57 protein-coding genes (2 of these 57 only partly in view) are annotated in these 55,630 nt (G+C 72.5%); 36 read left to right on the top strand and 21 right to left on the bottom strand.

Annotated elements, in window-relative coordinates; translation table 11 throughout:
* The 3 genes from AOA12_RS17175 to AOA12_RS17165 all read left to right on the top strand — a co-directional run.
* Positions 1-592, top strand: the 3' portion of a protein-coding gene (locus tag AOA12_RS17175) for an ABC transporter ATP-binding protein (RefSeq protein WP_054685546.1). Its footprint begins 203 nt before the window's first position; the window shows 592 of its 795 coding nt (coding positions 204-795); its start codon lies off the left edge, out of view; its stop codon occupies positions 590-592.
* 154 nt (positions 593-746) lie between these two features.
* Positions 747-1,433 carry an energy-coupling factor ABC transporter permease gene (locus tag AOA12_RS17170; protein WP_054685543.1) on the top strand — a complete coding sequence of 229 codons (687 nt, stop codon included), beginning with the start codon at positions 747-749 and terminating at the stop codon, positions 1,431-1,433.
* Positions 1,430-1,768, top strand: coding sequence for a PDGLE domain-containing protein (locus tag AOA12_RS17165; RefSeq protein ID WP_054685540.1), 339 nt, complete (start codon positions 1,430-1,432; stop codon positions 1,766-1,768). Before AOA12_RS17170 ends, AOA12_RS17165 begins: the two co-directional genes overlap by 4 nt.
* Here AOA12_RS17165 and AOA12_RS17160 read toward each other — a convergent pair.
* Genes AOA12_RS17160 through AOA12_RS17135 form a run of 6 tightly spaced genes read right to left on the bottom strand, consistent with a single transcriptional unit; the run spans position 1,743 to position 6,423 of the window.
* A complete protein-coding gene (locus AOA12_RS17160) occupies positions 1,743-2,573 on the bottom strand; it encodes an urease accessory protein UreD (RefSeq protein WP_082406342.1) in 831 nt (276 codons plus the stop codon). The two genes, AOA12_RS17165 and AOA12_RS17160, sit on opposite strands and share 26 nt — an antisense overlap.
* Positions 2,570-3,376: an urease accessory protein UreG gene (gene ureG / locus AOA12_RS17155; protein WP_082406341.1), complete on the bottom strand. Its 807-nt coding sequence runs from the start codon at positions 3,374-3,376 to the stop codon at positions 2,570-2,572. The genes AOA12_RS17160 and ureG overlap by 4 nt, the downstream gene beginning before the upstream one ends.
* On the bottom strand, positions 3,369-4,037 hold the full coding sequence (locus AOA12_RS17150; RefSeq protein WP_054685534.1) for an urease accessory protein UreF: 669 nt from the start codon (positions 4,035-4,037) through the stop codon (positions 3,369-3,371). The genes ureG and AOA12_RS17150 overlap by 8 nt, the downstream gene beginning before the upstream one ends.
* A gap of 15 nt (positions 4,038-4,052) precedes the next feature.
* Positions 4,053-5,756, bottom strand: coding sequence for an urease subunit alpha (locus tag AOA12_RS17145; RefSeq protein ID WP_054685531.1), 1,704 nt, complete (start codon positions 5,754-5,756; stop codon positions 4,053-4,055).
* Positions 5,743-6,093, bottom strand: coding sequence for an urease subunit beta (ureB, locus tag AOA12_RS17140; RefSeq protein WP_054685527.1), 351 nt, complete (start codon positions 6,091-6,093; stop codon positions 5,743-5,745). The genes AOA12_RS17145 and ureB overlap by 14 nt, the downstream gene beginning before the upstream one ends.
* A gap of 27 nt (positions 6,094-6,120) precedes the next feature.
* Positions 6,121-6,423: an urease subunit gamma gene (locus AOA12_RS17135; RefSeq protein ID WP_054685524.1), complete on the bottom strand. Its 303-nt coding sequence runs from the start codon at positions 6,421-6,423 to the stop codon at positions 6,121-6,123.
* Between the two features lie 283 nt (positions 6,424-6,706).
* Here AOA12_RS17135 and urtA point away from each other — a divergent pair, with 283 nt between their 5' ends.
* The 8 genes from urtA to AOA12_RS17095 all read left to right on the top strand — a co-directional run bounded on the left by urtA (position 6,707) and on the right by AOA12_RS17095 (position 14,587).
* The gene (urtA, locus tag AOA12_RS17130) at positions 6,707-8,038 is read left to right on the top strand and encodes an urea ABC transporter substrate-binding protein (RefSeq protein ID WP_231637113.1); all 1,332 of its coding nucleotides are present in this window, start codon (positions 6,707-6,709) and stop codon (positions 8,036-8,038) included.
* Between the two features lie 112 nt (positions 8,039-8,150).
* Positions 8,151-9,035: an urea ABC transporter permease subunit UrtB gene (gene urtB / locus AOA12_RS17125; protein ID WP_054685519.1), complete on the top strand. Its 885-nt coding sequence runs from the start codon at positions 8,151-8,153 to the stop codon at positions 9,033-9,035.
* The gene (urtC, locus tag AOA12_RS17120) at positions 9,032-10,132 is read left to right on the top strand and encodes an urea ABC transporter permease subunit UrtC (RefSeq protein ID WP_231637112.1); all 1,101 of its coding nucleotides are present in this window, start codon (positions 9,032-9,034) and stop codon (positions 10,130-10,132) included. Before urtB ends, urtC begins: the two co-directional genes overlap by 4 nt.
* The gene (gene urtD / locus AOA12_RS17115; RefSeq protein ID WP_054685516.1) at positions 10,129-10,941 is read left to right on the top strand and encodes an urea ABC transporter ATP-binding protein UrtD; all 813 of its coding nucleotides are present in this window, start codon (positions 10,129-10,131) and stop codon (positions 10,939-10,941) included. The genes urtC and urtD overlap by 4 nt, the downstream gene beginning before the upstream one ends.
* Position 10,942: 1 nt before the next feature.
* Positions 10,943-11,629 (top strand): urea ABC transporter ATP-binding subunit UrtE, encoded by a 687-nt coding sequence (gene urtE / locus AOA12_RS17110; RefSeq protein ID WP_054685512.1) that lies wholly within the window; start codon positions 10,943-10,945, stop codon positions 11,627-11,629.
* Positions 11,630-11,740: 111 nt separating this feature from the next.
* Positions 11,741-13,438 (top strand): purine-cytosine permease family protein, encoded by a 1,698-nt coding sequence (locus AOA12_RS17105; protein ID WP_054685509.1) that lies wholly within the window; start codon positions 11,741-11,743, stop codon positions 13,436-13,438.
* Complete coding sequence (locus tag AOA12_RS17100; RefSeq protein ID WP_054687166.1) at positions 13,438-13,998, top strand: TetR/AcrR family transcriptional regulator; 561 nt, start codon at positions 13,438-13,440, stop codon at positions 13,996-13,998. Before AOA12_RS17105 ends, AOA12_RS17100 begins: the two co-directional genes overlap by 1 nt.
* A 28-nt stretch (positions 13,999-14,026) precedes the next feature.
* Entirely contained in the window at positions 14,027-14,587 is a 561-nt protein-coding gene (locus tag AOA12_RS17095; protein ID WP_231637111.1) for a TetR/AcrR family transcriptional regulator, read from the top strand.
* 549 nt (positions 14,588-15,136) lie between these two features.
* Here the strand turns inward: AOA12_RS17095 and AOA12_RS17090 are convergent.
* Positions 15,137-16,477 carry an aminotransferase class I/II-fold pyridoxal phosphate-dependent enzyme gene (locus tag AOA12_RS17090; protein WP_054685504.1) on the bottom strand — a complete coding sequence of 447 codons (1,341 nt, stop codon included), beginning with the start codon at positions 16,475-16,477 and terminating at the stop codon, positions 15,137-15,139.
* A 181-nt stretch (positions 16,478-16,658) separates the two neighbouring features.
* Between AOA12_RS17090 and AOA12_RS17085 the strand changes: the two genes are divergently transcribed.
* The 9 genes from AOA12_RS17085 (at position 16,659) to AOA12_RS17045 (ending at position 26,604) form a co-directional block, all read left to right on the top strand.
* Positions 16,659-17,507, top strand: coding sequence for a nitrilase-related carbon-nitrogen hydrolase (locus AOA12_RS17085; RefSeq protein WP_054685501.1), 849 nt, complete (start codon positions 16,659-16,661; stop codon positions 17,505-17,507).
* 17 nt (positions 17,508-17,524) lie between these two features.
* A complete protein-coding gene (hydA, locus tag AOA12_RS17080) occupies positions 17,525-18,961 on the top strand; it encodes a dihydropyrimidinase (RefSeq protein ID WP_054685497.1) in 1,437 nt (478 codons plus the stop codon).
* Between the two features lie 13 nt (positions 18,962-18,974).
* A complete protein-coding gene (locus tag AOA12_RS17075) occupies positions 18,975-19,991 on the top strand; it encodes a TIGR03842 family LLM class F420-dependent oxidoreductase (protein WP_054685493.1) in 1,017 nt (338 codons plus the stop codon).
* Entirely contained in the window at positions 19,988-20,872 is an 885-nt protein-coding gene (locus AOA12_RS17070; protein ID WP_054685490.1) for an ABC transporter permease, read from the top strand. Before AOA12_RS17075 ends, AOA12_RS17070 begins: the two co-directional genes overlap by 4 nt.
* A complete protein-coding gene (locus AOA12_RS17065; RefSeq protein ID WP_054685487.1) occupies positions 20,869-21,660 on the top strand; it encodes an ABC transporter ATP-binding protein in 792 nt (263 codons plus the stop codon). Before AOA12_RS17070 ends, AOA12_RS17065 begins: the two co-directional genes overlap by 4 nt.
* Positions 21,661-21,670: 10 nt before the next feature.
* Positions 21,671-22,438 (top strand): ABC transporter permease, encoded by a 768-nt coding sequence (locus AOA12_RS17060; protein WP_054687164.1) that lies wholly within the window; start codon positions 21,671-21,673, stop codon positions 22,436-22,438.
* Positions 22,439-22,488: 50 nt separating this feature from the next.
* Positions 22,489-23,676, top strand: coding sequence for an ABC transporter substrate-binding protein (locus AOA12_RS17055; RefSeq protein ID WP_054685485.1), 1,188 nt, complete (start codon positions 22,489-22,491; stop codon positions 23,674-23,676).
* A 64-nt stretch (positions 23,677-23,740) separates the two neighbouring features.
* Positions 23,741-25,063 (top strand): aspartate aminotransferase family protein, encoded by a 1,323-nt coding sequence (locus AOA12_RS17050; protein ID WP_197280958.1) that lies wholly within the window; start codon positions 23,741-23,743, stop codon positions 25,061-25,063.
* 35 nt (positions 25,064-25,098) lie between these two features.
* Entirely contained in the window at positions 25,099-26,604 is a 1,506-nt protein-coding gene (locus AOA12_RS17045) for a CoA-acylating methylmalonate-semialdehyde dehydrogenase (RefSeq protein ID WP_054685480.1), read from the top strand.
* Positions 26,605-27,184: 580 nt separating this feature from the next.
* On the opposite strand, the gene AOA12_RS17040 is transcribed toward AOA12_RS17045, so the two are convergent.
* Positions 27,185-28,390: an MFS transporter gene (locus AOA12_RS17040; RefSeq protein ID WP_054685477.1), complete on the bottom strand. Its 1,206-nt coding sequence runs from the start codon at positions 28,388-28,390 to the stop codon at positions 27,185-27,187.
* A gap of 75 nt (positions 28,391-28,465) precedes the next feature.
* On the opposite strand from AOA12_RS17040, the gene AOA12_RS17035 reads away from it, so the two are divergent.
* Positions 28,466-29,269, top strand: a complete 804-nt coding sequence (locus AOA12_RS17035) for a Cof-type HAD-IIB family hydrolase (protein ID WP_054685475.1) — start codon at positions 28,466-28,468, stop codon at positions 29,267-29,269.
* Between the two features lie 19 nt (positions 29,270-29,288).
* On the top strand, positions 29,289-30,119 hold the full coding sequence (locus AOA12_RS17030) for an aldo/keto reductase (RefSeq protein WP_054685474.1): 831 nt from the start codon (positions 29,289-29,291) through the stop codon (positions 30,117-30,119).
* 248 nt (positions 30,120-30,367) lie between these two features.
* On the opposite strand, the gene AOA12_RS17025 is transcribed toward AOA12_RS17030, so the two are convergent.
* The 9 genes from AOA12_RS17025 to AOA12_RS16985 form a co-directional block, all read right to left on the bottom strand.
* Positions 30,368-31,102 (bottom strand): SDR family oxidoreductase, encoded by a 735-nt coding sequence (locus AOA12_RS17025; protein ID WP_054685470.1) that lies wholly within the window; start codon positions 31,100-31,102, stop codon positions 30,368-30,370.
* 438 nt (positions 31,103-31,540) lie between these two features.
* On the bottom strand, positions 31,541-32,308 hold the full coding sequence (locus AOA12_RS17020; protein WP_054685466.1) for a siderophore-interacting protein: 768 nt from the start codon (positions 32,306-32,308) through the stop codon (positions 31,541-31,543).
* A gap of 1 nt (position 32,309) precedes the next feature.
* A complete protein-coding gene (locus AOA12_RS17015) occupies positions 32,310-33,083 on the bottom strand; it encodes an iron ABC transporter ATP-binding protein (protein ID WP_054685464.1) in 774 nt (257 codons plus the stop codon).
* Positions 33,080-34,141 (bottom strand): iron chelate uptake ABC transporter family permease subunit, encoded by a 1,062-nt coding sequence (locus AOA12_RS17010; RefSeq protein WP_197280957.1) that lies wholly within the window; start codon positions 34,139-34,141, stop codon positions 33,080-33,082. The genes AOA12_RS17015 and AOA12_RS17010 overlap by 4 nt, the downstream gene beginning before the upstream one ends.
* Positions 34,131-35,168 carry an ABC transporter permease gene (locus AOA12_RS17005; RefSeq protein ID WP_082406340.1) on the bottom strand — a complete coding sequence of 346 codons (1,038 nt, stop codon included), beginning with the start codon at positions 35,166-35,168 and terminating at the stop codon, positions 34,131-34,133. The genes AOA12_RS17010 and AOA12_RS17005 overlap by 11 nt, the downstream gene beginning before the upstream one ends.
* An 81-nt stretch (positions 35,169-35,249) precedes the next feature.
* Positions 35,250-36,278, bottom strand: coding sequence for an ABC transporter substrate-binding protein (locus AOA12_RS17000; protein WP_054685461.1), 1,029 nt, complete (start codon positions 36,276-36,278; stop codon positions 35,250-35,252).
* Positions 36,279-36,462: 184 nt separating this feature from the next.
* A complete protein-coding gene (locus tag AOA12_RS16995; RefSeq protein WP_054685458.1) occupies positions 36,463-37,212 on the bottom strand; it encodes an ABC transporter permease in 750 nt (249 codons plus the stop codon).
* A gap of 280 nt (positions 37,213-37,492) precedes the next feature.
* Entirely contained in the window at positions 37,493-37,915 is a 423-nt protein-coding gene (locus AOA12_RS16990; protein WP_054685453.1) for a VOC family protein, read from the bottom strand.
* Positions 37,916-37,975: 60 nt separating this feature from the next.
* On the bottom strand, positions 37,976-38,851 hold the full coding sequence (locus tag AOA12_RS16985; protein ID WP_054685452.1) for a DNA-3-methyladenine glycosylase family protein: 876 nt from the start codon (positions 38,849-38,851) through the stop codon (positions 37,976-37,978).
* Between the two features lie 202 nt (positions 38,852-39,053).
* Here AOA12_RS16985 and AOA12_RS16980 point away from each other — a divergent pair, with 202 nt between their 5' ends.
* The 6 genes from AOA12_RS16980 to AOA12_RS16955 are packed head-to-tail and all read left to right on the top strand — an operon-like array spanning position 39,054 to position 44,483.
* Complete coding sequence (locus AOA12_RS16980; protein ID WP_054685450.1) at positions 39,054-40,088, top strand: AAA family ATPase; 1,035 nt, start codon at positions 39,054-39,056, stop codon at positions 40,086-40,088.
* Positions 40,089-40,093: 5 nt separating this feature from the next.
* On the top strand, positions 40,094-40,993 hold the full coding sequence (locus tag AOA12_RS16975; RefSeq protein WP_054685448.1) for a DUF58 domain-containing protein: 900 nt from the start codon (positions 40,094-40,096) through the stop codon (positions 40,991-40,993).
* Positions 40,980-41,471, top strand: coding sequence for a hypothetical protein (locus AOA12_RS16970; protein WP_054685445.1), 492 nt, complete (start codon positions 40,980-40,982; stop codon positions 41,469-41,471). Before AOA12_RS16975 ends, AOA12_RS16970 begins: the two co-directional genes overlap by 14 nt.
* Positions 41,462-42,433 (top strand): vWA domain-containing protein, encoded by a 972-nt coding sequence (locus AOA12_RS16965; RefSeq protein ID WP_054685444.1) that lies wholly within the window; start codon positions 41,462-41,464, stop codon positions 42,431-42,433. The genes AOA12_RS16970 and AOA12_RS16965 overlap by 10 nt, the downstream gene beginning before the upstream one ends.
* Positions 42,430-43,506, top strand: coding sequence for a VWA domain-containing protein (locus tag AOA12_RS16960; protein WP_082406339.1), 1,077 nt, complete (start codon positions 42,430-42,432; stop codon positions 43,504-43,506). The genes AOA12_RS16965 and AOA12_RS16960 overlap by 4 nt, the downstream gene beginning before the upstream one ends.
* Entirely contained in the window at positions 43,503-44,483 is a 981-nt protein-coding gene (locus tag AOA12_RS16955) for a hypothetical protein (RefSeq protein ID WP_054685441.1), read from the top strand. The genes AOA12_RS16960 and AOA12_RS16955 overlap by 4 nt, the downstream gene beginning before the upstream one ends.
* 70 nt (positions 44,484-44,553) lie before the next feature.
* On the opposite strand, the gene AOA12_RS23235 is transcribed toward AOA12_RS16955, so the two are convergent.
* Positions 44,554-44,814 carry a hypothetical protein gene (locus AOA12_RS23235; protein WP_156366559.1) on the bottom strand — a complete coding sequence of 87 codons (261 nt, stop codon included), beginning with the start codon at positions 44,812-44,814 and terminating at the stop codon, positions 44,554-44,556.
* Between the two features lie 55 nt (positions 44,815-44,869).
* Here AOA12_RS23235 and AOA12_RS16945 point away from each other — a divergent pair, with 55 nt between their 5' ends.
* Positions 44,870-45,802, top strand: a complete 933-nt coding sequence (locus AOA12_RS16945) for a hypothetical protein (protein WP_156366558.1) — start codon at positions 44,870-44,872, stop codon at positions 45,800-45,802.
* 6 nt (positions 45,803-45,808) lie between these two features.
* Here AOA12_RS16945 and AOA12_RS16940 read toward each other — a convergent pair whose 3' ends face one another.
* A complete protein-coding gene (locus AOA12_RS16940) occupies positions 45,809-47,221 on the bottom strand; it encodes a sugar porter family MFS transporter (protein ID WP_335337362.1) in 1,413 nt (470 codons plus the stop codon).
* A 137-nt stretch (positions 47,222-47,358) separates the two neighbouring features.
* Entirely contained in the window at positions 47,359-48,054 is a 696-nt protein-coding gene (locus tag AOA12_RS16935) for a winged helix-turn-helix domain-containing protein (RefSeq protein WP_054687152.1), read from the bottom strand.
* Between the two features lie 432 nt (positions 48,055-48,486).
* Between AOA12_RS16935 and AOA12_RS16930 the strand changes: the two genes are divergently transcribed.
* The 3 genes from AOA12_RS16930 (at position 48,487) to AOA12_RS16920 (ending at position 50,669) form a co-directional block, all read left to right on the top strand.
* Positions 48,487-49,056: a toxin gene (locus tag AOA12_RS16930; protein ID WP_054685431.1), complete on the top strand. Its 570-nt coding sequence runs from the start codon at positions 48,487-48,489 to the stop codon at positions 49,054-49,056.
* A complete protein-coding gene (locus tag AOA12_RS16925) occupies positions 49,053-49,343 on the top strand; it encodes a GNAT family N-acetyltransferase (protein WP_054685428.1) in 291 nt (96 codons plus the stop codon). Before AOA12_RS16930 ends, AOA12_RS16925 begins: the two co-directional genes overlap by 4 nt.
* A 174-nt stretch (positions 49,344-49,517) precedes the next feature.
* Positions 49,518-50,669: a DUF1963 domain-containing protein gene (locus tag AOA12_RS16920; RefSeq protein ID WP_054685425.1), complete on the top strand. Its 1,152-nt coding sequence runs from the start codon at positions 49,518-49,520 to the stop codon at positions 50,667-50,669.
* 134 nt (positions 50,670-50,803) lie between these two features.
* Here AOA12_RS16920 and AOA12_RS16915 read toward each other — a convergent pair whose 3' ends face one another.
* On the bottom strand, positions 50,804-51,655 hold the full coding sequence (locus AOA12_RS16915; RefSeq protein WP_054685422.1) for an alpha/beta fold hydrolase: 852 nt from the start codon (positions 51,653-51,655) through the stop codon (positions 50,804-50,806).
* Between the two features lie 102 nt (positions 51,656-51,757).
* Here AOA12_RS16915 and AOA12_RS22720 point away from each other — a divergent pair, with 102 nt between their 5' ends.
* The 4 genes in view from AOA12_RS22720 to AOA12_RS16900 are tightly spaced (at most 43 nt apart) and all read left to right on the top strand, a layout consistent with a single transcriptional unit that may run on beyond the window.
* On the top strand, positions 51,758-51,985 hold the full coding sequence (locus tag AOA12_RS22720; RefSeq protein WP_082406337.1) for a PIN domain-containing protein: 228 nt from the start codon (positions 51,758-51,760) through the stop codon (positions 51,983-51,985).
* Positions 51,986-52,028: 43 nt separating this feature from the next.
* On the top strand, positions 52,029-52,433 hold the full coding sequence (locus AOA12_RS16910) for a (deoxy)nucleoside triphosphate pyrophosphohydrolase (protein WP_197280955.1): 405 nt from the start codon (positions 52,029-52,031) through the stop codon (positions 52,431-52,433).
* 33 nt (positions 52,434-52,466) lie between these two features.
* Positions 52,467-53,615 carry an exonuclease SbcCD subunit D gene (locus AOA12_RS16905; RefSeq protein ID WP_054685417.1) on the top strand — a complete coding sequence of 383 codons (1,149 nt, stop codon included), beginning with the start codon at positions 52,467-52,469 and terminating at the stop codon, positions 53,613-53,615.
* Positions 53,616-53,643: 28 nt separating this feature from the next.
* A protein-coding gene (locus tag AOA12_RS16900) for an AAA family ATPase (protein ID WP_054685414.1) crosses the window boundary here: on the top strand, positions 53,644-55,630 show its 5' portion. 1,091 nt of this gene lie beyond the right edge of the window; 1,987 of the gene's 3,078 nt are visible here — the first part of the coding sequence; the start codon lies at positions 53,644-53,646; its stop codon lies beyond the right edge, outside the window.

Raw genomic sequence — 55,630 nt, 5'->3', positions numbered from 1 at the left:
GGACGTGCGCCGGCTCGCGCCCAAGGAGCTCGCCCGCCGGCTCGGCCTGCTGCCGCAGTCGTCGGTCGCGCCGTTCGGCATCACCGTCGCCGACCTCGTCGGCCGCGGCCGGTTCCCGCACCAGCGGATGCTGCAGCAGTGGTCGCTCGACGACGAGGCCGCGGTGCAGCGGGCGATGGCGGCGACGGGCATCGCCGAGCTCGCCGACCGGGCCGTCGACGAGCTCTCGGGCGGCCAGCGGCAGCGCGTGTGGATCGCGATGCTGCTCGCGCAGGACACGCCCGTCATGCTCCTCGACGAGCCGACGACGTACCTCGACATCGCGCACCAGCTCGACGTGCTGGAGCTCTGCCGGCGGCTCAACCGCGAGGAGGCGCGCACGATGGTGCTCGTGCTGCACGACCTGAACCAGGCCGCGCGGTACGCCGACCACCTCGTCGTGCTGAAGGACGGCGCGCTCGCCGCCGCGGGCCGCCCCGTCGACGTGCTCACCGAGGACCTGCTGCACGAGGTCTTCGGCCTCACCGCCCGCGTGCTCACCGACCCCGTCCTCGGCACCCCCCTCGTCATCCCCATCGCCAGCTCCCGCTGACCCCGCGCGTCCCGCGCCCCCGCATCCACCCCGCGCCCGCCGTCTCGCGGGGGTGGGAAACGTGGGGGTAACCGGGGGGAAACGGGGGGTGCGCCGGGCGGGGCTAGCGTGAGGGGCGGATGCGGCGGTGCCGCGCCGGACGCAAGGAGGTCACGTGCACGTTCCCGACGGTTTTCTCGACACGCCCACGTCGGTCGCGACGGGCCTGGTGGCCGCGGCGGCGGTGGGCCTCGCCCTGCACCGCACGCGCCGCACGGGCATCGACGAGCGCACGGCGCCGCTCCTTCCGCTCGTGACCACGGTCGTCTTCGCGGCGCAGATGGTCAACTTCCCCGTCGCCGCCGGCACGAGCGGCCATCTCATGGGCGGCGTGCTCGCGGCGATGCTGCTGGGGCCCGCGCTCGGGCTGCTGTGCCTCAGCGTCGTGCTGGTCGTGCAGGCCGTCGTGTTCGCCGACGGCGGCCTCACCGCGCTCGGCACCAACATCACGCTCATGGGGGTCGTCGCGATCGCCGCCGGCTGGGGCGTGGCGCGGCTCGCGCAGCGCCTGCTGCCGCGGCGCCCGTGGTCGGTCGTGGCCGCCGCGGCGCTCGGCGCGTTCGTGTCGGTGCCCGCGGCATCCCTCGCGTTCGGGCTGCTGTTCGCCGTGGGCGGGCAGGCGCCCCTGCCGCTCGACGCCGTGCTGGCCTCGATGGTCGGCTGGCACGCGCTCATCGGCGTCGGCGAGGCGCTCATCACGGCGGTCGTCGTCGCGGTCGTCATGGCGACGCGTCCCGACCTCGTGCACGGCGCCCGGCCGGCCCCGCGAGCGACCCGCCCCTCCGAGGCGGTGCCGGCATGACGGCGACGCCGACGAGCGCCCCGCGCGTCTCGACGCGCGCCTTCGCGATCGGCGCCGTGATCGTCGCCCTCGTGCTCGCGTGCGTCGCGAGCCTGTTCGCGTCGGGACACCCCGACGGGCTGGAGTTCGTCGCGGAGTCGCTCGGCTTCGCGCACACGGCCGTCGACAGCGCCACCGCCGGCGGCCCGTTCGCCGACTACGAGAGCTCGTTCGTCGCGTCGCCGGGGCTCGGCACGGCGATCGCGGGCGCCGTCGGATGCCTCGTGACCTTCGCCGTGGCGTGGATGCTCGTGCGCGGGATGCGGCGGCTCACGCCGCGCCGCCGCGCGTGCTGACCGCGTCGTGCGTCCTGGCCGCGTCGTCCCGTAGCCCGACCGCGCCGCCGCGCGTCCTGACCACGTCGCGTGCCCGGACCGCGTCGTCCCGTGCCCCGACCGCGTCGCCGCGCGTCCTGATCGCGTCGCGCCACTCCCGCCACGCGCCGTCGAGCGGCGACTCGTGGCCGGCCGCGCCGAGGAAGCGCGCGACGGCCCCCGGGGCCTCCAGCACGAGATCGCGGGGCCGCGCCGGCGGGCGCCAGCCGAGCGCGATCACCGCGTCGAGCACGCGGTGCGTGCCGCGCACGCCGGGCACGGGGTCGTCGCCGTCGAGGACGAGGTGCTCGACGAGCAGGTCGCCCGCGGTGTCGGTCGCCGTGAGCTGCGAGTGCAGCCGCCCGCCCGCCTCGCCGTGCCGGCCGAGCACGAGCGTCTCGCGCAGCAGCACGGCGCCGCCGGCCGCGCAGCGGATCGTCGTGCGGCGCCGCACGTCGGCATCCGTCGCGATCACGAACGGAAGGCCGTGCCAGAGGAGCGTGGCGTCCTCGCCCACCCGGATGTCGAGCGTCCACGTCGCGGCCTCGCCGATCGACGGATAGGCGACGGTCCCGCCGACGTCGTCGATCTCGAGCGTGCAGCCGTCGCCGACGTCGACGTCGATCCGCACGCGATCGCCCGACAGCAGCAGCATGCCCGCCGCGGCGATCGCGACGTGCGCGTGCGCGGGGCCGCGGTCGACGATGCGCGGCGCGAGGGCCCCGACCGCGACGTCGACGTGCGATCGGGGCTCGGCGCGCGTCACCGCGATGCGGGTCGCCGTCATGCCCGATCGTGGGAGTGCTCGTGCTCGTGCTCGCCGTGGGCGTGCACGTAGCCGCCGTCGGGGTGCTCCTCGTCGGCGTGGAAGTGCGGCGCCATCGGCCCCGGGTCCTGCGGCACGTGCACGCCGCGGCGGTGCGCGTCGAGCACCGTGAGCACCCACGCGCGCAGGGCGCCGACGGATGCCTCGTCGCTGCGCGACAGCGCGAGCACGGCGCGTCCGTCGCGGGCGGCCGTGGCGTCGGCGACCATGAGGTCGACGTCGACGCCGACATAGGGGGCGAGGTCGGTCTTGTTGACCACGAGCAGGTCGGCGCGGCCGATGCCCGGGCCGCCCTTGCGCGCGACGTCGCCGCCGCCCGCGACGTCGAGCACGAAGATCTGCGCGTCGACGAGGGCGGGCGAGAACGTCGCCGTGAGGTTGTCGCCGCCCGACTCGATGAGCACGACGTCGAGCGGGGCGAACTCGCGCTCCAGGTCCTCGGCGGCGAGCAGGTTGGTCGTGATGTCGTCGCGGATGGCGGTGTGCGGGCACGCCCCCGTCTCGACGGCCCGGATGCGCTCGGGCTCGAGCACGCCCGCCGAGCGCAGGAAGCGCGCGTCCTCGTCGGTGTAGATGTCGTTGGTGATGACGCCGAGCCGCAGCTCGTCGGCGAGCACGCGGCACACGGTCGCGATGAGCGACGACTTGCCGGTGCCGACGGGGCCGGCGACGCCCAAGCGGAGCGCCCGGGCAGGAGCATGGAGCGCCCGGGAGGGCGCATGCGGGACGGCAGCGGATGCGGGGGTGGACGCGTGGTCAGGCACGGAAGAGCCTCCTGTCGGTCAGCGCGTGGTCCTCTGCCCACGCCTCGGCCTGCGGAGCGCTCTCCGCAGGGATCTGGTCGGGCGCGGTGAGCGCCGCGATCCGGTCGATCTCCTCCTCGACGGTCGCGCACGCGTCGAGCGTGAGCGAGACGCCCGCGGCCGGGTCGCCCGGCTCGAGCTTGAGCAGCGCGGCGACGGCGCACGCGACGTCGTCGTACACCGAGACGCGCACGAGCGTCGCGGCGTCGATGCCCGTCTCGGCGGCGATCGCGCCGAGCACGAGGGGGCGGGGCGGCGCGGGGTCGTCGCCGAGCGCGGCGAGCGCCGCCGACGCGGGCCACAGGCGCCGGGCGAGACGCAGCAGGCCCCGGCCGAGGTCGCGCGACGCGGCGCGCATCGCGGGGCTCGGCGTGCGCGCCGCCCACGCGCGCTCGACGGATGCCGCGCTGCCCGCCCCCTGGTGCAGCACGTGCCGCGCGACGACCGCGACGGCGGCATCCGTCAGCGCGGTCGTGCGCACGCGGGCGCGCAGATAGGCGGGCACCGCGTGCGGCGGCATGCCGCCCAGCAGCGCGGGCTCGAGGCCCGCGGAGTGCGCGAACCCGCCCGCGGGCAGGCGGGCGTCGGCGAGGAGCAGCGAGACGATGGCGGCGGTCGGCACGGTCGGGGCGCCCGGTCAGAACAGGGAGTAGAGCTGCGCGAGCGGCAGCGTCTCGGCGGGCGCCGGCACGACCACGTCGCCGTCGATCGCGATCTCGAAGGTGTCGGGCCGGATGGCGATGCGGGGCAGCGCGTCGTTGTTGCGCATGTCGGCCTTGCCGATCGCGCGGGTCGGCTGCACGGCGGCGAGCCGCCGGCGCAGGCCGAGCGTGCCCGCCAGGCCGGCCTCGAGCGCCGCGGGGGCCACGTACGTCGCCGAGAGGCACGCGCCGATCGCGTCGCCGAACGCGGGCCGCTGCAGCACGGGCTGCGGCGTGGGGATCGACGCGTTGGGGTCGCCGAGGGCGGCCCACGCGATCGCGCCGCCCTTGATCACGACGGCGGGCCGCACCCCGAAGAACCGCGGGTCCCACACGACGAGGTCGGCGAGCTTGCCCTTCTCGACCGAGCCGATGTCCCAGGCGACGCCGTGCGCGATCGCGGGGTTGACCGTGTACTTGGCGACGTAGCGCCGCGCGCGCTCGTTGTCGGCGGGCAGGCCCGTGCCGAGCGGCCCGCGCCGGTGCTTCATGACGTGCGCGACCTGCCAGGTGCGCGTGATCACCTCGCCGATGCGGCCCATCGCCTGCGCGTCGGACGACGTGATCGACAGGGCGCCCATGTCGTGCAGGATGTCCTCGGCGGCGATCGTCGTGGCCCGGATGCGCGACTCGGCGAACGCGAGGTCCTCGGGCACGGCGGGGTTGAGGTGGTGGCACACCATGAGCATGTCGAGGTGCTCGGCGACGGTGTTGACCGTGTGCGGCAGCGTGGGGTTGGTCGAGCCGGGGATGACGTGCGGCAGGCTCGCGAGGGTGAGGATGTCGGGGGCGTGCCCGCCGCCGGCGCCCTCGACGTGGAAGGCGTGGATCGACCGGTCGCCGATGGCCGCCACCGTGGACTCGACGAAGCCCGCCTCGTTGAGCGAGTCGGAGTGCAGCGCGACCTGCAGGCCCCACTCGTCGGCGGCGCGCAGCGCGGCGTCGATCGCGGCGGGCGTCGACCCCCAGTCCTCGTGCACCTTGTAGCCCGCGGCGCCCGCGAGCGCCTGCTCGCCGAGCGCCGCGGCCGAGACGGTGTTGCCCTTTCCGAGCAGCAGCACGTTGACGGGAACCGCGTCGAGCGCGCGGTGCATCGCCGCCAGGTGCCAGGCGCCGGGCGTCACGGTCGTCGCCTTCGACCCCTCCGAGGGGCCCGTGCCGCCGCCGACGATCGTCGTGATGCCGGTGGCGAGCGCCTCGTGCAGCTGCGACGGCGACAGCAGGTGCACGTGCGAGTCGATCGCGCCCGCCGTGACGATGCGGCCCTCGCCGGAGATCACGTCGGTGGACGGGCCGATCACGAGGTCGGGGTCGATGCCGTCGGCGACGTCGGGGTTGCCGGCGTGGCCGAGGCCGACGATGCGTCCGTCGCGGATGCCGATGTCGGCGCGCACGACGCCCCACCAGTCGAGCACGATCGCGTTCGTGATGACGGTGTCGAGGGCGCCGTCGGCCCGCGAGGCGGCCGACTGTGCCATCGACTCCCGGATCGACTTGCCGCCGCCGAAGACGGCCTCCTCGCCGCCGACCGTGAGATCGCGCTCGATCTCGATCCACAGGTCGGTGTCGCCGAGCCGCACCTGGTCGCCCGCCGTGGGCCCGTAGATCGCGGCGTACCGCCGGCGGTCAACGCGCGCCATCGAGCCGCGCCTCCGCCGCGTCCTTGATCCGGATGCCGGGGACGATCCGCCGCCCGCGCAGGGCCACGGCATCCACGCGTCGCGACGCGCCCGGCTCGAACCGCTGCGACGTGCCCGACGGGATGTCGAGGCGGAAGCCGTGCGCCGCGTCGCGATCGAAGTCGAGCGCGGCGTTGGCGTCGGGCAGGTGCAGGTGCGATCCGATCTGCACGGGCCGGTCGCCCGTGTTCACGATGACGAGGCTGAGGCGCTCGGCCGGGGTGCGGTCGGCGTTGATCTCGATCTCGCCCGGCGCGATGCGGAACGCGCCCGGTCCGGCGGATGACGACGATGCCATGACGGGTCCTCTCGGTCGATCGGGTGGTCAGTCGATCGGGTGGTGCAGGGTCACCAGCTTGCGGCCGTCGGGGAACGTGGCCTCCACCTGCACGTCGGCGAGCATCTCGGGCACGCCGGGCATGACCTCGGCACGGGTGAGCACGCGCCGGCCGGCGTCCATGAGGTCGGCCACCGACCGTCCCTCGCGGGCGCCCTCGATGACCCAGCAGGAGAGCAGGGCGACGGCCTCGGGATGGTTGAGCGCGATGCCCCGCGCCCGCCGGTCGCGCGCGATCATGCCCGCGACGGCGAGGAGGAGCTTCTCGGCCTCCGACGGCGTGATGTGCATCGCCCACCTTCCCGGAACGGCCCGGTCGGGTGTCCGAGCTCGTGTCAGAAGTGTGCCATATTCGCGGGTTCGTCCAGGTCGGATTGGAATGCCGGAAAAAGGCCTTCCGTCCTTCGTGCCTTGTAATTCAGGGGTTAACGCGAGGGCTCGCCCGTGTTTTGTTCATCAGATCGGAACAATCGAGAAATGTCAGGGCAATGACATGGTCTCACTCTGAGTGCACACAGCACGTCGAAGTTCCCGCACGAAGTCCCTCCCGCAAGCCCGTGAGATCGGAGCATCCATGCAGAACACACGTATGTCATCGCGCACGGCGTCGTCACGCCGCGCCGCCCTCGGCGCCGGCGCCATGCTCGCCGCCGCCGCACTGGTCCTGAGCGGCTGCGGCAGCCGCGCCGGCGACGAGCCGACCGCCGCCGCGTCGTCGGCGTCGTCCGGAGAGGCGTCGGCCAGCTGCGTCGACACCTCGGGCGACACCATCAAGCTCGGCTTCCTCAACTCGCTCACGGGAGGCATGGCGATCTCCGAGACGACCGTCTCGAACGTGCTGCATATGGCGGCCGACGAGATCAACGCCGACGGCGGCATCCTCGGCAAGCAGATCGAGTACATCCAGGAGGACGGCGCCACCGACTGGCCCACCTTCGCGGAGAAGACCGAGAAGCTGCTCACGCAGGACTGCGTCGCCGCGATCTTCGGCGGATGGACCTCGTCGTCCCGCAAGGCCGTCAAGCCGATCGTCGAGGAGCACAACGGGCTCTTCTTCTACCCGGTGCAGTACGAGGGCCTGGAGGCGTCGCCGAACATCTACTACACCGGCGCGACCACGAACCAGCAGATCATCCCGGCGATGGACTTCCTCAAGGCCGAGGGCGTGGAGACCCTGTTCCTGGCCGGCTCCGACTACGTCTTCCCGCGCACCGCGAACGCGATCATCAAGCTCTACGCGGCCGAGCTCGGCATCGAGATCGTCGGCGAGGAGTACGTGCCGCTCGACCGGGACGACTGGACGACCCAGGTGGCCAAGATCGTCGCGGCCGACCCGGACTTCATCTTCAACACCATCAACGGCTCGTCCAACGTCGGCTTCATCAAGGCCTACTACGACGCCGGGCTCTCGCCCGACACGACCCCGATCATCTCGGTGTCGATCGCCGAGGAGGAGGCGCCGGCCATGGGTCACGAGGTGACCGGCCACTACGCCTCGTGGAACTACTTCCAGTCGCTCGACACCCCGAACAACCCGGAGTTCATCGCGAGCTGGCAGGCGTTCCCCGGCAGCAGCGGCGTGACCTCCGACCCGATGGAGGCCGCGTACACCTCGCTCTACCTCTACAAGGCGCTCGTGGAGGCCGCCGGATCGTTCGACGTCGACGCGGTGAACGCCGCGGCCGCGGCGGGCGGCATCACCGTCGACGCACCGCTGGGCACCGTCACGCTGGACGGCGAGAACCACCACATCTCCAAGCCGGGCCACATCGGCAGGATCAACGCCGACAACCAGTTCGACATCGTCTGGGAGTCCGACGGGTTCATCGACCCCGACCCGTACCTGTACGGCTACGACTGGTTCCCGGAGGACATCCGCGAGCAGCTCGTGACCTCGGCGGGCTGACCGCCCACCGGAGTCCCGGACGCGGGGTTCCGTGCCCTGTCGGCACGGAGCCCCGCGCACCGGCATCCCGCCCGATTCCCACCCGCACGTTCCGCACAGAGAGTGACTGCACGTGGAGACTCTGATCCCGCCGCTGCTGAACGGCACCGCGCAGGGCGCCCTGCTCCTGCTCGCCGCGCTCGGCCTCGCGCTCACCTTCGGCCAGATGGGGGTGATCAACATGGCGCACGGCGAGTTCCTCATGGCCGGCGCCTTCGTCGCCTATCTGACCCAGCTCGTCATCCCCTCCAGCGACATCTCGATCCCGGTGGCGCTGCCGCTGGCCTTCCTGGTCGCCGGCCTCCTGGGCCTCCTGCTCGAGGTCAGCATCATCCAATGGATGTATCGCCGGCCGCTCGACACCCTCCTGGCCACGGTCGGGGTGAGCCTCATCCTGCAGCAGGCCGCGCTGCAGATCTTCCCCTCCCAGGGCGTGCCGGTGCGCAGCCCCGGCTGGCTCGACGGGCAGCTGAACGTGCTCGGCTACGGCTGGCCCCTCCGCCAGGTGTTCACGATCGCGCTCGCGGCCGCCTGCGTGGCCGCGCTGGCCGCGTGGCTCAAGTACAGCTCGTTCGGCCGCCGGATCCGCTCGACGGTGGAGAACCGCGACCTCGCCGAGACGGCCGGCATCCCGACCCGCTCCGTCGACCGGATCACCTTCTTCGTCGGGTCGGGCCTCGCGGGCGTGGCGGGCGTGGCGGCGTCCCTGATCGGCGGCACGAACTCGCAGATGGGCGCGCAGTACATCATCCCGGCCTTCCTCGTCGTCGTCGCCGGCGGCATCGGCCAGCTCAAGGGCACCGTCATCGCCGCCTGGGCGGTCGGCCTCGCGATGGCCTTCTTCGCCGACTGGACGACGGGGAGCTTCGCGCAGGTGCTCGCCTTCGTGCTGGTGGTGGTCTTCCTGCAGCTCCGTCCGCAGGGCCTGTTCACGGTACGCACGAGGAGGCTGGTGTGACGAAGCTCGACATGACAAGGCTCGATGCGGCCAGACGGGGGCCGTGGCTCTCGCTCATCGGCATCGGGGTGTTCGCCGTGCTGCTGCTGGTCGTCGCCCCCGCGATGCTGTCGATGCACTGGATCAACAACCTCGGCAAGTACTGCGCCTGGGCGATCGTGGCGGTGGGCATCGGCCTGGCCTGGGGCCGGGGCGGGATGCTCGTGCTGGGGCAGGGCGTCTTCTTCGGGCTCGGCGCATACGCCATGGCGATGCACATGACGCTGGAGACGGCCGGACCCGACAGGATCCCGTCGTTCATGGTGCTGTACGACCCGCTGGCGCCGCTGCCGGCGTTCTGGGAGCCGTTCCGCAGCCCGATGTTCACTCTGTTCGCCATCGTGCTGCTCCCCGCGATCGTGGCCGCGATCCTCGGCTTCGCGCTGTTCAAGCGCCGCGTGAGGGGCGCGTACTTCGCGATCCTGAGCCAGGCGCTCGCCGTCGCCCTGGCCGTGCTCGTCAGCTCCACGATCCGCGAGACCGGCGGCGACACGGGCCTCAGCGGCTTCAAGTACTTCTTCGGCTACGTCCTGACCGACAACACGAACAAGATCATGATCTACTCGATCACGGCCGCGCTGCTCATCGTGTGCCTGCTGGTGGTGTGGCAGCTCTACCGCAGCCGGTACGGGGAGCTGCTGCTCGCCACGCGCGACGCCGAGGAGCGCGTGCGGTTCCTCGGCTACGACCCCGCCAACATCAAGCTGGTCGCCTACGTGATCGCCGCGGTGATGGCCAGCGTCGGCGGGGCGATGTTCGTGCCGATCGTCGGCATCATCACGCCCGCCGAGATCGGGGCCTCCGCCTCGATCCTGATGATCGCCGGGGTGGCGCTGGGCGGCCGCGCCTCGCTGTTCGGCCCGGCCCTGGGGGCGATGGCGATCGGCTGGGGACAGTCCACCCTGGCCTCCAGCTGGCCCGGCGGGTGGACCTACATCCTTGGCCTGCTCTTCATCGTGGTGATCCTCTTCTTCCCGCAGGGGCTCGCCTCCCTGGTCGCGAGGGTCAGGGGCCTGCTCGGGCGACCGGCCGGATCGGCCGAGGGGGTGGCACGATGATCGCGCACGAGACGGATGCCGCCGTGGCCGCCGCCGAGGCCACGTCGCTGGTCGTCGGCGACCTGCGCGTCGAGTTCGACGGGTTCGTCGCCGTGGGCGGCGTCTCGTTCGACGCCCACGTCGGCGAGGTGCGCTTCCTCATCGGTCCGAACGGCGCGGGCAAGACCACCTGCATCGACGCGATCACGGGCCTGTCGAAGGGCACCGGATCGGTGCGGCTCGGCGACGTCGAGGTGCTCGGCAAGCCCGTGCACAAGGTCACGCGGCTCGGGATCGGGCGCACGTTCCAGACCGCGAGCGTCTTCGACGAGCTGACGGTCATGCAGAACCTCGACATCGCGGCCGGCATCCATCGCCCCTCCGCCACGCTGCTGCGCGCGCGGCGCGTCGTGCCCCGCCCGGTCGAGCGCGCCCTCGTCGACGTCGGCCTGGAGGCTCACCGATCGACCCCGGCCGGCATCCTCTCCCACGGCCAGAAGCAGTGGCTGGAGATCGGGATGCTGCTGGTGCAGAACCCCCGCGCGCTGCTGCTCGACGAGCCCGTGGCGGGCATGAGCCACGACGAGCGCACGGAGACCGGCAAGCTGCTCCAGCGCATCGCGGAACGGCGGATCGTCCTGGTCGTCGAGCACGACATGGACTTCATGCGCCGCTTCGCCACGCGGGTGACGGTGCTGCACCAGGGGAAGGTGCTCAGCGAGGGGTCGGTCGCCGACGTGCAGGCCGATCCGCGCGTGCAGGAGGTGTACCTCGGCACCGCGGCCGCGGTGGCCGCGACGGGGGACGACATCGCGACGGAGGAGGCCTGACGTGCTGGAGCTGAAGGACATCGACGCCGGCTACGGGCGCACGCGCGTGCTGCACGACGTGAGCGTGCCGGGGTCGGACAGGGTGGTCGCGGTGCTCGGCCACAACGGCGCGGGCAAGACGACGCTGCTGCGGGTCGCGATCGGGCTCGTCCGCCCCAAGCGTGGCGTCGTGCTGCTGGACGGCGAGGACGTCACCTCCCTGCCGCCCAACAAGCGGGTCGCCCGGGGCATGGCCTACGTGCCCCAGGGGCAGCAGTCGTTCACGCAGCTGACGACGCGGGAGAACCTGCAGCTCGTCGCCGACGGGCGCCGGAACGGCAGGCGGATGATGGACGAGGTGCTGGACCGCTTCCCCGCGCTCGCGCAGTTCGCCACGCGCAAGGCCGGCCTGCTCTCGGGAGGGCAGCGCCAGCAGCTCGCGATCGCCCGCGCCCTCATCACCGAGCCGCGCCTGCTCATCCTCGACGAGCCGACCGAGGGCATCCAGCCGTCGATCGTCGCGGAGATCGAGCAGACGATCGTCCAGCTCGCCGCGGACGGCATCGGCATCCTGCTCGTCGAGCAGCACATCGGGTTCGCGCTCGAGGCGGCCGACCGGTACGTGGTGCTCTCGTCGGGTGTGGTCACGAGCGCGGGCGAGGGCGGCGCCGCGGCGCAGGCGTCGGTGCGCGCGGCACTCGCGATCTGACATCCGTCGACGTTCGTCCCCGTTCGTCCCGGGAGCCGAGGGGCCGAGGGGCCGCAACGCGCACGAAACACGAGTCGTCCACAATGGTCCCACGCGGGGCGAGGAGCGGCGGTGGCAAGAGCAGACAGCGCACGGGCGGCCGCCGAGGACAGCCTCGAAGACTACGCCTTCCGCTACGTGCCGCGCAGCTTCCGCCGGTGGAGCGCGGGCGCCGTCGGGGTCATGGCGCTCGGGCCCATCGCGTTCCTCGCCGACCTGTCGATCGGCGCGAGCATCGGGCTCGAGCACGGCACGGTCAACGCCGTGCTCGGCATCGCCCTGGCATCCGTGATCATCTTCGCCGTCGGCGTGCCCATCGCCTACTACGCCGTGCGCTACAACATCGACCTCGACCTCATCGCGCGGGGCTCGGGGTTCGGCTACTACGGGTCGGCGATCACGACCGTCATCTTCGGCGGCTTCACGTGCATCTTCTTCGCCCTGGAGGGGGCGATCATGGCGCAGGGCCTGCACCTCGCGCTGGGGCTGCCGCTCGCGGCCGGCTACGTGATCTCGACCCTCGTCGTGATCCCGATCGTGATCTACGGCATGCGCGCGCTCGAGCGCCTGCAGTTCTGGACCACGCCGCTCTGGCTCGTGCTCGCGCTGTCGCCGCTGCTGTGGATCGTGGTGTCCGACCCCGCGTCGGTGCGGGCGTTCCTGACGTTCCCGGGAGCCTCGGGGGGCGCGGTCGACGTGGGCGCGGTCGTCGCCGGCGCGGCGGTGTGCTTCGCGCTCACCCCGCAGCTGGCCGAGCAGGTCGACTACCTGCGTGCGATGCCGCCGCGCACGCGCGCCAACGCCCGCACCTGGTGGACGTCGTTCCTGCTCGCCGGACCGGGATGGGTCGTCTTCAGCGGCGTCAAGCAGGTCATCGGCGTGTTCCTCGCCGTGTACGTCATGACCAGGCTCGGGCCGGGCGCGGAGGCGCGGGCGACGGAGCCCGCGCACCAGCTGCTGGTCATGTACACGTCGCTGGTGCCCGAGTGGGTCGCGCTGGCCCTCGTGCTCGTGCTCATCATCCTCGCCCAGGTGAAGATCAACGTCACCAACGCCTACTCGGGGTCGCTCGCGTGGTCGAACGTCTACACGCGCATCACACGGCACTACCCCGGCCGCACGGTGTTCGTGTTCTTCAACCTCGCGATCGCGCTGGCGCTCATGCTCCTCGACGTCTTCAGCCTCATCGCGTTCGTGCTGGCGCTCTACGCGAACATCGTGATGGCGTGGCTCGTGACGATCGCGGCCGACATCGTCGTGAACAAGTACGTGCTGCGGCTGTCGCCGCGCTTCCCCGAGTTCCGCCGCGGCATGCTGCACGCGTGGAACCCCGTCGGCCCCGTGTCGGTCGTGCTCGCCTCGGCGCTGTCGCTGTCGGCCTTCGCGGGCCTGTTCGGCCCGGAGCTCAGGCCCTACTCCGTGCTCATCGCGATCGGCGTCGCGGTGCTCGTCACCCCGCTCACGGCGATCGCCACGCGCGGCCGGTTCTACCTGCGCCGCGGCTCAGACGGCATCGACCTGCCCATGCTCGACGCCGACGGCAACCCGTCGGGCGAGCGGCTGCGCTGCCACGTCACGGGATACACCTTCGAGCGACCGGATATGCTGGCGTCGGCCCAGCCGGGACGCCTGGGGGAGCTGCAGTACGTGTCGTCGCTCGCGCTGACGCTCGACCGGGCCGGGCAGCACGTGCTGCCTCCCGAGCCGTGGCGGGCCGGGCGGAGGCCGCGCGACGGGCCGTACGGCGGAAGCAGGGGAGGCGAGGGGTGATGCAGGAGGCGTTCGACACGCCCACCGCGATCGTGGCGAGCGCTGCGGCGCTCTTGCGCGAGCAGCCCTTCGACGACATCTCGTACCGCGCCCTGGGCGACGCCGTCGGCGTCTCCGAGCGCACCGTGTACCGGCAGTACCCGACGCGCGCGCACCTGCTCGCGAGCCTCGCGCTGTGGATCGAGCAGACGCAGCTGCCGATCGGGGCGTTCACGACCGTCGAGCAGTTCCGGGCCGCCGTGCGCGAGCGGTTCCGCGCGTGCGACGCGTCGCCCGCCTTCGCCTTCGTCTGCGCCCGCGCGGCGACGGCGTCGCCGGTCGCCGGCGCGGAGCCCACCTTCCTCACCCGCGGCATCGAGGTCATGGTCGACGTGTGCGCGCCGACCCTCAACCGTCGCGACAGCCGGCGCATCACCGCCATGCTCTCCTCCTTCGCGTCGGTGCAGATGTGGGCGCGCCTGCGCAGCGGCTTCGGGATGGACGCCGACGAGATCGGCGACGTCGTCGACCGCGCGATCGCGCGCGCCGTCGCGCCCCTGGGCGTCGCCGTCGGCTCCTGACGGGCGAGGCGTCTCGAGGCTGGCATCCGTGGCACCGCTCAACAAGACCCAGGAGTCGATCCTCAGCGCCTACGCGGCGCTCGTCGACGAGCTGGGCACCGACGACGTCTCGTTCCGCCTCATCGCGCGCCGCGCCGGGGTGGGGGAGCGCACGGTGTTCCGCGCCTATGCGACGCGCGTCGACCTGCTCATGGCGACGGCGGCGTGGATCGAGCAGATGGCGTTCGCGCGCCGCGCGTGCGCGTCGATCTTCGACGCGCCGCTCCTGATCCGCGAGGCGATGCACGCCTACGACGACCGCCCGGAGCTCGCGCACCTCGTCGCGGAGGCGAGCATGCGCGGCGTCGACGGCGCGGAGCCGGCGCCGCGGGGCGCGCTGTTCGACCGGCTGCTGCGCGAGGAGATCCCGTCGCTCGACGAGGCCGAGCGGCGGACGATCGTCGCGGCCCTGTCGCACCTCGACTCGGCCGTCACATGGGTGTCGCTGCGCCGCGAGCTCGGCATGGACCGCGCCGACATCGCCGACGCCGCCGCCTGGGCCGCCGAGGCCGTCCTCGACCCGGTCCGCGACCGCACGCGCCGTCGATAGGCCGGCCGGCATCCGGCATCCGTTTCTCGAGGGATGCCGCGGATCGTGCGCCGTGCAGGAGATTCCGCGGCGAAGGGACTGAACGCCGGGCACCACGCCCGGGCCCGGCGAAAACGTCCTGCACGGGGCACGAGCTGTCGAACGACGAGACCGCGGCTCTCGCCGGATGATCGTCGATACCTCGGTCTGGATCGAGTTCCCGCGACCCGGTGCGGGTGTATCGGGACCCTTGCCGCGGTCCGTTACATGGGTTTCGATACGCCGCCTCCGGCGGCTACTCAACCAGCGGGGTGTGGGGGTGCGGGTGTGGGTTGCGGGTGCGTCCGTTCCCGCTGGTCGAGTGCTCGCGGCGGAGCCGCGAGTGTATCGAGACCCTTGCCACGGTGCGTTAGACGGGTTTCGATACGCCGCCTGCGGCGGCTACTCAACCAGCGGGAACTTACGGGCGCATCCACACCCCCGCTGGTCGAGTGCTCGCGGCGGAGCCGCGAGCGTATCGAGACCCTTCCCACGGTGCGAGGCGTCGGTGCCGAGGACGCGCTCCACCGGCTAGAGCGGCGGCGCGGCGGCCGCGTCGGCGAGGGCCTCGGCGACGAGCCGGGTGTTCTCCGACACGAGCCCGCCCGTGACGCGCACGTGCGGCGCGGGCGCGCCGTCGGCCGTCAGGAACGGGCGCCCCGCGGCGACCGCGATGCCCGACGCGGCGAGGCGCACGATCGCGGCTCGCTCGTCGCGCACCGGCATCCACAGGTTGATGCCGTCGGGCTCGCCGACGTCGACGCCGAGGCGCCGCAGGGCGGACGCGAGCCGGTCGAGCCGGTCGCGGTAGATGAGCCGCGCGCTGCGCACCCGCGCGACCGACGACGCGTCGGTGAGCAGGTCCACGAGCACGGTCTGCAGCAGCCGGGAGGTCCAGCCGGGCCCGAGCATGCGGCGGGCCACGACGCGCTCGACGATGCGCGCGGGCCCGCCGAGCGCCGCGATGCGCAGATCGGGGCCGTGCGACTTCGAGAAGCTGCGCACGTGCACGACCTGCGCCGGCAGCAGCCGCGCGAGCGTGACGTCGGGGGCGCTGCTCACGAGGGCCGAATGGTCGTCCTCGATGACCGTCACGCGCCGCCCGCCCGACGATCCGAGCAGCACGCGGGCGAGCGCGCGGGCGCGATCGGGCGACATCGACACGCCCGTCGGGTTCTGCGCCCGCGGCTGCAGCAGCACGGCCGCGGGCGCGCGCGTGAGGGCGCGGGAGAGGGATGCCGGGGTCACGCCGTCGCGGTCGAGCTCGAGCGGCACGGCCTCGGCGCCGAGCGCGTCGACGAGGTCGAAGAAGTACGGGAAGCCGGGGGACTCGACGGCGACGCGGTCGCCGAAGCGCACGACCTGCTCGAGCGTGCGCGCGACGCCGTCGAGCGCGCCGTCGACGACCGTGAGCGCCTCGACGCCCGCGACGGGCCAGGTCTCGGCGAGCAGGGCATGCAGCTCGGGCAGCACGGGGACGTCGTTGTAGCGGCCGGTGTCGGCGCGCGGCGCGACGCGGGCGAACGCCGCGTGCAGCGAGGGGAGCATGGCGGGGTCGGGGGTGCCGAGCGACAGATCGAGGCGCACGGGGCCGGCCGGCGCGGCCAGCTCGTGCACGCGCGGGCTCAGCCACTCGCTGCGATCGCTGCGCACGAAGCTTCCGGCCCGGCCGCGCGAGACGATGACGCCCGCGTCGGCGAGCGCGCGCCACGCGGCGGAGACGGTCCCCGCCGAGACGCCGAGCGCCGCCGCGATCGCGCGCACCGTCGGCAGCCGCTCGCCGGGCGCGAGGGTCCCGTCGGCGGCGAGCCGCGCGATCTCCGACGCGATGCCGTGCGGCGAGCGCGCCCGAAGAGACTCGGGGCGGAGCATGCGGCATCCCTCCGTTCTCGGGCGGCCGTCCCGGCGCGGATGCCGAGGATTTACGGTATCGACACACTCGGAAACGGCGCAGTAATGTTCAACCATCACAGTAACGAAAACGGGCGGAACGTGCGGCAGCGTGGCCGGCGGCCCGGGTGATGGAGAGCGGCGAGACATTCCGGGAGGAACGATGACGACGGTCAGAGCGGCGATCACGCAGACGACGTGGACGGGCGACAAGGAGTCGATGCTCGACAAGCACGAGGGGTTCGCACGGGAGGCGGCGGCGCAGGGCGCGCAGGTCATCTGCTTCCAGGAGCTGTTCTACGGGCCGTACTTCGGCATCACGCAGGACAAGAAGTACTACCGCTACGCCGAGCCGGCCGACGGTCCCATCGTGCAGCGCTTCGCGGCGCTCGCGAAGGAGCTGCACCTGGTCATGATCCTGCCGATCTACGAGGAGGCGCAGACGGGCGTCTACTACAACACGGCCGTCGTCGTGGACGCCGACGGCACGATCGCGGGGATGTACCGCAAGAACCACATCCCGCACGTCGAGAAGTTCTGGGAGAAGTTCTACTTCCGGCCGGGCAACCTGGGCTACCCGGTCTTCGACACGGCCGTCGGCAAGGTGGGCGTCGTCATCTGCTACGACCGGCACTTCCCCGAGGGGTGGCGTGCGCTGGGCCTGAACGGCGCCCACCTCGCCTTCAACCCCAACGCGACCAAGCCCGGCCTGTCGAACCGGCTGTGGGAGATCGAGCAGCCCGCCGCGGCCGTCGCGAACGGCTACTTCGTGCTCGCCCCGAACCGCGTGGGGCTCGAGGACAACGAGTACGGCGACGAGGCCGTGGACTTCTACGGCCGCAGCCAGATCGTCGACCCGCGGGGCAACTACGTCGGCGAGCTGGGCTCGGGTGAGCACGAGGAGATCCTCGTGCGCGACCTCGACATGACCCTCGTGCAGGGGATGCGGGACGACTGGCAGTTCTACCGCGACCGCCGCCCCGACACCTACGGCGACATCGTCGCGCCCTGAGCCGGAAGGAGATGCGCATGGCCACCACACTCATCACCGGCGGGACCGTCGTCTCGGCGACCGGCCGCGGCGCCGCCGACGTGCTCGTCGACGGCGAGACGATCGTCGCGGTGCTCGCGCCGGGGTCGCAGCTGCTGGGCACCGATCTCACGGCATCCGTCGACACCGTGATCGACGCGACGGGCAAGTACGTCGTGCCGGGAGGCATCGACGCCCACACGCACATGCAGCTGCCCTTCGGCGGCACGCAGGCGAGCGACACGTTCGAGACCGGCACCCGCGCGGCCGCGTGGGGCGGCACGACGACGATCGTCGACTTCGCCGTGCAGCGCACGGGCGAGCGCGTGCAGGACGGCCTCGCGCACTGGCACGAGCTGGCCGCGGGCAACTGCGCCGTCGACTACGGCTTCCACCAGATCGTCGGCGGGGTCGACGACGACGCGCTCGCCGCGATGCGCGGGCTCGTCGACGAGGGCATCTCGAGCTTCAAGCTCTTCATGGCCTACCCGGGCGTCTTCTACTCCGACGACGCGCAGATCCTCAAGGCCATGCAGGTGTCGGCCGAGACCGGCCTGCTCACGATGATGCACGCCGAGAACGGCCCCGCGATCGACGTGCTCGCCCAGCAGCTCTACGAGCAGCGCAAGACCGACCCGTACTTCCACGGCATCGCCCGCGCGTGGCAGCTCGAGGAGGAGGCGACGCACCGCGCGATCATGCTCGCCGACGTCACGGGCGCCCCGCTCTACGTCGTGCACGTCAGCGCGAAGCAGGCGGTCGAGCAGCTCGCGTGGGCGCGCGACAACGGCAGGAACGTGTTCGGCGAGACCTGTCCGCAGTACCTGTACCTGTCGCTCGAGGAGCAGCTCGCCGCGCACAGCGAGCAGTGGGGCGCGTTCGAGGGCGCGAAGTGGGTGTGCTCGACGCCGCTGCGCTCGCGCGAGGAGGGGCACCAGCGGCACATGTGGCAGGCGCTGCGCACCAACGACATCCAGATGGTGTCGACCGACCACTGCCCGTTCTGCATGAAGGACCAGAAGGAGCTGGGGCGCGGCGACTTCCGCGCGATCCCGAACGGCATCGGCTCGGTCGAGCACCGCATGGACCTCATGTACCAGGGCGTCGTGACGGGCGAGATCACGCTCGAGCGGTGGGTCGAGCTGACCAGCACGACCCCCGCGCGGATGTTCGGGATGTACGGCCGGAAGGGCGTCATCGCGCCGGGCGCCGACGCCGACGTCGTCGTCTACAACCCGAACGGGCACACCTCGATCGGGGTGGACGGGACGCACCACATGAACATGGACCACTCCGCGTGGGAGGGCTTCGAGATCGACGGGCACGTCGACACCGTGATCGCGCGCGGCAAGGTGATCGTGGATGCCGGCGCCTATCTCGGACGCAAGGGCGACGGCCGGTTCGTCCGGCGCGGCCTGAGCCAGTACCTGGTCTGAGGGGGAGAGCGCGATGGACTTCGGCGTCGTCCTGCAGACCAACCCGCCCTCGGCGCGCACCGTGCAGCTCGCCCAGCTGGCCGAGGCGCACGGGTTCAGCCACGTGTGGACGTTCGACTCGCACCTGCTGTGGCAGGAGCCCTACGTCATCCACTCGGCCATCCTGAACGCGACCAAGCGCGTCGTCGTCGGCCCGTTCGTGACGAACCCCGCGACGCGCGACTGGACGGTCACGGCGTCGGTGTTCGCGACGCTCAACGAGATGTACGGCAACCGCACCATCTGCGGCATCGGGCGCGGCGACTCGGCCGTGCGGGTCACGAACGGCGCGCCCACGACGCTGCGCGAGCTGCGGCAGGCGATCCACGTGATCCGCGAGCTCGGCAACTCGCGTCCCGTCGAGCACAACGGCGCGACGCTGCAGTTCCCGTGGAGCCGAGGGTCGCAGCTCGACGTCTGGGTCGCCGCCTACGGCCCGCTCGCCCTCAAGCTCACGGGCGAGGTCGGCGACGGCTTCATCCTGCAGCTGGCCGACGTCGACATCGCGGCGTGGATGATCCGGGTCGTGCGCGAGGCCGCCGAGCGCGCCGGGCGCGACCCCGACGCGATCGCGTTCTGCGTCGCGGCGCCCATGTACATCGGCGACGACATCGCGCACATGCGGGAGCAATGCCGCTGGTTCGGCGGCATGGTCGGCAACCACGTCGCCGACATCGTCGCCAAGTACGGCACCGGCGGCGGCGTGCCGCAGGCGCTCACCGACTACATCGCGGGGCGCACGGGATACGACTACAACTCGCACGGCAAGAGCCACAACGACCACGTCGACTTCGTGCCCGACGAGATCGTCGACCGGTTCTGCGTGCTCGGCTCGGCCGACGACCACATCGCCAAGCTGGAGCAGCTGCGCGCGATCGGCGTGACGCAGTTCGCGGGCTACCTGCAGCACGACAACAAAGAGGAGACGATGCGGGTCTACGGCGAGAGAGTCATCCCCGCGCTGCACGACGCGATCACGGCGAAGTCATGACGCCCCGTGCCCGCACGGCATGGCTCTGGGGCGCGCTGGGCGTGATCGCCGTGGTGGCCCTGTGGGAGGTGTACAAGTGGCTCGGCCCCGCTGACGGCGTCGTGCTCGGCGACGCGCGCGACGGGCTGCGCATCCTTCCGCGCACCCACGACCGGGCGATGCCGCACGTCTGGGACATGATCGCGCGCCTGTTCGACCCGACGAGCGGCGGGCAGACGCCGCCGCTGTGGCTCACGGTCGCCGGCGGCGCGCTGCTGACGCTCGGCATCGCGGCGCTCGGCTGGGCGATCGGCGTCGTCGTGGGCTTCGCGCTCGCCCTGCTCATGCAGCGCTGGCGCCTCGCGGAGTGGGGCCTGCTGCCGTGGATCGTCGTCTCGCAGACGGTGCCGCTCATCGCCTTCGCCCCGCTCGTGGCGCGCATCGGCGGCCAGGTCGATCGCAGCGGCGTGCCCTGGCCCGAGTGGCTGTCGGTCGCGGTGATCGCGTCGTACCTCGCGTTCTTCCCCGTCGCGGTCGGCGCGTTGCGCGGGCTCTCGTCGCCCGACGCGATCCACCTCGATCTCATGCGCAGCTATGCCGCCGGGTACGGGCAGACACTGCGGCTGCTGCGCCTGCCCGCGGCCGTGCCGCACCTGCTGCCCGCGATGCGCCTCGCCGCGGCGAACGCCGTCGTGGGCGCCGTCGTCGCGGAGGTGTCGATCGGCATGCGCGGCGGACTCGGGCGCATGCTGCTGCAGATGGCGCAGTCGGCGTCGGCCGACCCCGCGCTGCCGTGGGCGCCCATCTTCGGCGCCGTGCTGCTGGGGCTCATCGCCGCCGGCTCCGTGGCCCTGCTGGGCACGGGGCTGCGCCGCTATCGCCGAGGGGAGGCACCGGCATGAGCGATCTCGCCGTGCACGTCGCGGGCGTCGACCGCGTGTTCGGCACGCGCGCCGATCGCGTGCAGGCGCTCACGGGCGTCGACCTCGACGTCGCCGCGGGGGAGTTCGTCTCCCTCATCGGCCCGTCCGGATGCGGCAAGTCGACGCTCATGCGGCTCGTCGCCGACCTCGACCAGCCCACCGCGGGCGTCATCGAGGTCTTCGGCAAGACCGCGCACCGGGCGCGGCTCGACCACGACTACGGCATCGCCTTCCAGCAGGCCGGCCTGCTGCCGTGGCGCACGGTGCTGGAGAACATCGTGCTGCCGCTCGAGCTGCACGGCATGCCCAAGGCGGCCCGCGCGGCCCGTGCCGCGGAACTCGCCGCGCTCGTGGGCCTCGCCGACTTCGGCGTCCGCTACCCCGACGAGCTCTCCGGCGGCATGCAGCAGCGCGTCGCGATCGCGCGATCGCTCGCGACCAGCCCGCGGCTGCTGCTCATGGACGAGCCGTTCGGCGCCCTCGACGAGATGACGCGCGAGCGCATGCAGACCGAGCTCGCCCGCATCACGGCCGAGACGGGCGCCGCCGTCGTCTTCGTGACCCACTCCATCCCCGAGGCCGTCTACCTCTCCGACCGCGTCGTCGTCATGTCGCCGCGGCCCGGCCGCATCACCGACGTGCTCGACGTGCCGTTCGGAGACGCGCGCGACGACGGGCTGCGCGAGTCGCCCGAGTTCTTCGCCCACGTCACGGCCGTGCGCGAGGCGCTGCACGGCGCGCCCGTCGAGCGGGCGAACGAGAGATGAGGGGATGCCGATGACCCTCGCCGCCGAGCGCGTCCTGCGCCTCGCCGCCCCGATCCTCGTCGGGGTCGTGCTCCTCGTCGCCTGGCAGGCGCTCTCCGGCGTCTCGACGGGACGCCTCGCCCTCGTGCCCGCGCCCGCCGACGTCGTGACGAACATGGTGCGGCACGCCGGCATCCTCTTCGACGACGCGCTCACGACGGGCGGCAACGCCCTCGTCGGGCTGGTCGCCGGCACCGTCGCGGGCATCGTGCTCGCGGGCCTCGCGGCGTGGCTGCGCCCCGTCGACGGGATGACCGCACCGCTCGTCGCGGCGCTCGCGGTCGTGCCGATCGTCGCGCTCACCCCGCTGCTGAACACCCTGTTCGGCGCGTCGAGCCAGTTCGGCCGCCAGATCGTCGCGGGCATCGCGGCGTTCGTGCCGGTCTTCGTCAACGTGCTGCGCGGGCTGCGCCAGGCCCGGCCCGTGCAGCGCGACCTCTTCCGCGCCTACGCCGCCGGCGGCGGCCAGACCTTCCGCAGGCTCACACTGCCGACGGCGCTGCCGTACCTCGTGACGGGCGTGCGCATCGCGAGCTCGCTCGCGGTGATCTCGGCCCTCGTCGCGGAGTACTTCGGCGGCCCCGCCGACGGGCTCGGAACGGCGATCGCGAGCTACGCGAAGTCGGGCAACGCGGCGCTCGCGTGGGCCTACGTGGGCGGCGCGGTCATCGTCGGGCTGCTCTTCTTCGCCACCACCGCGCTGCTCGAACGGGCGACCGCGCGCGGCCGTCCCGCCTGATCCCGCACCACCACCCGCATCACCGCACCCGCACCAGAAGGGAACACCCCATGCGACACAGCACACGACGCGTCCTCGCCGTCGCCGCGGCCGGGGTCTCGGCCGCCCTCGTCCTCGCCGCCTGTTCGTCCGGCGACGCCCCCGCCCCATCGGCGCCCGCGGAGTCGGCTCCCGCCGACGGCGAGTTCACCCCCATCACCGACATCCGGCTGCAGCTGCAGTGGCTGCCCCAGGCCCAGTTCGCCGGATACTACGTCGCGCAGGAGAAGGGCTTCTTCGCCGAGGAGGGCTTCGACTCCGTCGAGATCGTCCCCTCGGGCGGCGACATCGTGCCGCAGGACGCCCTCGCCGCGGGCGACGTCGACTTCGCGATCGCGTGGGTGCCCAAGGTGCTCGGCACGATCGAGTCGAGCGGCGTCGAGCTCACCAACGTCGCGCAGGTCTACCAGAAGTCGGGCACGACGCAGGTCTCGTGGGCCGGATCGGGCATCACGAGCGTCGCCGACTTCGAGGGCAAGCGCATCGGCTCGTGGGGCTTCGGCAACGAGTGGGAGATCTTCGCCGCGATGGCGGCCGAGGGCCTCGACGCCACCTCGGTGTCGATCACGACGCAGGACTTCTCGATGAACGCGCTGCTCGACGGCGACGTGGACGCCGCCCAGGCCATGACCTACAACGAGCTGGCCCAGGTGCTGGAGACCGTGAACCCCGCGACCGGCGCGCTCTACACGCTCGACGACCTCGACGTCATCTTCTACGAGGACACCGAGGGCGCGATGCTGCAGGACGCCATCTGGGCCGACACCGAGCGGCTCGACGACCCCGCCTACGCCGACGCCACCGTGCGCTTCCTCAAGGCGGTCGTCAAGGGCTGGCTGTACGCCCGCGACAACGTCGAGGAGTCGGCGGAGATCGTCTGGGACATCGCCTCGACCGCCGAGCTCGCCTTCCCCGTGGGCGCCGTGCACCAGCTGTGGATGCTCAACGAGGTGAACAAGCTCATCTGGACGGGCGACGACTTCGGCCTCGTCGACGCCGCCGCGTGGGACAAGACGGTCGCCGGCGCGCTCGCCGCCGTCAACCAGGACGGCCTGAACCTGATCACGGCCGAGCCCCCGGCATCCGCGTACTCGAACGACTACATCGCGCAGGCGATCGAGGAGCTCGAGGCCGAGGGCGTCTCGACCTCGGGGGAGTACGAGCCGATCGAGGTCACCCTCACCCAGGGCGGCCAGTAGTCCCGACCGCCGCTCGGGCCGGCCGGCGCCGGCCCGAGCGGCACCCCTTCCGCGAAGGAGCACGATGATGAGCACCACCGCCGACACCACCGACCTCGACGAGCTCGCCCGGCGGCTCGACCGCGCCCACGTCTTCCACTCCTGGTCGGCGCAGGGCGCCCTCGCGCCGTTCGTGATCGCGGGCGGCAGCGGCGCCCGCGTCTGGGACCACGGCGGGCGCAGCTGGCTCGACTTCTCCAGCCAGCTCGTCAACGTCAACATCGGCCACCAGCATCCCGCCGTCGTCGCGGCGATCGCCGAGCAGGCCGGCCGGCTCGCGACGATCGCGCCGTCGACGGCGAACCTCGTGCGCGGGCAGGCCGCCGAGCGCATCGCCGCGCTCGCGCCGGCCGGATTCGAGAAGGTCTTCTTCACCAACGGCGGCGCCGACGCGAACGAGAACGCGATCCGCCTCGCCCGCCTGTACACGGGACGCGACAAGGTGCTCTCGCGGTACCGCTCCTACCACGGCAACACGGGCGCGGCGATCGTCGCGACGGGCGACTGGCGTCGCGTGCCCAACGAGTACGCGCGCGGCCACGTGCACTTCTTCGGACCGTACGCCTACCGCAGCGAGTTCTGGTCCGACGGTCCCGAGCAGGAATGCGAGCGCGCGCTGCACCACCTGCGCCGGGTCATCCAGGCCGAGGGGCCGGAGAGCATCGCGGCGATCCTGCTGGAGACGGTGCCGGGCACCGCCGGCGTGCTCGTGCCGCCGCCGGGGTATCTCGCCGGCGTGCGCGCGCTCGCCGACGAGCACGGCATCGTGCTCATCCTCGACGAGGTCATGGCGGGCTTCGGCCGCACCGGGCGCTGGTTCGCCTTCGACGACCACGACGTCGTGCCCGACCTCATCACGTTCGCGAAGGGCGTCAACTCGGGCTACGTGCCGATCGGCGGCGTCGTGATCTCCGACCCGATCGCGGCGGCGTTCGACGAGCGGGTCTTCCCCGGCGGGCTCACCTACTCGGGGCACCCGCTCGCGGCCGCCTCGGCCGTCGCCGCGATCGACGCGATGCGCGACGAGGGGATCGTCGACAACGCGCGGCGCATCGGCGCCGACGTGCTCGGCCCCGCCCTCGCGGAGCTCGCCGGCCGGCATCCCGTGATCGGCGAGGTGCGCGGGGTCGGCGTGTTCTGGGCGCTCGAGCTCGTGACCGACCGCGAGACGCGGCAGCCGCTGCCCGCCACGGCGATGGCACGCCTGCGCGCGGCGCTCTTCGAGCGCGGGCTCATCGGGTTCTTCGCCGACAACCGCATCCACGTCGTGCCGCCGTGCACGGTCGGCGACGACGAGGTGCGCGAGGCGATCGCGCTGTACGACGAGGTTCTCGCGACGGCGCTGTGAGCCCGTGGCGACGAGAGACAGAGAGCAAGGACGACATGACCGAGACCGACATCCCCACGATCGACCACTGGGTGGGCGGCGCGCCCTGGGCGGGCGCCTCGCCCCGCACCGCCCCCGTCTGCAATCCCGCGACCGGCCGCGTCACGGCCGCCGTGCGCCTCGCCGGCGCGAGCGACGTCGACGCCGCCGTCGCCGCGACGAGCGCGGCGTGGCCCGCGTGGCGCGACGCGAGCATCGCCCGGCGGCAGAGCGTCGTGTTCGCGTTCCGCGAGCTGCTCAACGCGCGCGCCGACGAGCTCGCCGCGATCCTCACCGCCGAGCACGGCAAGGTGCTCTCCGACGCCCGCGGCGAGATCGCCCGCGGGCTCGAGGTCGTCGAGTTCGCGTGCGGCGCCGGACACCTGCTCAAGGGCGAGTACTCGGAGTCGGTGTCGAGCGGCGTCGACGTGTACACGGTGCGCCAGCCGGTCGGCGTCGTGGGCGTCATCAGCCCCTTCAACTTCCCCGCGATGGTGCCGCTGTGGTTCCTGCCGATCGCGCTCGTCGCGGGCAACGCGGTCGTGCTCAAGCCGAGCGAGAAGGACCCCTCGGCCTCGCTCTGGATCGCGCGCCTGTTCGCCGAGGCGGGCCTGCCCGACGGCGTGCTCTCGGTCGTGCACGGCGACAAGGAGGCCGTCGACGCGATCATCGCGCACCCCGGCATCCGCTCGCTGTCGTTCGTCGGCTCGACCCCCATCGCCCGCTACATCTACGAGCGCGGCAGCGCGGCGGGCAAGCGCGTGCAGGCGCTCGGCGGCGCGAAGAACCACATGCTCGTGCTGCCCGACGCCGACCTCGACCTCGCCGCGGACGCCGCCGTCAACGCCGGGTTCGGCTCGGCGGGCGAGCGGTGCATGGCCGTGTCGGCGCTGCTCGCGGTCGAGCCGGTCGGCGATGCGCTCGTCGCGAAGATCGCCGAGCGCATGGCGGGGCTGCGCGTCGGCGACGGCACGCGTGCGTGCGACATGGGCCCGCTCATCACGCGCGAGCACCGCGACAGGGTCGCCGGCTACCTCGACGTCGCGACCGCCGACGGGGCCGTCGTCGTCGTGGACGGGCGCGACGTCGACGTCGACGGCGACCCCGGCGGATTCTGGCTGGGCCCCACCCTCGTCGACCGCGTGCCGACGGGGTCGGCCGTCTACACCGACGAGATCTTCGGCCCCGTGCTGTCGGTCGTGCGGGTCGCGAGCTACGACGAGGGACTCGCGCTCATCGACGCCTCGCCGTACGGCAACGGCACCGCGATCTTCACCAACGACGGCGGCGCCGCGCGCCGCTTCCAGCGCGAGGTGAACGTCGGCATGGTCGGCATCAACGTGCCGATCCCCGTGCCCGTCGCGTACCACTCGTTCGGCGGCTGGAAGGCGTCGCTGTTCGGCGACGCCAAGGCCTACGGCCCGCACGGCTTCGCCTTCTTCACGCAGGAGAAGGCGGTCACGAGCCGCTGGCTCGACCCGTCGCACGGCGGCGTCGACCTCGGATTCCCCCAGCACGACTGACCGGCGCCGTGCGGGCGGGGCGCCGGCGGCCGTCGGCCCTCGTCCGCCGCTCGGCCTGTTCACAATTCAGGAAGAACGGCTGGCAGATGCCGGACACGCGGCGAACGCGCCCGATTCTCCTGAGTTGTGAACGGCACGCCGGATGCCGAGGGTGCCGGATGCCGGGGCTCCGGGGCTCCGGGGCTTCGGCAGCCCGGGGCTTCGGCGTCCCCAGCCCCGCGCCCAACCCCCGCCTCCCGTTCACAACTCAGGAAGAACGGCCGGCCCCCGCTGGTGGCCCCGCGTGTTTCCGGGCCTGTCGGCCGCGGCGTCGCCGGGATCTCCTGAGTTGTGAACGCCGTCGGCCCGGCCAGGGCGCGTCCGCCGGCCCTCGGCGCCTGGCCTCGTTCGCCGCTCGGCCTGTTCACAATTCAGGAAGGACGGCCGGTGTCCCCGCGTGTTTCCGGGCCTGTCGGCCGCGGCGTCGCCGGGATTTCCTGAGTTGTGAACGCCGTTGGCGTGGCCGCGCGGCATCTGCCGGCTCGCGGCGCCGGCCGGGTGCGCCGGGTAATGCCCGGGGATCAGCGAGGGTCAGCGGGGATCAGCGGGGTGTGGGGCGCGGGGTGGCCAGCAGGAGCAGGCCGGCGAGCGCCACCATGGTGCCGACGGCGGCGGCCAGGCCCGTCCAGCCGGCGCCCGAGAACACGAAGCCGAGCGCCCAGCCGAAGACCGCGGCGCCCGTGTAGTACGACAGCGAGAACAGCGCCGCCGCCTGCGCCCGCGCCTCGGGGCGGGCCACGGCCGGCACCCAGCCCGAGACCACCGTGTGCGCCGCGAAGTAGCCCGCCGTGAAGATCGGCAGGCCCACGATGATCGCCCACAGCGCGTCGACGAGGGTGATCGAGAGACCGACCACCATGAACGCGAGCGCGCCGAGCAGCACGCGCGATCGTCCCAGCCGCGCCGTGATCCGGCCCGCCCACGGCGATGACAGGGTGCCGGCGAGGTAGGCGACGAAGACGAACGAGGCGACCCACAGCGGCAGCGAGAAGGGCGGCGCGGTGAGCCGGAACCCGAGGTAGTTGTACACGCCGACCAGCGATCCCATGAGCAGGGCGCCCTGCGCGTAGAGCGAGAGCTGGCCGCGGTCGCGCAGGTTCATCGCGATGCGGGCGGCGAGCGAGGGACCGCCGCTCTCGCGCGTGCGGCCCGCGACGAAGCCGCGCGCGGGCGGCGACAGCCGCAGGAACAGCACCGTCGCGATGGCGCACAGCACGGCGACGGCCAGCACGCCCTGGCGCCACAGCCCCAGGTCGCCGAGCGGGCCCTCGACGAACCGGCCGACGAGGCCGCCGATCGAGTTGCCCGCGATGTAGCTGCCGGCCGCGGCCGCGGTGTGGCGCACGTCGACCTCTTCGGCGATGTAGGCGAGCGCGAGCGCGGGGATCGCACCGAGCGAGACGCCCTCCAGCAGGCGTGCGGCGATCAGCAGCTCGAACGTCGGCGCGAACGACGCGAGCACGCCGAAGACGACCGCGGCGACGAGGCCCGTCGCCATCGCCCGGATGCGGCCGATGCGGTCGGCGACCGTCGACCACGCGATCACCGTCGCGGCGACGCCGAGGGTCGCGACCGAGAGCGTGAGCGACGCCGTCGCGGGCGACACCGTGAACGTCTCGGCGATGAACGGGAGCACCGCCTGGATGCCGTACAACTGGGAGAAGGTCGCGACGCCCGCGAAGAACAGGCCGATCAGCAGGCGGCGGTACTCCGAGCTCCCGGGGACGTGGCCGGTGAACTCGCGCATCACCGCATGATATATCTAACCGAGTTATGTTGTCGTCGCGGGCGGCGACCGCCGAAGCCTTGCAAGGATGGAAGCGTGACGATCCCCGACATCCGCCTCATCGCCGCCGACATGGACGGCACCCTGCTGCGGCCCGACGGCGCGCTCCCCGACGAGTTCTGGCCGCTGCTCGACCGGTTGCGGGAGCGCGGCATCGCCTTCGCCCCCGCGAGCGGACGGCAGCTCGCGACGCTGCAGCACACGTTCGGCGGCGCCGACCTCGACTACATCGCCGAGAACGGCACGTACGTCGTGCGCGGTGCCGACGAGGTCAGTCACGACGCGCTGGCGCCGGCCTTCGTGGCATCCCTCGTCGCGCGCCTCCGGTCGCTGGTCGCCGACGGCGCGCTGCGCGCCGGCGTCGTCGTGTGCGGCAAGCGGTCGGCGTACATCGAGGGCACGGATGCCGCGTTCGTCGCCGAGGTCGAGAAGTACTACCGGGCGCTCCGGGTCGTGCCCGACGTGCTCGAGCCCGACGACCGCGTGCTCAAGGTCGCGATCTACGACTTCGACGGCGGGGAGCGGAACACGGCCCCCGCGCTCGCCGACGTCGCCGAGACGCACCAGGTCGTCGTGTCGGGGGAGCACTGGATCGACGTCATGAACCGCGGCGTCAACAAGGGCGTCGCGCTGCGCGCGCTGCAGCGACGGCTCGGCGTGAGCCCCGCGCAGACGGCCGCGTTCGGCGACTTCTTCAACGACGTCGAGATGCTGCAGGCCGCCGAATGGTCGTACGCGATGGCCAACGCGCATCCCGACGTCGCGGCCGTCGCGCGTCATCGCGCGCCGTCGAACGCCGACCTCGGCGTCATCCGCACGATCGAGTCCCTGCTGGGGTGATCGGGCGTAGCGTGGGCGTATGGTCACGATTCCCACGGTCACCCTGAACGACGGCGTCTCCTTCCCCGAGCTCGGTCTCGGCACCTACAACCTGCGCGGCCCCGAGGGGACGGATGCCATCGTCTCCGCGGTCGAGGTCGGATACCGGCTGCTCGACTCCGCGGTCAGCTACGAGAACGAGGCGGAGGTCGGCGAGGCGGTGCGGCGCAGCGGCATCCGCGACGAGCTCATCGTCACCACCAAGGTGCCCGGTCGCGACCACGGGTACGACGAGACGATCGCGAGCGCCGAGGGCTCGCTGGAGCGGCTCGGCCTCGACCGCATCGACCTGTATCTCATCCACTGGCCGAACCCCTCGGTCGGCAAGTGGCTCGACACGTGGCGCGCGATGATCGCGCTGCGCGAGCGGGGCGCGGTGCGCTCGATCGGCGTCTCGAACTTCACGCCCGCGATGCTCACGCGCCTGATCGACGAGACCGGCGTCGCGCCCGCGGTCAACCAGGTCGAGCTGCACCCCTACTTTCCGCAGGCGGAGCTGCGCGCCTTCCACGCGGAGCACGGCATCCGCACCGAGAGCTGGAGCCCGCTCGCCCGCCGCAGCGAGCTGCTGAGCGAGCCCGTCGTCGGCGAGATCGCCGCGGCGCACGGGGTCAGCCCCACGCAGGCGGTGCTGCGCTGGCACGTGCAGCTGGGCAGCACGCCCATCCCGAAGTCGGCCTCCGCCGAGAGGCAGGCCGAGAACGCCGACGTGTTCGGCTTCTCTCTGACGGATGCCGAGGTCGCCGCCCTCGCCGCCCTCGAGCGCGGCCGCCTGTGGAACGGCGACCCCGACACCCACGAGGAGATGTAACCCCGCGGCCGCCCGGGGTCCGGCTTCGCCGCACCCCGCTGGTCGAGTGCTCGCGGCGAAGCCGCGAGCGTATCGAGACCCGTGTAACGGACCGCTACACCGGTCTCGATACGCGCGCTGACGCGCGCTACTCGACCAGCGGGAGAGCGCGCTACTCGACCAGCGGGAGACCGCGCTGCTCGGCCAGCGGGAGAGAGAAGGAGGGGCCGGCGAGGCAGACGGCAGCAGCCGAGTCCCGCGGCCTCCGGTCACCCAGCGGGGGCGACGCGCGCGAGCCAGTCGGCGAAGGTCTCGGTGCCGTGCACGGCGTCGGGACCGGGCAGCAGCGTGCCGTCGCGCTGCGCGCGGCCGAACGGCCCGCCCAGGTTGATCGGGAGCACGAGGCGCGCGGCGCCGGTCGCCCGCGCGTAGCCGCGCACCATCTCGACGAGCGACTCCTCGCGGGGACCGCCGAGGTCGGCGACGCGCCCCGCGGGCCCGGCCTCGGCGAGGTCGACGAGCCGCGCGCCCACCTCGCGCACCGCGACGGGCTGCGTGCGCATGCGCGGGCTGAAGTGCAGCGGACCGCGGGTGCCCATGCGCAGCACCTGCGCGGCGAACTCGTGGAACTGCGTCGTGCGGGCGATCGTGAACGGCACGCCGCTCGCCTGCGCCGCCCGCTCCTGGGCGACCTTCCCCTCGTACAGCGGATAGGCCGCGCGGTCGCAGTTCACGATCGACAGCACCACGATGTGCGGCGGCCGCTGCGCCGTGAGGGACTGGATGACGGCGCGATGGAAGGCCGTCGGATCGTCGTCCGGGCCCACACCGGATGCGTCGATGACGGCATCCGCCCCGTCGAGCGCCGCCGCGACGCCCCCGCCCGTGACGAGATCGACGCCCGTCGACCGCGACAGCACGACGACGTCGTGTCCGCGCTCCTTCGCCGCCGCGGCCGCCTGGGCACCCGCCTGTCCCGTCCCGCCCGCGATCGCGATCCTCATGCGCCCAGCCTACGACCGCGCCGCGCCCCGCCCGCCGCGTAACCCCGCTGGTTGAGTAGCCGCCGCAGGCGGCGTATCGAAACCGGTGTAACGGACCGCTACACGGATCTCGATACACTCGCGGCTCCGCCGCGAGCACTCGATCAGCGGGGTGGGCGGCTGTGTTGCGGGCACTCGATCGGCGGGGGATCGGTGGGGTGGGGTGATCCTGGGGCACCGCGCTCGCTGGCATCTGCCACGCCCGCTGGCTGAGCGCCCGTCGGAGGTGGCGTCACTCCGCTGGTTGAGTAGCCGCCGGAGGCGGCGTATCGAAACCCGTGTCACGGTCCGCTACACGGATCTCGATACACTCGCGGCTCCGCCGCGAGCACTCGATCAGCGGGGTGGGTGGCGGGCGGTCTCGCCGCGGAGGTTCCGCAGCCGGGGGATCGGCGGGGGTCAGTGCGGGGCGTGGTACTCGGTCTCGCCGGACTTCCAGTAGCCCTTGACGACGATGTGGTCGGCGTCGAGACCCCAGCGGTCGAGGAGGAGGGCGCGGCCGGTCTTCACGATCGCCTGCTCGGCGGCGACGAAGCCGAACACCGCGCCCGCGGGCCGGTCGTCGGCGCCGAGCGCGTCGAGGCGCGCGGCCAGCGCCGTGCCGGGTGCCGCGTCGCCGCGGTGCACCTGCTCGACGACGACGCCCGGCGGGGTGTCGATCGGCAGCTCGTGCGCGGCATCCGTGACCTCCACGAGCACGCGGCCGACGGCCCCGGCATCCATCAGGTGCGCGAAGCGGCGCATCGCGGGCACGGCGGTCTCGTCGCCGGCGAGCAGCCAGCCGTCGGGGCGTCCGTTCAGCACCATCGAGCCGCGCGGCCCGCCGATGCCGGCGATCGCGCCGAGCTCGGCCGTCGCCCCCCACGGCGCCGCGACGCCGTCGGCGCCGTGCACCGCGAACTCCAGGTCGAGCCAGCCGTCCTCGGCGTCCCACGCGAGCGGCGTGTACTCGCGGCTCGGTGCGGCGCGCAGCTCCTCGACCGAGGCGGGCGGCGCGTCGGGGAAGAAGATGCGGATGTGGTCGTCGGAGCCGGGGGAGTCGAAGCCGCGCAGGTCGGCGCCCTCCAGGCGCACGCGCACGTAGTCGGGCGTCAGCCACTGGCGCGCCGCGAGGTGCACCGAGCGGAAGCGCAGCTCCAGCGCCTGGCGTTCGAGGGTGAAGGTCATGTCATGCTCCGTTCTCGACACGGTGGTAGACGGCGAACTTGCCGCCGGGGCCGTCGACGACCGTCACCGGGGTGCGGAAGACGCGGGTGAGGACGTCGTCGCGGATGATCTCGTCGGGCGTGCCGTGCACGGCGATCCTGCCCTCCTCCATCGCGATGATGTAGTCGCTGTACGCGGCGGCGAAGTTGATGTCGTGCAGCACGATGACGATCGTGCGCCCCAGCACGTCGGCGGCGCTGCGCAGCTGCTGCATCATCTGCACCGAGTGCTGCGCGTCGAGGTTGTTCAGCGGCTCGTCGAGCAGCAGGTAGTCGGTGTCCTGCGCGAGCACCATCGCGACGTACGCGCGCTGGCGCTGGCCGCCCGAGAGCTGGTCGAGGAAGCGCTGCTCGAGGTCGGTGAGGTCGAGGAAGTCGATCGCCTCCGAGATCTTGTCCTCGTCGTGCTGCGTGAGCCGGCCGGCGCTGTAGGGGTAGCGGCCGAACCCGACGAGCTGGCGGATCGTGAGGCGGGTGACGAAGTGGTTCTCCTGGCGCAGGATCGACACGGTCTTCGCGACCTGCTTCGACGGCGTCGCGTGCACGTCGAGCCCGCCGACCTCGACGGTGCCCTCGTCGGGGGCGAGCAGCCGCCCCATCATCGTGAGCACGGTCGACTTGCCGGCGCCGTTGGGCCCGACGAGGGCGATGATGCCGCCGGCGGGGATGTCGATGGAGACCGGGCCGATCTCCACGTCGCCGCTGTAGCGTTTGCGCACGTTCGAGAGGCGGATCACAGGCGGCCCTTTCGCAGGATGACGATGAGGAAGACGAGCCCGCCGATGAGCTCGACGATGATGGTGACGGCATCCACGAGCTGGAACACGTGGCGCAGCAGGAAGTACGCGCCGGCCAGCACGACGAAGCCGAGCAGCCAGGCGACGGGCAGGATGCGGCGGTGGTCGTAGGTGTCGGTGATGGCGTAGGCGAGCGTCGCGACGAGGAAGCCGAGGAACGTCATCGGCCCGATGAGCGAGGTGCTCATCGCCATCAGCACCGACACGAGGGTCAGCATGAGCATGATCTCGCGCCGGTGGCGCAGGCCGACGTTGGTGGAGATGTCGGCGCCGAGCGCGATCACGTTGAGGCGCCGGGCGAGCAGCCAGATCGTGCCGCCCGCGAGCGCGCACACGGGGATGACGAACCACAGGAAGTCGGTGTTGGCGTTGCCGATGTTGCCGAACAGCCGCGCGGTCAGCACGTCGAACTCGTTCGGGTCGAGCATCTGCTGCATGAACGTCGACAGGGCGCCCATGCCGGTGCCGATGATGATGCCGACGAGCAGCATCACGTGCAGATTGCCGAACCGGCCCGAGAGCAGCCACGAGTACAGCAGCACTGCGAACAGCACCATCAGCGCCGACTGCAGCAGGAAGCGCGCGAACGGGCTGAGGCTCACGAGGCCCGTCGTGCCGAAGAAGAACACGATGGACGTCTGGAGCAGCACGTACAGCGACTCGAAGCCCATGATCGAGGGCGTGATGATGCGGTTGTTCGTCGCGGTCTGGAACGTGACGGTCGCGATCGACTGGCAGAACGTCACGAGCGCGATGACGATGATCGCCGAGACGCGCATGCGCGAGATGCGCCACCAGCGTTCGCTGAACGGCTCGTACTGGTTGCCCCACGACAGCAGCAGCACGGTGATCGCGACGGCGGCGACGATGAGTCCCGTGAGCACCAGCAGGTAGCGGAGCCGATGGGCCTGAGAGGTGTAGGGGCCGACGCGCCGGGCGGATGCCGCGGGCGGCGCGTCGACGCCCTGGGCGTGTGGTGAGAGGGCGTCAGCGGGCACTGGCCCTCCTTGTGCGCAGCAGCATGAAGATGAAGACGACGGATCCCACGACGCCGAGCACGAGCGAGATGGGCACCTCGAAGGGCATGATGATCGTGCGGCCGATGAGGTCGCACACCGTGACGATCCAGATGCCGGTGAGGAACACCCACGGCAGGTTGGTGCGCAGGTCGTCGCCGCGGATCATCGACACGAGGTTCGGCACGATGAGCCCGAGGAACGGCAGTGCACCGATGACGACGGTGACGACGCCCGTGGTGAGCGAGACGAGCCCGACGCCGAGCAGCACGACGCGCTCGTAGTTGAGTCCGACGTTCGTGGCGATGTCCTTGCCGAGGCCCGCGACGGTGAAGCGGTCGGCGACGATCCACACGGTCACCGCGACGAACAGCACGATCCACAGCGGCTCGTAGCGGCCGATCTCCACGCTCGTGAAGCGGCCCATGAACCAGCTGCCGAGCACCTGGAGGTAGTTGAACTGCAGGGCGAGGAAGGTGGAGATGGCGCTGATGACGGCGCCGAACATGATGCCGACGATCGGCACGATGAGGGAGGACTTCAGCGTCACCCGGCGCAGGAAGGCGAAGAAGATCAGCGTGCCGACGAAGGCGAAGACGATCGCGACGACCATCTTCATGAAGACGCCCGACCACGGCATGACGATGTAGGTGAAGAGCAGCCCGAGGCCGGCCCACTCGGTCGTGCCGACGGTCGTCGGCTCGACGAAGCGGTTCTGGGTCATCAGCTGCATCACGAGGCCGGCCATCGCCATGCTCGCGCCCGCGAGGATGAGCGCGGAGGTGCGGGGGATGCGGGTGATCCAGAGGAACTCGTGGCCGCGGCCGGTCGTGTCGGTGATGTCGGCGACGCCCGTGAAGATCGAGACGATCACGAGGCCGATCGTGAGCACGACGGCGATGAGCAGCGGCCAGGCGCTGCGCCATCCCGACCGTGTGCGCGCGGCGGCGGAGGACGAGAGGGCGTCGACGTTGGTGACACGTCGTGCGGGGGGCGTCTGAGTGGACATGGCGGGATTCCCGGGGGAGATGCAGGTCGCTGCCACGGTTCTCGGAGAGCCGTGGCAGCGACCTGCGTGCGTGTCAGTGCGTCACTTGGCGCTGCTGAACAGCTCGGTGAGGCCTTCGAGCACCGTGGTGAAGGCGAAGACGTCCTCGGTCAGGTAGAAGTCGGCCGGGAAGACGTAGATCGCCTGGTTCTTCACGGCGGGCACGTTCGCGAGCGCGGCCGAGCCGTTGATGAGCTCGAGGGCCGGCGTGGCCTTCTCGCCCTCCTCCGAGACGGCGGCGTCGCGGTCGAGCACGATGAGCACGTCGGCGTTCGCCTCGGCGAGGGCCTCGAGCGAGACGCTGTCGCCCGTGTGGCTCTCCGAGCCCTCGGTGTCGAGCGCGGGCGTGAGGTCGAGCAGGCTGAAGAAGACGCTCGCACCGCGGCCGTCGAACGGGTTCGAGTAGTTGATCTCGCCGCCCGCCGTGACGAGGCCCATGACCGTGAGCGCGGGGTCGTAGGCCGCCTTCGCGTCGTCGATCGCCGCGTGGAACTGGTCGAGGATGGCCTGGGCCTCGGCCTCCTTGTTGAAGATCTCGCCCATGAGGGTCACGCTCTGGGTCACGTACTCGTCGACCGTCTGGTCCTCGGGGCCCGTCATGTCGATGAACGCGGCGTCGGGAGCGGCCTCCTTCACGCCGTCGGCGGTCTCGCCGCTGTAGCGGTAGCCGTTGATGATGACGTCGGGGTCGGCGGCGACGAACTGCTCGAAGTCGGGCTCGCGGTGCGTGCCGGTGTTGAGGATCGACTCGTCGTCGACCAGCGGGTTGTTCGGGCTCATCAGATCGCGCGGCGCGACGGTGACGGGGAGGTCCCAGTCGGCGGCGAGCTGGAAGAAGCGGTTGTCGGTGATGCCGACGCTGTCGGCGCTCTCGATCGTCACCTCGTTGCCGGCCATGTCGGTGACCGTGATGGGGTAGTAGCTCTCGTCGGAGGCGGCCGGGGCCGACTCGCTGTCGGTGCCGGCGGGCTCGGCGTTGCCGGAGCAGCCGGCGAGCAGGAGAGCCGACGCGGCGACGAGTGCCAGCGTCGCGATGGGGCGGGACGTGGCGGTGGGACGGGTCAGGGACATTGCTGTGCCTCCTCTGGGTGTGTGGGGATCGGCGCGAACGCGCGAACACTGAGGGAGCGCCTGCGGGCCGCCGTTGGCACCCGCATTTTTAGGTAAGGACTACCTAAGGGGCGCGATGACGAGGCTAGCCTCTCCTGTCTCGGATTTCCAGCCGAGAAACGTGTGCGATGTGCAGAAATCCTGATCAAGAAGACAAAAATCGTTTCGTGCGCACGGGCCCCAGCCACAGGACCACCGTCACGGCGGTGAGCGCTCCGGCCGCCATGATCGCTGCGAGCACGATGATCTGAAAACGTCCCGCCTCCAGCGGCGAGAGGCCTCCGAAGATCGCGCCGACGAACGCGCCCGGCAGCACGACGAGCCCGGTCGTGCGGGTCTGGTCGATGGAGGGGATGAGGGCGTCGCGCACGCTGCGCCGCGCGAGGTCGAGCGTGGCGATGCGCGGCCGGGCCCCGAGCGCCAGCCAGCCCTCGACCTCGTCCCAGTGGTCGGCGACCGCCTCGGTGAACCGGCGCCCCGTCAGCGTGGCGACCGTCATGGCGTTGCCGATCACGATCGCGCCGACCGCGAGCACGTAGCGGGGCGAGAACTCGAGCGCGCGGGTGACGAAGACGACGGTGAGCGCGACGCCGACGCCGAGCCCGATCGCCGAGGCGCAGATCGCGAACGCGCGCATCGACCAGCCCATGCGCCGCGCGCCGACGGACGCCGCGACCACGAACATCACGACGAGTGCGAGCGCGATCCAGCCGGGCTCGGCGATGATGCCGGTGAGCACGAAGCTCAGCACGGCGAGCTGCACGACGCCGCGCGCGATCGCCGCCGCGGGCGCCCACGGCGATCGCACGCCGAACACCGCGAGGGCCGCCGTCGCGACGGCCGCGAGAACGCCGATCGCGACGACGGTCGAGATCCAGTGCGGCTCCGGGGTCACGCCTCGGAGTGTAGCGAGCGCCGGACGCGGATGCCGGGGCCCGCCGCTCCCGTTCTCCCGCGCGGCGGGTCCTCCCGTGCACGGTGCAGGAGAGACCCGGCCCGCGGGCCTGCGCGCCCGGCGGGGCGCCCGGCATCCGCGATTCGTCCTGCACGGCGCACGGCCGCGGGCTCCTGCGAAGGCGCGAGGATGCGGCGGACAGATGCGGCGGACAGACGCGGCGGGCAGGAGAACGCCGCGCCGGCTCAGCCGGCGCGGCGTCGATCGCGCGGCGGGCGCGTCACCCCTCCGGCTGCTCGCCCCAGTAGGCGACCATCCACACGACGCCGAACCTGTCGGTGAGCATGCCGAACGTGCCGCCCCACGGCGGCGTCTGATAGGGCTCGATGACCGCGCCGCCCTCGGCGAGGCCGTCCCAGGCCGCCTGCAGGCGCTCGGCGTCGTCGCCGCTGAGCGACACCGAGATGCCGCCGGGCGGCGAGTACGGCATGCTGCTGGGCGTGTCGGACGCCATGAGCACGAGCCCGTCGTCCGTCGTGAGCTGGCCGTGCATGACGAGGCTCTCCTCGCCCGCGGGGGCCATGTCGGGGAACGAGCTGAACTCGTCGATCTGCAGCTCGCCGCCGAGCACGGACTGGTAGAACTCGAGAGCTTCGCGGGCGCTGTTCTTGAATGAGATGTAGGGGTTGAGACTCAGGGGCATGATGCCCTCCTTCCGGTGCCAGCACCAGTGTCGCGCGCCCCTCCGACATCCACAACGGGGTCAGCGCGATCGGTGGTCCTCGGGGTGCAGCCGCGGCCCGCGGCGCGGCTCGTGCACGCCGCTGAGTCCGATGAGCTGGATGACGCGCTGGCGGTGGCCGCGCCACGGCTCCAGCAGCTCGAGCATCCCGTCGTCGTCGACGCGACCGCCGGTGAGCGCGAACCCCACCTCGTGCGCGAGGTGGTAGTCGCCGACGCTCACGGCGTCCGGGTCTCCGAGCGCGCGGATGCGCATCTCGGCGACCGTCCACGCGCCGATGCCGCGCACGGCCGCCGGGTCGCCGCCGCGCTCGATCGCGGCGCGGCGGCGGGAGGCCTCCACGATCGTGCGCGACTGCGGCGGCTCCACGCCGGCGCGATGCCACGTCCAGCTGGGGATGCGCCGCCAGTCGGCGGGCGGGGCGAACAGCGGCACGGGGGTCGGTCCGGGGGCGCGCTCGCCGCACCACGTGAGCAGCGACCGCCACGCCCCGAAGGCCTGCAGGCCCGTGACCTTCTGCTCGATGATCGCCCCCGCGAGCGCGTCGAAGACGAGATCGGTCGCGCCGAGGCGCAGGTCGGGATGCCGGCGGTGCGTCTCCGCGATGAGCGGATGCCGCGACGCGTCGAAGCCCTCGACGCTGTCGGCCTGCCCGCACAGCCGCGGCAGCTGGTCGAGCGCCCACGCGGCGCCGGGGCCCCACGCCGCGGCGCGCACGCGGGCGCGTCCGATGCGCAGCGCGAGGGTCGCGACGCCCTCGGGCGTGCGGCTCGCCCGCCAGATCACGCCGTCGTGCTCGCACTGCGCCGGGTCGCGGGGGCCGCGTTGCTGCCGCCGCACCGCGCGCCGCACGTCGATCGCGACGCGCAGCTCGGTCTCGCGCGGCCGTTGCTCCATGCGCCTACCGTACGTGCCCCCGCCGACGTCCTCGCCCCCGCCCCGCCTTCAACTTCAACCGCGGCATTGTGCGGGTGCTCGCGCGTGGCACCCGCACAATGCCGCGGTTGAAGCAACGGGTTGACGCAACAAGGCCGGGCTCGGGGCGTGTCCGGGGGCGCGGTTAGGGTGGATGGCGGGCCACCGATCGCGAAGGAATGCAATGACCTCTCACACGTCCTCGTTCGCCGATCGTGTGAAGGCCCGCATCGGCGACATCGGCCGGTCGGACCTGTCGCGCGCCACGAAGATCATCTCGGCCGTCTCCGCGGCGTACTCGGCGAAGGTCGTCGGCCAGGAGCGGTTGCGCACGAGCCTGCTCGTGGCGCTCGTCGCCGACGGGCACGTGCTGCTGGAGAGCGTGCCGGGCCTCGCGAAGACGACGGCCGCGAGCACGCTCGCCGACACCGTCAAGGCGCAGTTCAAGCGCATCCAGTGCACGCCCGACGTGCTGCCGAGCGACATCACCGGCAGCCAGATCTACGACGCCGCGAACGGCACGTTCCGCACCGTGCTGGGCCCCGTGCACGCCAACTTCGTGCTGCTCGACGAGATCAACCGCTCCAGCGCCAAGACCCAGTCGGCGATGCTCGAGGCGATGCAGGAGCGGCAGACGACGATCGGCGGCGAGGTCTTCCCGCTCCCGAAGCCGTTCCTCGTGATCGCGACGCAGAACCCCATCGAGCAGGAGGGCACCTACGAGCTGCCCGAGGCGCAGATGGACCGCTTCCTGCTCAAGGAGATCGTCGACTACCCGAGTCCGGCCGAGGAGCTGCAGATCCTGGAGCGCGTCGACTCGGGCGTGCTCGACGCCACCCACCACGTGAGCGCGACCGTCGACCTCGACGACATCGCCTTCCTGCAGGGCATCGCGGGCCGCGTCTACGTCGACGACGCGATCCGCAACTACATCGTGCAGCTCGTCTACGTGACCCGCAACCCCGCGCCCTACATCGGCGAGCAGCGCGGCCGGCTCATCAAGTACGGCGCGAGCCCGCGCGCGACGATCGCCTTCCTGCGGGCCGCGCGCGCCCTCGCGCTCATCGACGGCCGCCAGCACGTGACGCCCGACGACGTGCACGCCCTGCGGCACGTCGTGCTGCGCCACCGCGTGCTGCTCACCTTCGAGGCGGATGCCGAGGGCGTGCGCAGCGAGGACATCATCGACGACGTGTTCGGCGCCGTCCCCGCCCCGTAGTCCCCATGCCCGCCGCCTCCACGAGCCTGATCACGAGGGTGAAGAGCAAGCTCTTCGTCCGGTCGTGGCTGCGGTCGATCCACGCGCTCGACGGCTCGCATCCGTCGCTGCAGCTGGGTCGCAGCCACGACTTCGAAGACCTGCGGCCCTACCAGCACGGCGATCTCGTGCGCGACATCGAGTGGCGCGCGACCGCCCGGCAGGGCGAGCCGATGGTCAAGCGCTCCCGCGTGCCGCGCAAGCACACGGTGCTCTTCGTGGTCGACACGGGCCGCCGCATGTCGGCGCTCGCGCGCGACGAGCGGCCCAAGCACGAGCTCGCGGTGCTCGCGATCGGCGTCATCGGCCTGCTCTCGCTGCGGCACGGCGACGACGTCGCGCTCGTCTCGGGCTGCGCGGGTCTCGTGCGGCGGCTCCCGCCGGGCGGCGACGAGGGCTCGCTCGAGCGCCTGCTGCGCAGCGTCGACCGCGACCTGGCCGACCCGCACGGCGCGAGCGCGCTCGACGCGGTGCTCGCCGACGTGACGCGCACCGTGACGCGACGGATGGTGGTCGTGGTCGTCACCGACGAGTCGCCCGTGACCGACGAGATGGCGCGGCTCGTGCGCCGCCTGCGGGCGCAGCACGACCTGCTGTGGGTCACCGTCGCCGACGCCGAGCCGGTCAAGGATGCCGCGGTGCGCGGCCCGCGGGCCGACGTCGACTCCGGGTGGATGCTGCCGTCGTTCGTGCACGGCGACGCCGAGCTCGTCGCGCAGCTGCGCGCGCTCGACGCGGCCGACCAGGAGCGTCGCGAGGCGCTGCTGGCGTCGCAGCACGTGAGCCACGCGCGGCTCACCGGCCACGACCACGCGATCCTGGAGATCCTGCGCATGCTGCACCGGAGGTCGCGTGTCCGGGTCTGAGCAGTTCTATCCGCCCGCGCAGTACGGCCCCGTCTGGCTCGTGTGGCTGCTCGTGGCGATCGCGGCGCTCCTGGTCGTCGCGTGGCTCCTCCTGCGCCGGCGCCCCGAGCCGCCGGCCGCCCCGCCGCCCGCCGAGGTCGCGGCGCCCGCGCAGCCGGTCGCGCCGGCGCCGCAGACGCTGCGCTCGGAGTACCTCGCGCGCATCGACCTCGTCGAGATCCTGCACAAGAAGGGGCAGCTCGACAAGCGCGCCGCCCACCTCGAGCTGAGCCGCCTCGTGCGTCAGTACGTCAACGAGCACTCGGGGCTCGAGGCGCCCGTGCTCACCCTCTCGGAGCTCCGCGCGCGCGGCGTGCACCCGTCGCTCGTCGACGCGATGCGGAAGAGCTTCTACCCCGGCTCCTTCGAGGAGAGGCCGTCGCGCTCGGTGCGCACGGCCGTCTCCGCGGCGCGGCGGGTGGTGAACACATGGCGCTAGCGCAGGGATGGGCGCTCGTCGCCGTGCTCGGGGCGCTCGTCCTCACGCTGCTCGTCGGCGCGGCGATCGGCCTGTGGACCTCGCGCGCCCGGCGCGGCGGCGCGGCGGCCGCCGTGGCGCGGGCCGAGCGGGTGCGGGCGCTGCCCGCGTTCCAGCGCACGGTGCGCCGCCGCATCGTCGCGCTCACGGCCGTGCTCGCCCTCGGCGCGGGGGCCGTGATCGTCACCGGCGTGCTCGTCGCGCGCCCGCAGTCGGTGCGCACCGTCGACCCCGTCGCCTCGCACCGCGACATCGTGCTGTGCCTCGACGTGTCCGGCTCGATGGCCGAGGTGAACCACGACCTCCTCACGATGTTCGCCGGTCTCGCGGCCGAGTTCCGGGGCGAGCGCGTGGGCCTCACGATCTTCGACGGCTCGGCCGTGCAGGTGTTCCCGCTCACGAGCGACAGCGCCTACGTGCAGCGGCAGCTGGGCGATCTCGCGGCCGCGGGGAACAGCCGCGAGATGCACGCGGGCACGCATCTGGGACCGTCGTCGTCGCTCATCGGCGACGGCTTGGCCGCGTGCGTCCTGCACTTCGACCAGCCCGACCTCGACCGCTCGAGGTCGGTGATCCTCGCGACCGACAACTACTCGGGCGACGGCACGATCGTGACGCTCGAGGAGGCGGCGGCCTATGCGGCCGATCACGGCGTGCGGGTCTATGCGATCAACCCCGACGCCTCCTACGGTGACCCCGCGTATCAGCTCGTCGCCGCGGCCCAGTCGACGGGCGGCCGCGGATACGACCTCGCCGCGTCGGACACGATCGACAAGGTCGTCGCCGACGTGCGGCGCGAGGCGATCGCCGAGCTGCGCGGCAAGCCGCAGGCCGTCGAGACCGACGCCCCCGGCCCGTGGATCGTCGCGGCGGTGCTCGCGGCCGGCGCCTTCCTCGTGGTGATGGAGCGGGTGAGACTGTGATCCTGCAGCCCCTCGTGCATCCCGTGCTCATCGCCGTGCTCGCCGCGGCGCTGCTGTTCGTCGTGGCCAGCGGGATGCGGCGTGCGCAGGGCGTCGGCTCACGGCTGCTCTGGGTCGGCCGCATCGTCCTCGTGCTCGCGTGCATCGCGATGCTGCTGCGTCCCGGCATCCCCGGCGTGCCCGGCCGCATCGCCGCGAGCGGACTCGACGTGCTCGTGGTCGTCGACACGACGGCGAGCATCGTCGCCGAGGACTGGGACGGCGACCGGCCGCGTCTCGACGGCGTGCGCGACGACGTCGACGCGATCGTCGAGGCCTACCCGGGCGCGCGGTTCGCGCTCGTGACCTTCGACGCCGAGGCGCAGCTGCGCATGCCGTTCTCGCACGACACGACGGCGCTCGGGTCGGCGATGGAGATCCTCGCGCCCGAGGTCACCGACCGGTCGCGCGGCAGCTCGATCGGCGTCGCGCACGCGCTCGTCGCGCAGACGCTGCGCAGCGCCGCGGAGACGGGCGAGGGCCAGGCGCGGCTCGTGTTCTATCTCGGTGACGGGGAGCAGACGTCGGGCGGCGAGCCGGAGTCGTTCGCCGAGTCGGCCCCGTTCGTCGACGGCGGGCTCGTGCTCGGCTACGGCACCGCGGAGGGCGGGCGGATGAAGCGCACGAGCGGGACGCTCGGCGATGACGCGGATGCCGGGTACATCTCCTACGAGGGCGCCGACGCGCTGTCGGTGATCGACGACGAGGCGCTGGGCGCGATCGCGAGCGACCTCGGGGTCGCCTATCAGCGGCGCGACGCGGCATCCGCGCCCGACCTGCCCGCGGCGCCGCGGACGACGGTCGACCACGCCACGACCGCGTCGGCGCGCATCGTGGGCGACCTCACCTGGATCCCCGCGATCGCGTTCGTCGCCGTGCTGCTGCTCGAGCTCGGCCGGGCGACGCTGCGCGTCGTTCAGCTGCGGCGTCTCGCGGCTCCGGCGTCCGCGGCGGTGCCGCCTGAGCCGGTGCCGGATCCTGGTCCGGCGAGCGGCGGGCGGGGCGAGGCCGCGCGCGAGGGGAGAGGCGCATGAACCGCCGGACGCGCCGCATCGTGGCGTGGGCGGTCATCACGCCGCTGGCGTTGGGCGTCGCGGCGTACGCGGTCAAGATCGTCGGCATGTACCGGCTCGCCGACGACGCGATCTCGTCGTACTGGGCCGTCGACTACCCGGGCACGATCGACGCCGCGCGAGGGCTGGAGCTCCTCAACCTCTTCGAGCCCTACAAGGCGCCCTTCAACAGCGGCGTCGGCTACGCGGCATCCGGCGCGTTCGACGAGGCGCGCGTCAGGTTCGAGGAGGCGCTCGAGCTCGCGACCGGCGTCGAGGCGTGCCCCGTGCTCGTCAACCTCGCGCTGACGATCGAGCGTCAGGGCGACGACGCCTCCGCGGATGCCGAGTGGCTGCGCGCGTACGACCTCTACGCCGAGGCGGCGGCCGTCGCAGGCGGCGCGCCGGCCGAGTGCGCCTCGGAGAGCGCCCGTGAGCAGTCGCCCGACCCGCGGCGATCGATGAGCGACGCCCTCGACGAGGCGCGGGAGCGGGCGAGCGAGAAGGCGCAGGAGGCTCAGGAGAACGCGGCTCAGGAGCAGGACGGCGCGGGCGCGGGCGGCGATCGGGGCGACGCCGACGGTCAGGACGGCTCCGGCGGGCAGACGGGGTCGGGCGGGCAGCAGGGGCCGGGCGGGCAGCAAGGTGCGGACGACGAGCAGGAGCCGGACGGCGAACAGGGTCCAGGCGGTCAGCAGGGCGGCGACGGCGCGTCCGGATCGAGCGGACGGTCCGGCACGGACGGCGACGACGACCGAGGCGGCACCGGCGGCGCAGACGGCTCGCAGGGCGACGGCGGTGACACCGCGCAGGGCGACGGCACGAGCGGACCCTCCGACGAGAGCCTGGAGCGGCTGCGCGAGCGGATGGACGAGAGCGCCGGCGAGCGCTCCCGCGAGCTCTCGAACGGCCGGTACGGCGGTGGGATGTCGTCCGACAGGGCGGAGCGGCCATGGTGAGGTGGGAGTCGGATCGCGACCGCTATGCGCCGCTTCCCGACGGGGCGCCGCCGCTGCCTCCGCCGGGCGGCTATCGCAACGCGCGTCGCACGTCCACGGCCGCCGTGGTGGATGCCGCGGCCGGGAGCGCCCGTGCCGCGTCGGACCCCGCGGCGCCGGCGGCATCGACGGCATCCGCCGCCGCGAGGCCGCAGACGACGGCATCCGCACCGTCGGCGCCCACGACGACGGCATCCCCTCCGACGGCATCCCCGAGATCGCCCTCCCGGAAGCGCTCCTCGACGAGGACCGCGAGGAGACGGGAGAGGAGAAGGGCCGCGGAGGAGGCCACCGCGGCATCCGCGGCGCGTGCGGCCCGGCGGCGGCCGACCGCGCTCGGGCTCGCCGTGCTCGCGATCGCGATCGTCTTCGCCGCGGTGCTCGTGATCGTGATGCTCGCGGGCGCCGGCCGGGGGCTGATGTCGGGATTCGCCGTCGTGCTGCAGCTCGTCGTCCTGGCCGCCGCGCTCGCCGCGCTGCGCTCGCCCCGCGCGCGACGGCACGCGGCCATCGCGCTCGCCGTCTCGCTCTTCGTCAACGTGTGGACCGTCGGCACCGTGGGCATGCTGCGCGCCGCCGAGACCCGCGACTACGCGGGCGTCTCGACGTACGCGCAGGAGCACGCCGCGACGTTCCCGGGGCGCAAGGGGTACGACAGCGCGGAGCACGCCGACGATGTCTACCATTTCGCGTCCTACGAGGAGGCGGTCGCGCGCACCGAGGAGCTCATGCGCCTCGTGCGCGAGGAGATCACGGCGCAGACCGGCATCGTCTGGGTCGAGTACGCGCCCGCCGAGACGCGCACGGTGCCCAACGGCTACGGCGGCGACTCGATGTACCTCGAGTACCGGCCGTCGGTGTGGGTCGCCGATCGCGCCGTCACCGACGTCGCCGAGAAGACCGCGATCGCCGAGGCCTACGTGCGCATCGTCGAGGCGCACGACCCCTCGGCCTACATCTCGCAGCGCAACGATCCCGACGAATGGGGCGACTACGCCGACGAGGACTTCCAGCACCGTCGCTGGGGCGGCGACGACATCGCGACGCAGCACACGTGGCAGACCGCCGCGTGGCTGGACGAGTTCGGCATGGCGCTCGAGATCGTCGACCTCTCCGCGCCGACCGCCGACGACGACCTGCTGAGCTATCGCGCCTACGTCGAGCAGTACGTCGGCGAGCCCCGCGAGGGCGTGATCCTGTCCATCAACCCCGTCGACGCCGTCCCCGAGGCGCAGCGCGCGGAGTTCGTCGAGCGGATGCAGGAGTATCCCGACCTCTGACGGCGCTCAGCGGGAGATCTCCTCCAGCGTGCGCCCGCGCGTCTCCTTCACGAACCTCACGACGAAGAAGATCGCGACGAACGCGAAGAACGTGTAGACGCCGTACGCCAGCCCGAGACCGACCGCCGCGAGCGCGGGGAACGTGGTGGAGATGATGAAGTTCGCGGCCCACTGCGCGGCCGCGGCGACGGACAGCGCGACGACGCGGATGCGGTTGGGGAACATCTCTCCGAGCAGCACCCACACGACCGGACCCCACGTGGCGCCGAAGAAGACGACGAACAGGTTCGCCGCGACGAGCGCGATGGGCGACGCGGCGCCCTCCAGCACGGGCGCGCCGTCGATCACGGGGGCGGTCGCGAAGACGATCGCGAGCGTGCCGAGCGTGAGGAACTGCCCGATCGCGCCGACGAGCAGCAGGGGTCTGCGCCCGATCTTGTCGATCAGCGCGATCGCGACGATCGTCGTCACGATGTTGGTGACCGATGTGATCACGGTGATGGTCAGCGAGTCCTGCTCGGTGAAGCCGACCGCCTGCCACAGGATCGACGAGTAGTAGAAGATGACGTTGATGCCGGTGAACTGCTGCAGCACCGAGAGGCCGATGCCGACCCACACGATGGGCTGCAGGCCGAGCGCCCGGCCCTTGAGGATCGAGAGGCGCGGCGCCTCGCGCCCGACGAAGGTCTCGGCGATCTCGTCCGCGGTCTTCTCCGGGTTGCCGCCGACGTAGCGGCGCAGCACGCCGATGGCCTTCTCGCGCATGCCCGCGCCGATGAGGAAGCGCGGCGACTCGGGGATCGTGAGCGCGAGAACGCCGTAGAGGACCGCGGGCACGACCTCGGAGAGGAACATCCAGCGCCAGGCCTCGAGGCCGAAGAGCCAGGGGTTCGACGCGCTGCCGGCCGCTGCGACGATCACGGCGTCGGTGAGCAGCGCGACGAAGATGCCGACGACGATCGCCATCTGCTGCAGCGATCCGAGCCGGCCGCGATAGGCGGGCGGCGACACCTCGGCGATGTACACGGGGGCGATGACGGATGCCGCGCCGACGCCCAGGCCGCCGAACAGGCGCCACAGCGTCAGATCGACGATGCCGATCGCGAAGCCGCATCCGATCGAGCTGACGACGAAGATGATCGCGGCGATGATCATCACCCGCACGCGCCCGTACCGGTCGGCGATGCGCCCCGTGAACCACGCGCCGATGGCGCAGCCGATCAGGGCCGCGGCGACGGAGAAGCCGAGCACGAACCCGTCGACCTCGAACTGATCCCGGATGGCGCCGACGGCGCCGTTGATCACGGCGGTGTCGAAGCCGAACAGGAACCCGGCGAGCGCGGCCGTCGCCGAGATCATGATGACCCGGGCGATGGGAACCGACTCGACTCCCGGGCCGGCGTGTGCGGACGTCATCATCGTTGATCTCCCTCGATCATCGACCCGACGCGGTTCGCGCCGGTTCCCGACAGTGTGGAACGCGCGAGGGAGCGTGTCAACGAGGGCGTGCGATAGTGACGGCGGCGCGCCCCTGCGGGTGCGCCGGCCGAGACGGCTCAGAAGCGGTCGGGCGAGGGGGTGCCGTGACCGTAGCGGATGACGACGTCGGCGTGGCGGTCGAAGCGGTAGCCGATGCCGCGCACGGTGCGCACGATGTCCTCGTAGCGGCCGAGCTTGGAGCGCAGCCGGCGCACGTGCACGTCGATCGTGCGCTCGCCGGGCGCCTCCTCGTCGCTCTGGTGGCTCCACAGCGACGAGACCAGCTCGGCACGCTCGATCGTGCGGCCCTCGCGCAGCACGAGGTACTGCAGCAGCTCGAACTCCTTGAACGTGAGCGTGGCGACCTGGCCGTCGATGTGCACGCGACGGCGCGAGATGTCGATCGTGACGTGGCCGGGGGCCTCGTCGGCCTCGGGCTCGGCCTGCTTGGTGCGGGCGACGGCGCTCGGCTCGTGCAGCGCGAGGCGCACGACGTCGACGTCGCGGCCGCCGGCGCCGACGGGGGCGAGCGCGACGGTCGCGTGCGTCTCGGCGTGCGGGGCGAGCTCGGCGAGCGTGCGGCGCAGCGCCTCCACGAGCGTGGCGAGCGACACGCCGTCGGCGGCGGCCTTGGCCTCGTCGAGGCCGACGTAGAGGGCGAATCCGCGCGGGGCCGTCGTGCGGCCGGCGGGAGCGATCGGCGCCGGCAGGTCTTCGACGGCGTGCAGGTGACGGGGGGCGACGGGACGGGGGGCGAGAGCGATGTTCGACATGGGATCGAGTCCTTCGAGGGGGAACCCGGGCTCGGGGCCGGAAGCGGGTTCGGGTGTGTTGTCGTTCGGCCGGTGATCGGGATGGCCGATGTGCGAGGAGTCCGGAGTCACGGCGTGAGCATTCCGGTCGCTCGGGGGTGCGGCGCTCGTTCTCGGCGCGGGCACCCGGCGGGGGTCATCGTGTCAGGCACACATTCGACAACACATGACAGCACGCTGCGGCATCATCATGCCAGCAGTCCCGTTCGCCTCCCAGGCGGACAGAGAGCGTGCGTTGTTCGTCATGGGGTTGATTATTACCGGCTGTGCCGGGATGTGTCAAACCGCCTAGCATGCGACCCGGCTTCGTGACGCAATGTGACAGAGTGCTCAGCCGCGCACACCGGCATCCCTCGCTCGTCGGTCGCGCGTCCGTCGCGCGAGAATGGGGTCATGCCGTCCGCCGCCCGTCGCCTGCGCATCGTCGGGGTGTCGGGGTCGGGCAAGAGCAGTCTCGCCGAGCGCGTCGCCGAGCGCACGGGATGGCCGCGGCTGGAGCTGGACGCCGTGTTCTGGGACGCCGGCTGGGCCTATCGCGACCTCGACGAGGCGCGCCGCGTCGTGCGGGGGTTCGCCGACGCGCATCCCGACGCATGGGTCGTCGACGGCAACTGGTCGAGCCGCATGCAGGGGCTGCTCGACCCGGGCGAACCGGGCGGCGCCGACGTCGTCGTCTGGCTCGACCATCCGCGCGCGGTCGTGATGCGGCGGGTGATCGCGCGCACGCTGCGCCGCGGGCTCACCCGCGAGGAGCTGTGGCACGGCAACCGCGAGCGGCCCGCGACGTGGCTGCGGTGGAAGCCCGAGGAGAACATCGTGCGCTGGTCGTGGGTGCAGTTCCCCGTGATGCGCGAGCGGATGCTGCGGCGCATCGCGGAGGGCGAGCCCGTGCTGCGCCTGCGCGGGCAGCGCGCCGTGGAGGCCTGGCTCGACACGCTGCCGCGGCGTAGCGTGAGACCATGACCGACCTCACCTTCGCCAATCAGACGGATGCCTCCCGCTACACGCTGCACCGCGGCGACGACCTCGTGGCGGTGCTCGACTATCGCGACGACGGGACGACGGTCGCGCTGACCCGCGCGTTCACGATCCCGACCTTCCGCGGCCAGGGCTACGCCGCGGTCATCACCGAGCGCGCCGTCGCCGAGCTCGAGGAGCGCGGCGACCGGCAGGTCAGCCCCGTGTGCTGGTACGTCGCCGACTGGTTCGAGGCCCACCCCGAGCGCGCCGCCATCCTCAAGCCCCGGTAGCCGCCGGTCCTCACCCCCCGAGACGGTCGGTTCTGCGCCGAGGCTGTGGGCTCTCTGCCGAGATGGTGGGTTCCTCGCCGACATGGTGCCCACGGTCTCGGCGAGAAACCCACCATGAGCTCCTGAACTATTGCGGGATCGATGTCCCGCTCAACTAACGGAATCGGGGATCGAGTGACGCTGTGGGACGTTCTCGCATCTTTCCCTGAGGGCATTCGTTTTGTGCAGGCCCGCGCTCTCGTCATCGAGCATGACGCGATGGGGGCTCCCAACGTTCCTGTCCGCAAGTGGAACAAGGCGATCGACAGCATGCTCGCGGCGGCGGACGCTGTGCGTGCGAACCCCGTCCTCTTGGAACGCCTTAAGGCGTTGCCGCGCGACGCTCTCCCCGACGACGAACGACCCGCATGGGAAGACCTCTTGCGGCCACCGGTCGATGAGTTGTGGGACGATCCCGCTGCGCTTCTGGCGGACCCCCGCGTGGGGACGACCAGTTTGGACATCGCGCGTGCGGTATACCTCGTCGAAGACCCGCTTGCCGAGCGCGATGGCACAGATCACGGCTTTCCGGATGCGCGGAAGCTGTCGCACTTCGGTGGGCTTCCGCTGCTGGGGCACAGCGAGAGGGCGCCCGACTCCCCGCTTCTTGTGCAGGTCGACTTCGGGTATCTTCCGTACGCGTCGATCTCTCGTACCGAGACCCGGATCCTGCGCGAGGGCGGGGTTCCGACGGAGGGGATGCTGCAGGTCTTCGCGACCGCCGACAGCGACAGCCGCACGGCGCCGGACCTCCCCGGAGGCGGGGTGATCGTCCGGTACATCGCGGAGAACGACGTCGTTGCGGCGCGGTGGTCGCACTCCGACGAAGACGGCGACTATCCGTGGCGAGGTCTTAAGTTCTCGCCGGGTGTGACGACTGAGATCAAGGTGTGGAGCTCGTCGGTGAGTGAGCTCGCCCGCTGGGTGGAGGAAGAGGCTTACTCGGCGGCCCGGATGGGCTGCCCAGACCCGACAGGGTGGTACGGCGGATTTCCCGATGAGGCCAGCGGCATCGACGCCCCGCGCATGCGCGCACGACCCGTGAGCCATCTGCTCGGCGCTGTAGCCGTGGATTTCGCGCTGGACGACTACGACACCGCGGTGCTCCGACAAGAGCTTCCGCTGGAGGACGCGCTCGACGAGCACGTGCTGCTCATCGAGCTTGCCGGAGTGCAGGCGCTGGAGGACGCGTTCGGCGACGAGGGCAGGCTGCAAGTGTGGATGCGCCGCTCCGACCTCCACGCCAGACGCTTCGACCGCATCGTCTCCTTCCTGATGTCGCCGTGACGTAACGGTCCGGTCCCGTTCGACCGCGGCATTGTGCGGGTCATGCCGCGCCGTACCCGCACAATGCCGCGGTCGAACGTCGGCATCGCGTCGGCGCGCATCGCGACGGGGGCATCGCGACAGAGAGGGGTCCGTCAGGCGGGGGTGGAGAGCCAGCGGAGGAGGGCGTCGGCGGTGGGGGCGGCGTCGCGGATGAGGGTCTCGTGGCCGTGGCCGGCGACCTCGAACGTCTCGGAGCGCGGGATCGCCGCGGCGACCTCCTCGCACCACGCGCGCGGCGATACGCGGTCGGTCTCGCCGCGGACGACGAGCGTCGGCGCCGGTACGCGCGGGTACGACCTCTCGGGCGTGTGCGTGAGCATCGCCCGCATCTTGCGGCGCAGGTTCGGGCTCGCCCGCAGGTACTCGCGCGCGCCGAGCAGCAGCACCTTCGGCGACTCGCCCAGCAGGTCCACGCCCAGCCGCGCGAGCTGCGACAGCGCGTGGCGGTGCCGGCGGTCGACGGTCGGGGCGACGAGCACGAGCCGGTCGACGGCCGCGGGATGCCGCACTGCGACCTCCGTCACGACCTGCGTGCCCATGGAGTGCCCGAGCAGCACGACCGGTCCGCGGTCGAGATGGCGGAGGTACGCGGCGACGAGGTCGGCCGTGCGCTCCATCGTGGGCGTGCGCGGCGGCTCGGGCGCCTCGCCGTAGCCGGGCTGGTCGATCGCGACGACGAGCCCGTGCGGCTCGAGGTGCGTCACGAGGTCGCCGAAGACCTTCCGGCCCATGCCGATGCCGTGCACGAGCACAAACGTGCGCGGCGCCGCGCGGTCGCCGTACGTCTCGGCGACGAGGCATGCGCCGTCGTGCGTGAAGGACTCGACGTCGCCCGGATCGGGCATGCCGGTGGCGTCGTCGATGGCCCGATCGATCGCCTCGGCGGCGGTGGAGGCGGCATCCGTCACGGCCTGGGCGGCCCGTTCGAGGGGTTCGGCATCCATCCCTCGAGGGTAGGCGAGGGATTTGGACTCGAGATTCCTGCGCGGACGGTCGATCCGGATCGCACGATCGGTCTGTTCGACGAGGCGGACGAGTGACGGCCTATCTCATCGACACCACCGTCATCTCCGAGTTCACGAAGTCCCGACCGCGTCCTCCCGGTCGATCAGGCGGTGATCGACCGGTGGGCTGCGCTGCCCACGGCGCGCACCCTGCCGGTGGTCGACAGCCTGATCGCAGCGACGGGCCTCGCACACGGCCTCACCGTCGCCACCCGCGATGCGAGGGACTTCGCCGATCTCGGCGTCCCGACGTTCGACCCGTTCGACTGACGGCGGTGCGCCGACGGCCGTGCGCCGGGGGAGGATGGATGCCATGACCCCTGGCATCCGCGCTCCCGGCATCCATGTCGTCGGCGCCGTCATCGTGCGCGGCGGGGCCGTGCTGTGCGCGCGGCGCGGCGGCACCGGGCCCCTCGCGGGCCTGTGGGAGTTCCCTGGCGGCAAGGTCGAGCCGGGCGAGTCGCACACCGGGGCGCTCGTGCGGGAGATCGACGAGGAGCTCGGCTGCGGGGTGCGGGTGGGCTCCGAGGTCACGACGACGCCGCACCGGACGATCGTGCTCACGACGTACTGGTGCGAGCTGGTGCACGGCGAGCCCCGCGCGCTCGAGCACGACGAGGTGCGGTGGGTCGTGCCCGCCGAGCTGCGGATGCTGGAATGGACGCCGGCCGACGTGCCCGCCGCCGCGCTCGTGGCCGCCGAGCTCGGCGCCGCGTGAGCGATGTCGGAGCCCAGACATAACGTGAGGGGCATGCGGATCCTGCACACGTCCGACTGGCACATCGGGCGCACGTTCCACGGCCACGCGACGCTCGACGCGCTGCGCGGCGTGCTCGATGCGCTCGTCGGGCAGGTGCGCGATCACGACGTCGACGTCGTGATCGTCGCGGGCGACGTGTTCGACTCCGCGACGCCGGCGGCCGCCTGCTACACGCTGCTCACCGACGTGCTCGGGGCGCTCGCCGATGCGGGGGCGCAGGTCGTCGTCACGAGCGGCAACCACGACTCGGCCGCGCGGCTCGGCTTCCAGTCGGGGCTGCTGCGGCCGGGTCTGCACGTCGTCACCGATCCGGCGACGGCGGGCAGGCCGATCACGATCGACGACGCGCACGGGCCCGTGCACTTCTACGCGCTGCCGTTCCTCGAGCCGGCGCTGCTGCGGCACGTCTGGGAGGGCGCCCGCACGCAGGCCGACGTGCTCGCCCGCGCGATGGACCTCGTGCGCGGCGACCTCGCGGAGCGCGGCGGCCGTTCCGTCGTGGTCGCGCACTGCTTCGCGGCCGGCGTCGAGTCGACGCCGCAGCTCGAACGCGACATCCAGCAGGGCGGGCTCGACGTCGTGCCGCTCGCGACGTTCGCGGGCGTCGACTACGCGGCGCTCGGGCACATCCACGGGCGCAGCGAGCTGGCGCCGCACATCCGCTACAGCGGGGCGCCCCTGCACTACGGCTTCGGCGAGGGCGGCAAGCCGCGCGGGTCGTGGCTCGTCGACCTCGACGCCGACGGCTTCGCGGATGCGCGATGGCTCGACCTGCCGGTGCCGCGCGCCGTCGTCACGCTCACGGCGCCGCTCGACGAGCTGCTGACGCACGAGCGGTTCGCGGCGCACGCCGGCGACTGGGTGTGCGCGGAGTACACCGACACGCTGCCGCAGCCCGACCCGCTGCGCCGCCTGCAGGAAAGGTTCCCGCACTGCGCGCGCGTCGTGCACCGGCCCGCCGACGCCGCGCCGCAGGAGCGCGTGCGGTACGCCGAGCGGGTGCGCGCCGCGCGCAGCGATCGCGAGCTCATCGCGCTGTTCCTGCCGCACGTGCGGGCGGGCGAGGGCGCGTCGCCGCGCGAGGAAGAGCTGATCGCCGACCTGCTCGACGCCCGTACGGCGCGCGAGGCGGCACGATGACGCGCGCGACGGCGAGAGGGACACGCCCGTGAAGCTGCACCGCCTCGAGGTGACGGGCTTCGGGCCCTTCCGAGAGCGGCAGGAGATCGACTTCGACGCCTTCGACCGCGACGGGCTGTTCCTCATCTCGGGACGCACGGGGGCGGGCAAGTCGAGCATCCTCGACGGCGTGAGCTTCGCGCTCTTCGGCTCGGTGCCCCGGTTCGACGGCGGCGAGCGTCGGCTGCGCAGCGACCACTGCGCTCCGGCCGATCCCACCGAGGTGCGGCTGGAGTTCACGGTCGGCGACACCCGCTGGCGCGTGACGCGCGCACCCGAGTACGAGCGACCCGCCAAGCGCGGCGGCGGCATGACCGTCGCCCCGGCCCGCGCGGAGGTCGAGGAGCGCTTCGACGGCGTCTGGGTGGGGCGCGCCGCGAAGCCGCGGGAGGCGGGGCACCTGCTGAGCGAGGTGCTCGGGCTCTCTGCCGAGCAGTTCCAGCAGGTGATCCTGCTGGCGCAGAACCGCTTCTCGCGCTTCCTGCTCGCGGGCGTCAGAGACCGGCAGGAGCTGCTGCGCACGCTGTTCGGCACCCGGCGGTTCGAGGACTATCGCGAGCGGCTGAAGGAGCGTGCGAAGGCGGCGGCGCAGGCCGTCGCCGACGCGCGCACGCGTGCCGTGACCCGGCTCGACGACATCGACGAGCTCATCGCCGCGCAGGGCTGCGAGGTCGACGCCGTCGGCGACGACGACCTGAGCGGCCGGCGCGCCCGGGCGGGCGAGGCACGGCGTCAGCTCGGAGACCGGCTCGCAGACCGGCGGCGCGCGCGCGAGCGGGCGGATGCCGCGGCCGTCGGTGCCACGACCGCGCTGCACCGCATGCGCGCCGACGCCGCGGTGCTCGAGGAGGCCGCGGCCGTGCAGGTCCGGCTCGCGCGGCTCGATCGGGAGAGGCCCGGCGTCGACGACGACCGGCGCCGCCTCGAGCGCGCCCGCGCGGCCGAGGCGCTGCGCGCTCCGATCGAGGCGGCGGCGCGAGCGGCGTCGTCGTCGCACGAGGCCCGCACCGCGCAGGCGGCGGCGCTCGATGCCTGGCTCCGGGTGCGCGGCGGTGCGGCGTCGCCCGACCAGGATGCCGGCGCCGGAGACGCGGGGGGAGCCGGGGGCACGGGGGGAGCCGAGGACGTCGGCGCCCCGACCGCCGACGTCCCCGACGCCGACGTCTCCGCCGTCGAGATCGCGCGCATCGTCGATGCGATCACGGGCGATCTCGCACGCTGGGAGGCGGCCGAGCGCAGCGAGACGGAACTGACCGCGACGCTCGAGCGGCTCGACCGCGTGGGTGAGGAGACGACGGAGCGCGCCGCGCGGCACGTCGCGCTCCAGACCCGGCTCGATGATGTGCCCGCCGAGATCGCGGGTCTCGACGCCGCGCTCGCGGCGGCACGCGAACGCGCCGGCCGGCGCGACGAGCTGCATGCGCAGCGCGTCGAGGCCGTCGTTCGGCACGACGCGGCGGTGCGCGCACGGTCGCTGGGCGAAGAGGCGGCGCGCTCTGCCGATGAGGCCGCGGCACGGCAGGCCGAGGCCGTCAGGGCGGGCGAGCATGCCGCCGGGCTCATGCGCCGGCGGCTGGCGGGCATGGCGGGCGAGCTCGCCGCGCGCCTGACCGACGGCGAGCCGTGCGAGGTCTGCGGCTCGATCGAGCACCCGACGCCCGCGCGGCTCTCGGCCGAGCCGGTGACCGATGACGACCTCTCGCACGCGCAGGATGCGCGCGACGACGCCGAGCGGTTCGCGCGCGAGGCGGCCGACCGTCTCGCCGACGCCCGCGCCGCGCTCGCCGACGCCGCGGCGCGCAGCGGCGGACGGACGCCCGACGAGGCGCGCACCGAGCTCGACGACGTCGAACGGGCCCTCGCCGACGCGGAGGCGGCGTCCGGCGAGGTCGCCGGCCTCGAGGCCCGTCGTGCCGAGCACGAGGCCGCCGCCGAGCAGCTGCGGCAGGCCCTCGAGCAGCTTGCGGCGCAGCTCG

This window comes from Microbacterium sp. No. 7 (assembly GCF_001314225.1).
Taxonomy (GTDB): domain Bacteria; phylum Actinomycetota; class Actinomycetes; order Actinomycetales; family Microbacteriaceae; genus Microbacterium.
The sequence above is the reverse complement of the archived record's forward strand: the minus strand, read 5'-3'. Positions and strand labels throughout refer to the sequence as shown.

Excerpts from the sequence above, each read along its gene's own strand:
- AOA12_RS17165 (WP_054685540.1), top strand. The coding sequence starts at position 1,430 with ATGACGGCGACGCCGACGAGCGCCCCGCGCGTCTCGACGCGCGCCTTC.
- AOA12_RS17160 (WP_082406342.1), bottom strand. The coding sequence starts at position 2,573 with ATGACGGCGACCCGCATCGCGGTGACGCGCGCCGAGCCCCGATCGCAC.
- AOA12_RS17145 (WP_054685531.1), bottom strand. The coding sequence starts at position 5,756 with ATGGCGCGCGTTGACCGCCGGCGGTACGCCGCGATCTACGGGCCCACG.
- ureB (WP_054685527.1), bottom strand. The coding sequence starts at position 6,093 with ATGGCATCGTCGTCATCCGCCGGACCGGGCGCGTTCCGCATCGCGCCG.
- AOA12_RS17135 (WP_054685524.1), bottom strand. The coding sequence starts at position 6,423 with ATGCACATCACGCCGTCGGAGGCCGAGAAGCTCCTCCTCGCCGTCGCG.
- urtA (WP_231637113.1), top strand. The coding sequence starts at position 6,707 with ATGCAGAACACACGTATGTCATCGCGCACGGCGTCGTCACGCCGCGCC.
- urtD (WP_054685516.1), top strand. The coding sequence starts at position 10,129 with ATGATCGCGCACGAGACGGATGCCGCCGTGGCCGCCGCCGAGGCCACG.
- AOA12_RS17100 (WP_054687166.1), top strand. The coding sequence starts at position 13,438 with ATGCAGGAGGCGTTCGACACGCCCACCGCGATCGTGGCGAGCGCTGCG.
- AOA12_RS17090 (WP_054685504.1), bottom strand. The coding sequence starts at position 16,477 with ATGCTCCGCCCCGAGTCTCTTCGGGCGCGCTCGCCGCACGGCATCGCG.
- AOA12_RS17085 (WP_054685501.1), top strand. The coding sequence starts at position 16,659 with ATGACGACGGTCAGAGCGGCGATCACGCAGACGACGTGGACGGGCGAC.
- hydA (WP_054685497.1), top strand. The coding sequence starts at position 17,525 with ATGGCCACCACACTCATCACCGGCGGGACCGTCGTCTCGGCGACCGGC.
- AOA12_RS17075 (WP_054685493.1), top strand. The coding sequence starts at position 18,975 with ATGGACTTCGGCGTCGTCCTGCAGACCAACCCGCCCTCGGCGCGCACC.
- AOA12_RS17070 (WP_054685490.1), top strand. The coding sequence starts at position 19,988 with ATGACGCCCCGTGCCCGCACGGCATGGCTCTGGGGCGCGCTGGGCGTG.
- AOA12_RS17065 (WP_054685487.1), top strand. The coding sequence starts at position 20,869 with ATGAGCGATCTCGCCGTGCACGTCGCGGGCGTCGACCGCGTGTTCGGC.
- AOA12_RS17060 (WP_054687164.1), top strand. The coding sequence starts at position 21,671 with ATGACCCTCGCCGCCGAGCGCGTCCTGCGCCTCGCCGCCCCGATCCTC.
- AOA12_RS17055 (WP_054685485.1), top strand. The coding sequence starts at position 22,489 with ATGCGACACAGCACACGACGCGTCCTCGCCGTCGCCGCGGCCGGGGTC.
- AOA12_RS17050 (WP_197280958.1), top strand. The coding sequence starts at position 23,741 with ATGATGAGCACCACCGCCGACACCACCGACCTCGACGAGCTCGCCCGG.
- AOA12_RS17045 (WP_054685480.1), top strand. The coding sequence starts at position 25,099 with ATGACCGAGACCGACATCCCCACGATCGACCACTGGGTGGGCGGCGCG.
- AOA12_RS17040 (WP_054685477.1), bottom strand. The coding sequence starts at position 28,390 with ATGCGCGAGTTCACCGGCCACGTCCCCGGGAGCTCGGAGTACCGCCGC.
- AOA12_RS17030 (WP_054685474.1), top strand. The coding sequence starts at position 29,289 with ATGGTCACGATTCCCACGGTCACCCTGAACGACGGCGTCTCCTTCCCC.
- AOA12_RS17025 (WP_054685470.1), bottom strand. The coding sequence starts at position 31,102 with ATGAGGATCGCGATCGCGGGCGGGACGGGACAGGCGGGTGCCCAGGCG.
- AOA12_RS17020 (WP_054685466.1), bottom strand. The coding sequence starts at position 32,308 with ATGACCTTCACCCTCGAACGCCAGGCGCTGGAGCTGCGCTTCCGCTCG.
- AOA12_RS17005 (WP_082406340.1), bottom strand. The coding sequence starts at position 35,168 with ATGTCCACTCAGACGCCCCCCGCACGACGTGTCACCAACGTCGACGCC.
- AOA12_RS17000 (WP_054685461.1), bottom strand. The coding sequence starts at position 36,278 with ATGTCCCTGACCCGTCCCACCGCCACGTCCCGCCCCATCGCGACGCTG.
- AOA12_RS16990 (WP_054685453.1), bottom strand. The coding sequence starts at position 37,915 with ATGCCCCTGAGTCTCAACCCCTACATCTCATTCAAGAACAGCGCCCGC.
- AOA12_RS16985 (WP_054685452.1), bottom strand. The coding sequence starts at position 38,851 with ATGGAGCAACGGCCGCGCGAGACCGAGCTGCGCGTCGCGATCGACGTG.
- AOA12_RS16980 (WP_054685450.1), top strand. The coding sequence starts at position 39,054 with ATGACCTCTCACACGTCCTCGTTCGCCGATCGTGTGAAGGCCCGCATC.
- AOA12_RS16975 (WP_054685448.1), top strand. The coding sequence starts at position 40,094 with ATGCCCGCCGCCTCCACGAGCCTGATCACGAGGGTGAAGAGCAAGCTC.
- AOA12_RS16965 (WP_054685444.1), top strand. The coding sequence starts at position 41,462 with ATGGCGCTAGCGCAGGGATGGGCGCTCGTCGCCGTGCTCGGGGCGCTC.
- AOA12_RS16955 (WP_054685441.1), top strand. The coding sequence starts at position 43,503 with ATGAACCGCCGGACGCGCCGCATCGTGGCGTGGGCGGTCATCACGCCG.
- AOA12_RS16940 (WP_335337362.1), bottom strand. The coding sequence starts at position 47,221 with ATGATGACGTCCGCACACGCCGGCCCGGGAGTCGAGTCGGTTCCCATC.
- AOA12_RS16935 (WP_054687152.1), bottom strand. The coding sequence starts at position 48,054 with ATGTCGAACATCGCTCTCGCCCCCCGTCCCGTCGCCCCCCGTCACCTG.
- AOA12_RS16930 (WP_054685431.1), top strand. The coding sequence starts at position 48,487 with ATGCCGTCCGCCGCCCGTCGCCTGCGCATCGTCGGGGTGTCGGGGTCG.
- AOA12_RS16925 (WP_054685428.1), top strand. The coding sequence starts at position 49,053 with ATGACCGACCTCACCTTCGCCAATCAGACGGATGCCTCCCGCTACACG.
- AOA12_RS16915 (WP_054685422.1), bottom strand. The coding sequence starts at position 51,655 with ATGGATGCCGAACCCCTCGAACGGGCCGCCCAGGCCGTGACGGATGCC.
- AOA12_RS16910 (WP_197280955.1), top strand. The coding sequence starts at position 52,029 with ATGACCCCTGGCATCCGCGCTCCCGGCATCCATGTCGTCGGCGCCGTC.
- AOA12_RS16905 (WP_054685417.1), top strand. The coding sequence starts at position 52,467 with ATGCGGATCCTGCACACGTCCGACTGGCACATCGGGCGCACGTTCCAC.